Genomic DNA, 56239 nt, shown 5'->3' on the forward strand with positions numbered 1-56239 from the left:
CCTTCGAAACGCGGGCTCAGGGATACCCAGGTAAAGCCGCTGACAAACGCGGGCACGGCAAATGGCAGGCACAGGACGACGCCCCACAGGCGCCTTCCCGGCAAGTCGCTGCGTTCCAGCAACCAAGCCAGCGCCAGGCCGAGTATCGCGCACGCAAGCGTAACGCCGACCATCAGCAGCAGCGTGTTGCGCATCAGGCCCCATACAAAGGGTCGCCAGAGCAGGCGCAAGGCCTCGTGCAGCCCGGCCTGCCAGGCCTTTAGCCCAACATACAGCAACGGCAGCAGGCTGAGCCCGACCAGCAGCAGAACCGGTAGCACCACCCAGATCGAGGGGCGCTTTCGTCGCGGTACATAGGCGGCGGAGGCCGCCAAGGGCAGGGCGGCGCTCATCAGAGCAGGCCAACTTCGCGTTCGAGTTCCAGGGCTTCCTCGGCGTTACCCAGATCGGCCGGGGTGATTTTCGGTGGACGCAGGTCTTCGAATGGCTTCAGGCCCTGATCAGAGACCATGCCTTTGTGCAGCGGGTATTCGGCGGTGGTTTGTGTGATCACCCGTTGGCCTTCTTCACTGGCCATCCAGGCCAGCAGCGCCTGGGCTTCCTGTGGGTGCTTGCTGGCCTTGACCGCTGCCGCGCTGGAAATGGTCACCAGGCCGCCGGCATCGCCATCGGCAAGGTAGTAGAGCTTCGAATCGAGCTGGCCGCGCTCTTTTTTCAGGGCGTACCAATAGTAGTTGTTGACCAGTACCGCGGCGACTTCACCATTTTCCACGGCTTTGAGCGCGACCATGTTGTTGGTGTAAGTCTTGCCGAAGGCTTTCAGGCCGGTCAGCCATTCCTCGGCGGCTTCGCGGCCGTGGAGCTTGAGGATTGCAACGGCCTGTTCCTGGAAGGCGCCGCTGGTAGGGACGAAACCGATCTTGCCGTCCCATTCCGGGTTGGCGAAATCCATGACCGAAGGCGGCAGCGACTTTTCGTCGATCACTTTGGGGTTGAAGGCGACGACGCGCGTACGTGCGGTTACACCCATCCAGGTGCCGTTGTTGGCAACGTATTCCTTGGGTAGAACCTGCAAGGTCGCATCGTCGATCTTGGCCAGCAGGCCGAGTTCACCCAGGTTGTTAAGGGGGGGCGACTCTTCGGTGTAGATGACGTCGGCGGGGGAGCGATCGCCTTCCTCGATGATCTGGCTGGCCAGCTGGTTGCTGCTGCCCTTGCGGATATTGATGTGAATGCCGGTCTTGGCCTCGTAGGCTTTGGCGATGGCTTCACCGATTTCCTTGTGTTGGCCGTTGTACAGGGTCAGCGACACGGGGTCGGCGGCCATGGCCGGAGGGGTACCCAGTGCCAGTGTGAACAGGGAAGCGGCCAGGCCGCGCAAAATCGGTTTGATGCGAATCGTCATGCGGGTACTTCCTCGCTTACGGGTACAAATCTGGAAACAATAATAAACGATATTGTTTCTCAAGTACGCCTGTGAGGAAAAATTCATGAGCAGGCTATCGTTGCCATTCGCCTTTACTGAGAGGGAGGGGCGTAGCTGCAGGTGGGGGATAAGTACTTTTCGCGAGGCATAAAAAAACCCGCTTTCGCGGGTTTCTTTAGAAATATGGTGCCCAGAAGAAGACTCGAACTTCCACGACCGTAAGGTCACCAGCACCTGAAGCTGGCGTGTCTACCAATTTCACCATCTGGGCAAAAGTAAAGCGTTTGAGCATGAAACGGTGTAGCGTGTTGCATAAATTCCAGATGCTTTAGGCTAATCTGAAATTTGAAATTGGTGCCCAGAAGAAGACTCGAACTTCCACGACCGTAAGGTCACCAGCACCTGAAGCTGGCGTGTCTACCAATTTCACCATCTGGGCATTTCGTTAAGGTCACATGATGCTTCACATCACGTTGCTTCTCAACTATAACGACGGTGTCCGTCGCTGTGGTGCGCATAATACGGATGCTCAAAACGGCTGTAAAGCCCTGTTTGGAAAAAATCTTAAAAAATTCAAGTTGTTGTCCAATGACAGCACTTATAGCCCCTCACAGGGCTCTGGCGGGGCTGTCCAAGGCCGAAATTTCCGGTTTCAATACGCCTATGCCAAACTAACCCTTATATAGACAAGGTGAACCCCTCCTAATGGCCGATTGGCAGACCCTCGATCCCGAGGCCGCTCGTGAAGCGGAAAAATACGAAAACCCCATCCCCAGCCGTGAGCTGATCCTGCAGCACCTCGCCGAACGAGGCTCGCCAGCTGCCCGTGAGCAGTTGGTGGAGGAGTTTGGCCTGACGACCGAGGACCAGATCGAAGCCCTGCGCCGCCGGTTGCGTGCCATGGAGCGTGATGGTCAGTTGATCTATACCCGGCGCGGCACTTATGCCCCGGTGGACAAGTTGGACCTTATCCTCGGCCGCATCTCCGGCCATCGCGACGGTTTCGGCTTCCTGATCCCGGATGACGGCACTGAAGACCTGTTCCTCAGCCCGGCGCAGATGCGTCTGGTGTTTGACGGTGACCGAGCCCTGGCTCGCGTTTCCGGCGTTGACCGCCGTGGTCGCCGCGAGGGTGTGCTGGTCGAAGTCATCTCCCGTGCCCATGAAAGCATCGTTGGCCGTTACTTCGAGGAAGGCGGCATTGGCTTCGTAACGCCGGATAACCCGAAAATCCAGCAGGAAGTGCTGGTGACCCCGGGGCGCAGTGGCAACGCCAAGATCGGCCAGTTCGTCGAGGTGAAAATCACCCACTGGCCGACACCCCGCTTCCAGCCTCAAGGCGACATCGTCGAAGTCATCGGCAACTACATGGCGCCGGGCATGGAGATCGACGTCGCGCTGCGTAGCTACGACATCCCGCATGTCTGGCCGGAAGCCGTCATCAAGGAAGCCCGCAAGCTCAAGCCGGACGTCGAAGAGAAGGACAAGGAAAAGCGCATTGACCTGCGCCACCTGCCGTTCGTCACCATCGACGGTGAAGACGCCCGCGACTTCGACGATGCGGTCTATTGCGAGAGCCTGGGCAAGCTGCGCCTGTTCTCCGGAGGCTGGCGCCTCTATGTCGCTATCGCCGACGTGTCCAGCTATGTTCGCCTCGGTTCGGCACTGGATGCCGAGGCGCAGGTGCGCGGCAACTCGGTGTACTTCCCCGAGCGCGTCGTGCCGATGCTGCCCGAAGAGCTGTCCAACGGGCTGTGCTCGCTTAACCCGCATGTCGACCGCTTGGCGATGGTCTGTGAAATGACCATCAACAAGTCTGGCCAGATGGTCGACTACCAGTTCTATGAAGCGGTGATCCACTCCCATGCGCGTCTGACCTACAACAAGGTCAGCAGCATGCTTGAGCATTCGCGTACGCGTGAGGGCAAAGCCCTGCGTGACGAGTACAGCAACGTGGTGCCGCACCTCAAGCAGCTCTATGCGCTGTACAAGGTGCTGTTGACCGCTCGTCACAGCCGTGGCGCGATTGATTTCGAGACTCAGGAAACCCGGATCATCTTCGGTTCCGAGCGCAAGATCGCGGAAATTCGACCGACTGTGCGCAACGATGCTCACAAGCTGATCGAAGAGTGCATGCTGGCGGCCAACGTTGCCACTGCCGAGTTCCTCAAGAAGCATGAAATTCCGGCCTTGTACCGGGTCCATGACGGTCCGCCACCGGAGCGCCTGGAAAAGCTGCGTGCCTTCCTCGGTGAGCTTGGGCTGTCGCTGCACAAGGGCAAGGATGGTCCGTCGCCGAAGGATTACCAGGCGCTGTTGGCACAAATCGCCGACCGTCCGGACTTCCACCTGATCCAGACCGTCATGCTGCGCTCGCTGAGCCAGGCGGTGTACAGCGCCGATAACCATGGTCACTTCGGCCTGAATTACGAGGCGTATACCCACTTCACCTCGCCGATTCGCCGTTATCCCGACCTGCTGACCCATCGGGCCATCCGCAGCGTGATCCGTTCGCGTCAGGACACCCCGCACGTCAAGCGCGCCGGGGCCATGAGCATTCCGAAGGCACGGATCTACCCTTACGACGAGAACACCCTGGAACAGCTGGGTGAACAGTGCTCGATGAGCGAGCGGCGCGCCGACGAGGCGACCCGCGACGTGGTCAACTGGCTCAAGTGCGAGTACATGAAGGACCGCGTGGGCGAGAGCTTCCCGGGCGTGATCACGGCCGTGACCGGTTTCGGCCTGTTCATCGAACTGACCGACATCTACGTGGAAGGCCTGGTGCATGTCAGTGCCTTGCCGGGCGATTACTACCACTTCGATCCGGTTCACCATCGGTTGTCTGGTGAGCGTACCGGTCGCACGTTCCGTTTGGGTGATACCGTTGAAGTGCGGGTCATGCGTGTCGATCTCGACGAGCGCAAGATCGACTTCGAGATGGCCGAGAAAACCCTCAGCGCGCCGATCGGTCGCAAGCAAGGCTCGGGCTCCGAGCCTGCTGCCGAGAAGGCCGCTGCGCCAGCGCCAAGCGCCGAACCGTCGCGTCGCAGCAAGAAAAGCGAGACCGCCGAGGCTTACTTCCCGTCCCATGCGGCGGCGAAGAATGCCGAGGTGCGCAAGAGCCGCGAAATGAAAAAGGCCTTGATGGCCGACGCCAAGGGCAGTCACGCCGCTGGCAAGTCGTCGTCCGGCAAGCCTGCGGCCAAGCCAAGCAAACACCGCAAGGGGCCGCCGAAGTCTGGCGCTGCTCCGCGTAAGAAGGGCAAGTCATGAGTCAGTTGGAAAAAATCTACGGCGTGCATGCCGTAGAGGCCCTGTTGCGCCACCATCCCAAGCGGGTCAAGCAGATCTGGTTGTCTGAAGGGCGCAGCGAGCCACGCATCCAGGCGTTGCTGGAGTTGGCCGGGCAGAACCGCGTAGCGGTCGGTCAGGCGGAGCGGCGTGAACTGGATGCCTGGGTCGAGGGCGTTCACCAGGGCGTGGTGGCCGAGGTCAGCCCGAGCCAGGTCTGGGGCGAGAACATGCTCGAGGAACTGCTTGAGCGTACCGAGGGCTCGCCGTTGATCCTGGTGCTCGATGGCGTAACCGACCCGCACAACCTGGGTGCCTGCCTGCGTACCGCCGATGCGGCCGGTGCAACCGCGGTGATCGTGCCCAAGGACAAGTCGGCGACCCTGACGCCCGTCGTGCGCAAGGTGGCCTGTGGTGCCGCCGAGGTTATCCCGCTGATCGCGGTGACCAACCTGGCGCGGACACTGGAAAAGCTCCAGCAGCGTGGCTTGTGGGTCGTCGGCACGGCCGGCGAGGCCGAGCAGGAGTTGTACCAGCAGGACATGACCGGCCCGATCGTGCTGATCATGGGTGCCGAAGGCAAAGGCATGCGTCGCCTGACTCGTGAGCACTGTGACTTCCTGGTGAAATTGCCGATGGCCGGCAGTGTCAGCAGCCTGAACGTCTCGGTGGCTACAGGCGTCTGCCTGTTTGAAGCGGTGCGCCAGCGCCGCGCATGACGGCCTCTCAGGGCCCGCGTCTACAGCGATGCTGCAGGCGCGGGCCTTGTCGTTAAGGGCTGTAGAGCGTCGCGCTTCTCTTGCGCAACGTTGTTCAAATAATCACCAATTACCTTGCTTGTCTGCGGGCGCTTCTCTACAATTGCGGCCCTTGTCGTGTTGGCAGGCGCGCATGTGCCTCTTTCCAAGGCAGGACATACAAGTGTCATTCACTCCTTGTCTGACCACTCTGGTGGCAGACTACAACCCGTAAGGAGCATTCATGCGTCATTACGAAATCATCTTTCTGGTCCACCCTGACCAGAGCGAGCAAGTCGGCGGCATGGTTGAGCGTTACACCAAGCTGATCGAAGAAGACGGCGGCAAAATCCACCGTCTGGAAGACTGGGGCCGTCGTCAACTGGCCTACGCAATCAACAATGTTCACAAGGCTCACTACGTGATGCTGAACGTTGAGTGCACCGGCAAGGCCCTGGCCGAGCTGGAAGACAACTTCCGTTACAACGATGCCGTGATCCGTAACCTGGTCATCCGTCGCGACGAAGCCGTTACCGGCCAGTCCGAGATGCTCAAGGCTGAAGAGAACCGCAGTGAGCGCCGTGAGCGTCGCGACCGTCCTGAGCATGCTGACAGCGCCGAAGGCGATGACAGCGACAACAGCGACAACAGCGATAACGCTGACGAGTAATCCACGGACCTTTTGAGGAGCCAATTACATGGCACGTTTCTTCCGTCGTCGTAAATTCTGCCGCTTCACTGCTGAAGAAGTGAAAGAGATCGATTACAAAGATCTCAACACCCTGAAAGCTTATGTATCCGAAACCGGCAAGATCGTTCCAAGCCGTATCACCGGTACCAAAGCTCGTTATCAGCGTCAGCTGGCTACCGCTATCAAGCGCGCCCGCTTCCTGGCCCTGCTGCCCTACACCGACAGCCACGGCCGCTGAGACCGGGTCGTCGACAAGTAGCAAGGGATAGAACGCATGCGCGCCTTGGCTGATTTCATCATGCGCGGTCGCGTGCAGGCCACTTTAGTGGTGGTTGGTTGTGCGGCAATGCCGCTGCTGTTCTGGTTGAGTGCCGCCGCCGGGAGCCTGGTGTTCCTGCGGCGCGGTTTCAGTGACGCCTCCGGTGTCCTCGCCTGGGCTTTGTTGCCCGCGTTGGCCTGGTGGTTCTTCGGTGACCCACGCATCTTGATGGTGCTGTTGGGAACGCTTGGCCTGGCTGCGTTTTTACGCGCGGGGCAGTCCTGGAACAGGGTGCTGTTGATCAGCACTGCCTTGGGGTTGGTGTACGGTGTGGTTCTTGGGTCGGTTTTCCGCGAACCGGTCGAAGCTTTGTCACAAGCGCTTGAGAAAGCCTTGCCGCAAATGCTCGACGGGCTCTACCAGCAGTTGACGGTAGAAGAGCGAGCGCACCTGGGTAGCCTTATCGCGCCAGTTCTCTACGGCCTGATCGCCGCGTTGTTGCAAGCCGTCAGTCTGTTGGCCCTGATGTTGGGTCGCTACTGGCAGGCAGTGTTGTATAACCCGGGTGGCTTCGGTCGCGAGTTTCGCGCCGTCAGACTACCGCTGGTGCCGGCGCTGGTGCTGCTGGCGTGCATGCTGATCGGGCCCAATTTCGGGGCCGGGTTGGCGATGTTGACGCCGATTTGCAGTGTACCGCTGATGTTTGCAGGGGCTGCCCTGTTGCATGGGCTGGTGGCGCAGGGCCGGCTGGCAAGGTTCTGGCTGGTTGGGTTGTACGTGACACTGCTGCTGTTCATGCAGCTGATTTATCCGTTGCTCGTGGTGTTGGCCATTGTCGACAGCCTGATTGATTTTCGCGGCCGCGGGGCGCCAAAAAATGGTGCCGACAACGGTTCCGCGAACGGTGAAGGTTAAAAGTTAAGAGGTTATTACCAAATGGAACTGATCCTGCTGGAAAAAATCGCCAACCTGGGCAACCTGGGCGATAAGGTAAATGTTAAGGCTGGTTACGGCCGTAACTACCTGCTGCCGCAAGGCAAGGCCACCGTTGCCAACGCTGCCAACCTGGCTGCGTTCGAGGAACGTCGCGCCGAGCTGGAAAAACTGGCTGCAGACAAGAAGTCTTCTGCTGAAACCCGCGCTGCCCAACTGGCCGAGCTGGAAGTGACCATCACTGCCACCGCTGGCGACGAAGGCAAGCTGTTCGGTTCGATCGGCACCCACGACATCGCTGATGCCCTGACCGCCTCCGGCGTTGAAGTGGCTAAAGCTGAAGTTCGTCTGCCGAACGGCACCATCCGTAATGTTGGCGAATACGACGTTGCCGTGCACCTGCACAGCGATGTTGAAGCCACCGTTCGCGTGGTTGTTGTCGCAGCCTAAGCTGCACCAATCGGCTGGCACCTCGCGTGTCAGCCGGTTAACATCGGGCACGATCCTGCTAGGCAGGTCGTGCCCTTTGTCTTTTTCGTCTCCCTGATTTCCGTGTGGCCATGAACGAGATATCCGCTCCCGAACAATACGATCTGCAAACCGCTGCCCTGAAGGTGCCGCCGCATTCCATCGAGGCCGAACAGGCTGTGCTCGGTGGCCTGATGCTGGACAACAACGCCTGGGAGCGCGTGCTGGATCAAGTCTCGGATGGCGATTTCTACCGGCATGACCACCGCCTGATCTTCCGCGCGATCTACAAGCTGGCCGATCAGAACACACCGTTCGATGTGGTAACCCTGCATGAGCAGCTGGATCGGGAAGGTCTCAGCTCCCAGGTGGGTGGGTTGGGTTACCTCGGTGAGCTGGCCAAGAACACGCCATCGGTCGCCAACATCAAGGCCTATGCGCAGATCATTCGTGAGCGGGCGACCCTGCGTCAGCTGATCAGTATCAGCAGCGAGATTGCCGACAGTGCCTTCAATCCGCAGGGTCGCAACGCGGCAGAGATTCTCGACGAAGCCGAACGGCAGATCTTCCAGATCGCCGAAGCGCGTCCGAAGACCGGTGGCCCGGTTGGGGTCAACGAACTGCTGACCAAGGCCATTGACCGTATTGATACCCTGTTCAACTCCGACAGTGATATCACCGGTATTTCCACGGGTTATACCGACCTGGACGAGAAGACCAGCGGTCTGCAGCCCGCTGACCTGATCATCGTCGCCGGCCGTCCGTCGATGGGTAAGACCACCTTCGCCATGAACCTGGTGGAGAATGCGGTGCTGCGCAGTGACAAGGCGGTACTGGTGTACTCTCTCGAGATGCCAGGCGAATCGCTGATCATGCGTATGCTCTCGTCGCTCGGGCGTATCGACCAGACCAAGATCCGTTCCGGTCAGCTTGATGACGATGACTGGCCGCGCCTGACGTCGGCAGTCAACCTGCTCAATGATCGCAAGCTGTTCATCGACGATACGGCCGGTATCAGCCCGTCGGAAATGCGTGCCCGTACCCGTCGTCTGGTGCGCGAGCATGGCGAGATCGGAATGATCATGATCGACTACCTGCAGTTGATGCAGATCCCGGGCTCCAGCGGTGACAACCGTACCAACGAGATCTCCGAGATCTCCCGCTCGCTCAAGGCGCTGGCCAAAGAGTTCAACTGCCCGGTCATCGCACTGTCGCAGCTTAACCGCTCCCTTGAACAGCGGCCGAACAAGCGCCCGGTGAACTCCGACTTGCGGGAATCCGGAGCGATCGAGCAGGATGCTGACGTGATCATGTTCGTCTACCGCGATGAGGTCTACCATCCGGAAACCGAACACAAAGGCATTGCCGAAATCATTATCGGCAAGCAGCGGAACGGCCCGATCGGCTTTGTCCGGCTGGCGTTCATCGGTAAATACACGCGCTTCGAGAACCTGGCGCCGGGTAGCTACAACTTCGACGACGACGAGTAATTTTCGCAGCGCCAATTCCGAGCTGCAGCGTCGGAATTGGTCAAAATTTGTGCTATAGTCCGCGCCCGCGATTTTCCTGTACTTCAGAACCGGTCACTGACATGCAAGCAGCCAAACCACTTTTCGACTATCCCAAGTACTGGGCCGAATGCTTCGGACCAGCACCGTTCCTGCCGATGAGCAGGGAGGAGATGGATCAGCTCGGCTGGGATTCCTGCGACATCATCATTGTGACCGGTGACGCCTACGTCGATCACCCGTCGTTCGGTATGGCCATCATCGGCCGTCTGCTGGAAGCCCAAGGGTTCCGGGTGGGGATCATTGCCCAGCCGAACTGGCAGTCGAAAGACGACTTCATGAAGCTGGGTGAGCCGAACCTGTTTTTCGGTGTCGCTGCGGGCAACATGGACTCCATGATCAACCGCTACACCGCCGACAAGAAGATCCGTTCCGACGACGCCTATACGCCGGGTGGCCTGGCCGGTAAGCGTCCGGATCGCGCCAGCCTGGTCTACAGCCAGCGCTGCAAGGAAGCCTACAAGCATGTACCGATCGTGCTGGGTGGCATCGAGGCTTCGCTGCGCCGGATCGCGCATTACGACTACTGGCAGGACAAGGTGCGTCATTCGATCCTGATCGACGCCTGTGCCGACATCCTGCTTTACGGCAATGCCGAGCGGGCCATTGTCGAAGTGGCCCAGCGCCTGTCGTACGGCGAGAAAATCGAAACCATTACCGACATTCGTGGCACGGCATTTGTTCGTCGGGACACCCCTGAAGGCTGGTACGAGGTCGACTCCACACGTATCGACCGTCCGGGCAAGATCGACAAGATCATCAACCCGTACGTGAATACCCAGGACACTCAGGCCTGCGCCATCGAGCAAGAAAAAGGCCCGGTTGAAGACCCGAATGAACCGAAGGTCGTCCAGTTGCTGGCGAGCCCGCGGATGACCCGCGACAAGACCGTGATTCGCCTGCCGTCCTTCGAGAAGGTCCGTGGCGACGCGGTGCTCTACGCTCACGCCAACCGAGTGCTGCACCTGGAGACCAACCCAGGCAACGCCCGGGCGCTGGTGCAGAGACACGGTGACGTGGACGTCTGGTTCAACCCTCCGCCCATTCCGATGACCACTGAGGAAATGGACTATGTGTTCGGCATGCCCTATGCGCGCGTGCCGCACCCGGCGTATGGCAAGGAGAAGATCCCGGCCTACGACATGATCCGTTTTTCGGTCAACATCATGCGCGGCTGCTTTGGTGGCTGCACCTTCTGCTCGATCACCGAGCACGAAGGCCGGATTATCCAGAACCGCTCTGAAGAGTCGATCATTCGCGAGATCGAAGAGATTCGCGACAAGGTGCCAGGGTTTACCGGGGTCATTTCCGACCTTGGCGGCCCTACCGCGAACATGTACCGAATCGCCTGCAAGAGCCCGGAAATCGAGTCCGCGTGCCGCAAGCCGTCGTGCGTGTTCCCCGGCATTTGCCCGAACCTGAACACCGACCACTCGTCGTTGATTCAGTTGTACCGCAGTGCGCGTGCCTTGCCGGGTGTGAAGAAGATCCTGATCGCCTCGGGCCTGCGTTATGACCTGGCGGTAGAGTCGCCGGAGTACGTCAAGGAACTGGTGACCCACCACGTTGGCGGTTACCTGAAGATTGCGCCGGAGCACACCGAAGAAGGCCCGCTGAATCAGATGATGAAGCCGGGTATCGGTACCTATGACCGCTTCAAGCGTATGTTCGAGAAATTCTCGAAAGAGGCGGGCAAGGAACAGTACCTGATCCCGTACTTCATTGCGGCGCACCCGGGCACTACCGATGAAGACATGATGAACCTGGCCCTTTGGCTCAAGGGCAATGGTTTCCGTGCCGACCAGGTACAGGCGTTCTATCCGTCGCCAATGGCGTCGGCTACCGCCATGTACCACTCGGGCAAGAACCCGCTGCGCAAGGTCACCTACAAGAGTGACCCGGTCACGATCGTCAAGAGCGAAGCGCAGCGTCGCCTGCACAAGGCATTCCTGCGCTATCACGATCCGAAGGGTTGGCCGATGCTGCGTGAGGCGCTGGAGCGTATGGGCCGTAGCGACCTGATCGGCCCGGGCAAACACCAGCTGATCCCGTTGCACCAGCCTGCAGCCGACAGCTACCAGAGTGCGCGACGCAAGAACTCGACGCCTGCAGGCAGCCACAAGGTCGCCAAGGATCAAAAGATCCTGACCCAGCACACTGGCCTGCCGCCGCGTGGCAGCGATGGCGGCAAGCCGTGGGACAAACGCGAAGAGGCCAAGGCGGCAGCGTTCGCCCGTAACCAGGATGCGGCCAAGGCGCGCAAAGACGCCGCCAAGGGCAAAGGCAAGAAGAAGCCGCGTCAGCCGGTACTGCCGCGCTAACCTGGCCTTGGCCCGTGCGCCGTGGCGGTGCGTTGCCCGTGCGGCAAAGCACGATTCTGGTGCGCCAATAGGCTAAGCCGTGCGCAGGCACGGCGTAGCCGCTCATGGCACAACTCTTGCGCGCTTCAGGGCTGACCTTGGCCCTTGAGCGCTGCCATGCCTGACCAGCCTGACTCCTACCATGAACTGTTGCAGGGCGACGGAGCGGTACGCCCGCACTGGCAGGCGCTGTTCGCGCAGTTGCAGCGCAGCAGCCCCGAGCAGTTGGCGCAGCGTCAGGCGCTGTTGACCCGCCAGCTTCAGGAAAATGGTGTCACCTATAACATCTACGCCGACCCCAAGGGCGCTGATCGCCCGTGGGAGCTGGACCTGTTGCCGCACGTGTTGTCTGCCGAGGAATGGCAGCCACTGGCCGCCGGTATCGCTCAGCGGGCTCGTTTGCTCAATGCGGTACTGGCCGATACCTACGGACCGCAACAGCTGCTGGCCGACGGGCTTTTACCTCCCGAACTGATCTACGGGCACAACAATTTTCTCTGGCCCTGCCAAGGTATCGAAGTGCCTGGCGGAACCTACCTGCATGTCTACGCCGCTGACCTTGCACGCGCGCCGGATGGGCGCTGGTGGATCACTGCAGACCGTACCCAGGCGCCTTCCGGCGCTGGCTATGCCCTTGAGAACCGCACAATTCTTTCGCGGGCCTGGCCGGAGCTCTACCGCAGCCTCCATGTACAGCACCTTGCGGGTTTCTTCCGAACCTTGCAGCAGACCCTCGCCGAGACGGCACCGAGTGAAGGGGAGGCGCCGCTGGTGGTGCTGCTGACCCCCGGGCGATTCAACGAGAGTTACTTCGAACACCTGTATTTGGCGCGGCAGCTGGGTTACCCCTTGGTCGAGGGTAGCGACCTGACGGTGCGCGATGCCACCGTGTACCTCAAGACACTGGATGGTTTGCGTCGTGTTCACGGCATTTGGCGGCGCCTCGACGATGACTTCTGCGACCCGCTGGAGTTGCGCACGGATTCGGCATTGGGCGTTCCTGGTTTGCTCGATGCCGTGCGTCAAGGGCGCGTGCTGGTGGCCAATGCCTTGGGCTGCGGCGTACTGGAGTCCCCCGGCCTGCTTGGATTCTTGCCCGCCATCAATCAGCACCTGTTCGGCGAGGCCTTGAGCCTGCCCTCTGTCGCCAGTTGGTGGTGCGGCGAGCCTCCGGCATTGGCACAGGCGCTGGAGAAACTGCCAGACCTGGTGTTCAAGCCAGCGTTTCCTTCGCAGCGGTTCACGCCTGTGTTGGGAGGCGCACTTGATGCTGAACAACAGCAGGCGCTGGCGTCGCGTATCGGTGCGCGACCGGCTGTCTATGTTGCCCAAGAGCGGGTGCAGTTGTCCCAGGCGCCGGTCTGGCAGGTCGATCAACGTGCACTGCAATCCCGTTCGGTAGGTATGCGTGTTTACGCCGTGGCCTGTGCCGATGGCTATCGGGTGTTGCCTGGCGGGCTGGTGCGGGTGTCGGCACAGGCCGATGCCGACGTGATCTCGATGCAGCGTGGTGGTGCCAGCAAGGATGCCTGGGTGTTGGGTGAGCAGGCCTGCGCCGGTGAGCAGTGGCGGGCGCGGCACAGTATTGGCGTGGCAGACCTGATTCGTCGCGACCCGTACTTGCCCTCGCGGGTGGTGGAAAACCTGTTCTGGTTCGGCCGTTACTGTGAGCGCTGTGATGTGGGGGCGCGCCTGTTGCGCATTCTGTTGACCCGTTACCTGGACGATGACAGTCCACTGGCGCTGGAAGGGGCTGTGGCGTTGGCGGACGGCTTGTCATTACTGCCAGAGGGCGCAAGCCTGCCCGAACGTTTGTGTGCTGCACTGCTGGATGTCGAATGGGGCTTCGGTTTGCGCGCCAACCTGCAGCGCTTGCAGGGCGCAGCCTCTCAGGTGCGCGGCAAGCTCTCACGGGAAAACTGGCAGGCGCTGCAGGAGTTGCAGCGGCAAGCGCGGGTGCTGGAGAACGCGGAGGCGGGCTTCGGTGAGCTGCTGGAAACCCTCGACCGTCTGGTCATGTCGTTGGCGGCGCTGTCGGGCTTCGCCCTGGACGACATGACCCGTGATGAGGGTTGGCGCTTTCTGATGATCGGGCGCCGACTGGAACGGCTGCAAGCCTTGAGCGACAACCTGGCACTGTTCTTGAGTGGCCCGGCAGTGTTTGATCAGGCCGGGCTGGAGGCCTTGCTGGAGCTGGGCAACAGCAGCATCACTTACCGCTCGCGTTACCTGGAGGTCGCTCAGTTACTGCCGGTGCTCGACCTGCTCGTGCTTGATGAGCAGAACCCGCATGCCCTGTTGTTTCAGCTCAAGCTCACGACGGCCTCGCTCAACCGCCTGCACCGTGACCTCGGTACACCGCTCGAGCCCGAACTGGTTAGCCTGGCTGAACGGTTGCGCCGCTATGACCTGGCGACGGTGCAAGGTGCATCGACGGTCAATGTCGCGCTTGCTGAACTGGTTGGTTTGCTGGAAGGCATTTCTTCGGCATGTGCTCACGTGGCTGAGCGTTTGGCGTTGCGTCACTTTGTGCATGTCGACGATCTTAGCCAGCAGACGGTGTCGATCTGATGAGTGTCCGTTACCAGGTGGTTCATGAAACCCTCTATCGCTACACCAGCCCGGTGTCGCTGGCCCAGCAACTGGTTCATTTGTGGCCGCGCGACTGTGCCTGGCAGCACTGCACTGAGCGGCACATGCAGATCAGCCCGGCGCCGACCCGGCGCAGTGATGCGCTGGACGTCTTTGGCAACCCGTTGACCCGCCTGGCGTTTGATTGCCAGCACGACGAACTGCGCATCGAGACCCGACTGACGCTTTGTGTGTACGCCAGGGCGTTACCGGATCTGGCTCGCTCGCAACCCTGGGAGGCGGTGCGAGAGGCGCTGAGTTACAGCAGTCGACCGTTTTCCGCCGAGCGCCTGGAGGCCTGTTGCTATCGCTTCGAGTCGCCACAGGTGCGGCTCAAGCAACGGTTTGTGGCCTATGCAGATAGTTGCTTCGTGCCGGGGCGTCCATTGCTGTTGGCGGTGCAGGCGTTGATGGAAAAGATCTTCAACGAGTTCACCTTCGATGCAACGGCAACACAGGTTGCCACGCCGCTACTGGAGGTGCTGGAGCGACGTCGTGGTGTATGCCAGGACTTTGCCCACCTGATGCTCGCCTGTCTGCGCTCGCGGGGCCTGGCGGCGCGCTATGTCAGTGGTTACCTATTGACGCGACCGCCACCCGGCCAGCCGCGCCTGATCGGTGCTGATGCGTCGCATGCCTGGGTTTCGGTGTTCTGTCCGGAGCAGGGCTGGGTGGATTTTGACCCGACCAACAACCTGCGGCCTGCGTTGGAGCACATCACCTTGGGCTGGGGACGCGACTTTTCCGATGTCTCGCCGCTGCGTGGGGTGATTCTTGGCGGTGGCAGCCATGACCCGGAAGTACGGGTCACGGTCACCCCCTTGGCTTGAAATCAGGCGGGCTGCTGGTCGGCCCACTTGGGTGGCACTACCGGCTTCCAGTGCTCAAGGGCATCGAGCAGGGCGTCAGGCGAGGTGTTTTTCTGTAGCAGTGTGCGGTGTTGTTCACGGACGAAGCCTTCGCTGACCATGTGGTCGAGAAAGCCGGTCAGCTTGTCGTAGAAGCCGTTTACGTCCAGCAAACCGAGTGGTTTGCCGTGGTAACCCAGTTGGCCCCAGGTCCAGACCTCGAACAGTTCTTCGAGTGTACCCAGGCCTCCGGGCAGTGCGATGAAGGCATCACTGAGTTCGGCCATGCGCGCTTTGCGTGCGTGCATACCGTCGACCACTTCCAGGCGGCTCAAGTTGGGGTGGCCGATTTCAGCACTTTTCAGGCGCTCGGGAATGATCCCGACGACCTCGCCACCGGCCGCCAGGGCCGCATCGGCGACGATCCCCATCAGGCCCACGGCACCGCCACCATAAACCAGTGTCAGGCCGCGTTGGGCAATCGCCTGGCCCAGCGCTTCGGCGGCTGCCCGGTAAGCGGGGCTGGCGCCGGTACTGGCACCACAAAACACACAAACGGAACGTAACGACATGGCGCTCTCCTGATCGTTGAGCGCGACAGGGTAAAGCGCCATTGGGTGCCTTCCAAGTGTTGTGTCATTCCGGGCGGGAGAACTCACAGGCGGCGCCGCTGGCGCCACAGGCGTAGGCGGCCAGCAGGCTGCGCATCAGACTATTGAGGGACATTACAATTACTCCTAAGTGAGCGGTTGTTTCATCGTCCAACAAAGGGGCATGATGGGCACGTTGATTGTCTTGATGAGCACCATAGAACAAATTCACTGCCCGGCTAACGATGCAGCGCTTGACCCATATCACGGGGCTTGCCATGCGTATCGGGCAGTCTGAAGACGATAAAAAACCCTGCCATGGAGATTCACGATGTTTGCCAAACTTGTTGCCGTATCCCTGCTGAGCATTGCCAGCGCCCAGGTCATGGCCGCTGAATGCAAGGTCACGGTCGACTCCACCGACCAGATGTCCTTCAATACCAAGGAAATCGCCATCGACAAGAGCTGCAAGCAGTTCACGGTTGAACTGACCCACTCCGGCAAATTGCCGAAGAACGTCATGGGCCACAACCTGGTGGTGAGCAAGGAGGCCGACATGCAGGCCATCGCTACCGACGGCATCGGCGCCGGTCTCGACAATAACTACCTGAAAGCAGGTGATACCCGGGTTATCGCGCACACCAAAGTCATCGGCGCTGGCGAGAAAGACTCGCTGACGATTGACGTTTCCAAGCTGGCGGCCGGTGAGAAGTACGGTTTCTTCTGCTCGTTCCCAGGCCACATCTCGATGATGAAAGGCACTGTCGTTCTGAAGTAACGCCACTGCCCCTGCATCGCGGGCAAGACCCGCTCCCACTTTGTTGGAGCAGGCTTGCCTGCGATGCTGTCAGCGTCTACGTACGTCTTAGGGTGCGAACGGCACCACGCGCTTGTGGTGGGTTTTCTCGAAGGTTGTCCGGATGATCTCGAAGGCTTCCTGGCTTACCGGCTCGCCATGCAGGAAGGCATCGATCTCCTGGTAGGTCACCCCGTGGGATGCTTCGTCCGGCTTGCCCGGTGCGAGGTCCTCCAGATCAGCCGTTGGTACTTTCTCGACCAGTGATTCCGGTGCACCGAAGCTGCGCGCGATTGCCCGTACCTGATTTTTCACCAGGCCGCTGAGCGGTGCCAGGTCGCAGGCGCCGTCGCCGAATTTGGTGAAGAAGCCCATCACTGCTTCAGCGGCATGGTCGGTACCGATCACCAGGCCTTGGCGTGCGCCAGCGATGGTGTACTGGGCGACCATGCGCATGCGCGCCTTGGTGTTGCCGAGGACGAAGTCGACCATGCTTGGCTTGCCCCCTTCCAGCGCCTTGACCTCGGCTGCCAGCGCCTTGACGGCCGGGCCGATGTTCACCGTATGGCACTCGTCGGGCTGAATGAAGTCAATGCAGGCCTGGGCGTCATGTTCATCGTGCTGCACCTGGTAAGGCAGGCGCACCGCGAGGAACCGGTACTGCTCGTCACCGGTCTTGCTGCGCAGTTCGTTGATTGCACGTTGCGCCAGCAGGGCAGCCGTCAGCGAGTCGACCCCGCCACTGATGCCCAGTACCAGGGTTTTGAGCCCGGCAGCTTGCAGGCACTGCTGGATAAAGGCGATGCGTCGGGCCACTTCGGCCTTGAGCGCGGCATCGTCGGCGAACGGCGGCTGCACCTTGAGCTGCTGCGCAATCTCTAGCTGGACGGCTTGCATGGGTTACTCCTTGCTGGGAACTTTGAATACGTGGCGCAGGTAGGCGACGAAGTTCTCGTCGCGGCATTGGATCTTTGCCGCCTCGTCGGAAATCTTGGCGACAGGCTGGCCGTTGCAATCGGTCATTTTAAGCACGATGTTCATCGGCGCCACCCCGGGAATGTCACAGGTCAGGTTTGTGCCGATACCGAAGCTGACATTGATCCGTCCGCGCAGTGCGCGAAAGATCTGCAGCGACTTGGTCAGGTTCAGGCCGTCGGAAAACACCAGTGTCTTGCTCATCGGGTCAATGCCCAGTGTTCGGTAATGGGCGATGGCTTTCTCGGCCCAGAGGATGGGATCGCCCGAATCGTGGCGCAGGCCATCGAACAGCTTGGCGAAGTACAGGTCGAAATCGTTGAGAAAGGCATCCATGGTGATGCAGTCTGTCAGCGCGATCCCCAGTAGCCCGCGGTACTCGCGGACCCAGCAGTCGAGTGCGGCGATCTGGCTGTCGATCAGCCGAGGCCCTAACTGCTGGTGCGCCATGATCCATTCGTGGGCCATGGTTCCCAAGGGTTTGATATCCAGTTTCCGTGCCAGATGCACATTACTGGTGCCGACGAAACGGGCCGGGAAGTCCTCCTTCAATACGCGCACCACCTCTTCCTGTACGCGGTAGGAGAAGCGCCTGCGGGTGCCGAAATCGGCCACCTGCAACTCGGCCAGCTCGTCTGCGCTGGCATTGGCCTTGAGCCAGTCGAATTTGCGGTACAGCTGTTCGCGTGCCTGCTCCAGTTTGACCTGCGGATACCGGTGGCGATTGCGTACTTCGCTGATGATCGCCAGCAACGGGACCTCGAAAAGAATCACATGCAGCCAGGGGCCGCGCAGGCGCAGGTAGAGCTGGTCGTTTTCTATGCCCAATTGCAGGTAGCGCAGGTCGAAACGAAACAGCCCGAGAAAGCGCAGGAAATCGGGTTTGAGAAAGCTGATCTGCTCAAGGAAGCCCAACTGCCCGTTGCCTAGGCTCAGTTCCGGCAAGCGCTCGATCTGCTCGCGGATCTCTGCCAGGTAGGGACGCAAGTCTTCACCGTTGCGGCAGCGAAACTCCCATTCGACATCGACGTTCGGGTAGTTATGCAGGACGGCCTGCATCATGGTCAGTTTGTAAAAGTCGGTGTCGAGCAGGTTTTGCACGATGCGATCAGCGAAGGCGCTTTCGCTCATAAAAGGCTCCAGATGGGGCGCAGGATGGATTCATTGTGCCAGCCTTTTTTCTCTAAAGGCTGGGAAAACCGGTAGCAGGCTATGGGTAACGGTCTGTTGCGGGGCATTGAGCCTCCCTGCGATGGTGCCCGTTGTAGCAGTCGCGCACCAAGGATGTGCAGTTCGGTTACGCATGCTGTAACAGGTTGGTTGCACGTAACCCAAAACGGTGGTTGCAATGATGGCACTTGCGGGTTGCCCTTTTTCTGGGTTTCAGGTGGCGCCAAAGCGGATGTAGACGGTTGCACGGCCTGTAAAAAAAGGCCGCAAATCCGCAGCCTTTGCTTTGCACGTGAGTTTTTTCGGAATGTAAAACCGATGGCACGGCCCTTGCTCATAGCTAGTGCTGAAAGTTGTAGTGCCAACCAAAAAAACTCTAGGAGCACCACCTCATGTCGCAGACGTTTTACAAGAAAGGCTTCTTGGCCCTTGCCGTTGCTACGGCGCTGGGTGTTTCTTCGTATGTTCAGGCCGACATCAAGATCGGTGTAGCGGGCCCGATGACCGGTGCCAACGCGGCGTTTGGCGAGCAGTACATGAAAGGTGCCCAGGCGGCAGCGGACGAGATCAACGCCAAGGGTGGGGTCAACGGCGAAAAAATCGTGCTGGTGAAGGGCGATGACGCGTGCGAACCGAAGCAGGCCGTGGCTGTCGCCAACCGCCTGGTCGATCAGGACAAGGTGGCGGGCGTCGTCGGGCACTTCTGCTCGTCTTCGACCATTCCTGCGTCCGAGGTGTATGACGAAGCAGGTGTGATTGCAATCACCCCAGGCTCCACCAACCCGGCCGTCACTGAGCGCGGCCTCGGTGCGATGTTCCGCATGTGCGGCCGTGATGACCAGCAGGGCATTGTCGCGGGTGATTACATCGTTGACGTGCTCAAGGGCAAGAAGGTTGTCGTGCTGCACGACAAGGACACCTACGGCCAGGGCCTGGCTGACGCAACCAAGGCCCAACTGGCCAAGCGTGGTGTTACCCCAGTGCTGTATGAAGGCCTGACCCGTGGCGAGAAAGACTTCAGCGCCGTGGTCACCAAGATCCGTGCTGCGGGAGCCGACGTGGTTTACTTCGGTGGCCTGCACCCAGAGGCTGGCCCACTGGTTCGGCAGATGCGTGAACAAGGTCTGAAAGATGTGAAGTTCATGTCCGATGACGGCATCGTGACCGACGAACTGGTGACTACCGCTGGCGGCCCACAGTACGTCGATGGCGTGTACATGACCTTCGGTGCCGACCCGCGCCTGCTGCCAGACAGCAAGACGGTGGTCGATGCCTTCCGCAAGGCCGGCACCGAACCTGAAGGCTACACCCTGTACGCCTATGCCTCGGTCCAGGCCCTGGCCGCCGGTTTCAACGGCGCCAAGTCGAACAAGGGTGAAGACGCCGCCAAGTGGCTGAAGGCCAACCCGGTAAAAACCGTCATGGGCGAGAAAACCTGGGACGCCAAAGGCGACCTGAAAGTCTCCGACTATGTGGTCTACCAGTGGGATAAGGACGGCAAGTACCACCAGCTGGAAAAACAAAAATAACACCGGCTTCCGGCCTGGGCCGCAGTGGCTGCCCGGGCCGTTACCCGCTTGATTGCCGTACCTGTCTTTTCTCGTAGATCTGCACAACCCTGCGCTGCGAGGGTCGCTTCATCCAGGGCCCACCGTAGTCGGCGCTTGTGCAATCTCAAATACGTGAGATTGCGTTATGGATGGTATTTTTCTGCAGCAACTGATCAATGGGCTGACCCTCGGGTCTGTCTATGGTCTGATCGCCATCGGCTACACAATGGTCTATGGCATTATCGGCATGATCAACTTCGCGCACGGCGAGGTGTATATGATCTCCGCTTACCTGGCGGCGATCAGTCTGGCATTGCTGGCGTACTTCGGTATCGAATCCTTCCCGCTGCTGATGCTCGGGACGCTGATCTTCACGGTCGTGGTCACCGGTGTTTACGGTTGGACCATCGAGCGTATTGCCTACAAACCCCTGCGTAACTCCACCCGTCTGGCGCCCTTGATCAGTGCCATCGGGATCTCGCTGATCCTGCAGAACTATGCACAGATCAGTCAGGGTGCACGTCAGCAAGGTGTGCCGACGCTGCTCGAAGGTGCCTGGCGCCTGGAAGTGGGCAGTGGTTTCGTGCAGTTGACCTACACCAAGATCTTCATTCTGGTGGCCGCCTTCGTGGGTATGGCGCTGCTCACCTATATCATCAAGTTCACCAAGTTGGGGCGCATGTGCCGTGCGACTCAGCAGGATCGCAAGATGGCCTCGATCCTGGGGATCAACACTGACCGGGTGATCTCCTACGTGTTCATCATCGGCGCAGTCATGGCTGCACTGGCTGGCGTGCTGATTACCATGAACTACGGCACCTTCGACTTCTATGCCGGCTTCATCATTGGCATCAAGGCATTCACCGCAGCGGTACTTGGCGGCATCGGCTCGCTGCCAGGGGCCATGCTCGGCGGAATCATTCTGGGTATCTCCGAGTCGCTGTTCTCTGGCTTGATCAACTCCGACTACAAGGATGTGTTCAGTTTCTCGCTGCTGGTGATGATCCTGATCTTCCGTCCCCAAGGCCTGCTGGGTCGCCCACTCGTGGCGAAGGTGTAAGTATGTCTGCTGCCAATAACTCTGCTATCGATATCAAGCGCAGCCTGATCGACGCGATTCTCGCCGGGCTGATTTCCCTGATCGTCTTCGGGCCCATCGTCGGTGTGGTACTGGACGGTTACAGCTTCAACCTTGAGCCCACCCGTGTCGCCTGGCTGGTGGCCGGGGTCATGGCCGGACGTTTTCTGCTCAGCCTGTTCCTGCAGACCGAGAAAGGCCTGAGCATTCTGCAAGGCTTCGAGGGCGGCGGTTCCGGTGTGCATGTGCTGGCGCCGGACTACAAATCGCGGTTGCGCTGGATCATTCCAATGCTGATCGTGATTGCCATCGTCTTCCCGTTCTTTGCCAACAAGTACCTGCTGACCGTGGTCATCCTCGGCCTGATCTACGTGTTGCTCGGGCTGGGCCTGAACATCGTGGTCGGCCTGGCCGGGCTGCTCGACCTGGGTTACGTGGCGTTCTATGCCATCGGCGCCTACGGCCTTGCGCTGGGCTATCAGTACCTGGGCCTGGGCTTCTGGACAGTGCTGCCTCTGGCGGCGATTGCTGCGGCGTTGGCCGGTTGCATACTGGGCTTCCCGGTGTTGCGAATGCACGGCGACTACCTGGCCATCGTGACCCTGGGTTTTGGTGAAATCATCCGTCTGGTGCTGAACAACTGGTTGTCGTTCACCGGCGGCCCGAACGGCATGCCCGTGCCATCGCCGACCTTCATGGGCCTGGAGTTCGGCCGTCGGGCCAAGGACGGTGGGGTGCCATTCCACGAATTCTTCGGCATCGATTACAACCCCAACGTGAAGTTCCTGTTTATCTACGTCGTGCTGTTCATCGTTGTGATGGCCGTGCTGTACATCAAGCACCGTCTGACCCGCATGCCGGTCGGCCGTGCCTGGGAAGCGCTGCGCGAAGACGAGATCGCCTGCCGCTCGATGGGCCTCAACCATGTGCTGGTCAAGCTCTCGGCATTTACCCTGGGGGCCTCGACTGCAGGCCTTGCCGGTGTGTTCTTCGCCAGCTATCAGGGCTTCGTCAACCCTTCGTCGTTCACCTTCTTCGAGTCGGCGTTGATCCTCGCCATTGTTGTACTGGGCGGTATGGGTTCGACGGTGGGTGTGGTCATTGCAGCCTTTGTCCTGACCGTGGCACCTGAACTGTTGCGCAGCTTCTCCGAGTACCGGGTGCTGCTGTTCGGCGTGCTGATGGTGTTGATGATGATCTGGCGACCGCGTGGGCTGATCCGCATCAGCCGTACCGGTGTGACCCCGCGTAAAGGAGTGGCGCCATGAGCGACGACGTTATTCTCTCGGTCGATAACCTGATGATGCAGTTTGGCGGTATCAAGGCGCTCAGTGATGTCAGCCTGAAGGTCAAACGCAATGACATTTTCGCCCTGATCGGCCCTAACGGTGCAGGCAAGACCACGGTGTTCAACTGCCTCACCGGCTTCTACAAGGCCAGCGGCGGCAAGATTGAGCTGAACCTGCGTGGCAGCCGTACCAACGTGATCCAGCTGTTGGGTGAGCGCTTTCAGGTGGCGGACTTCTTCTCGCCCAAGCGCTTTGCCAACCGGCTGTTCTACAAGATGTTTGGCGGTACCCACCTAGTGAACCGTGCCGGCCTGGCGCGTACATTCCAGAACATTCGCCTGTTCAAGGAAATGTCGGTGGTGGAGAACCTGCTGGTTGCCCAGCATATGTGGGTAAACCGTAACCTGCTGTCCGGGGTGCTCAACACCAAGGCCTACCGCAAAGCCGAGAGTGATGCGCTGGACCATGCGTTCTACTGGTTGGAAGTGGTCGATCTGGTGGATTGTGCCAACCGTCTGGCCGGCGAACTGTCCTATGGCCAGCAACGGCGTCTCGAAATTGCCCGCGCCATGTGTACCCGACCACAGATCATTTGTCTGGATGAGCCTGCCGCGGGCCTCAACCCGCAGGAAACCGAGGCACTGAGCAAGATGATTCGGGTGCTGCGCGATGAGCATGACCTGACCGTCGTGCTGATTGAGCATGACATGGGCATGGTCATGAGCATCTCCGACCATATCGTGGTGCTCGACCACGGCAACGTCATCGCTGAGGGCGCGCCTCAGGATATTCGCCACAACCCGACGGTAATTGCCGCCTACCTGGGTGCTGATGAAGAGGAGCTGGTATGAGCGCACCCATTCTCGAACTGAAAGAGCTCGATGTGTTCTACGGGCCGATCCAGGCGCTGAAGAAGGTTTCGATGCACATCAATGAGGGTGAGACCGTCAGCCTGATCGGCTCTAACGGGGCCGGTAAATCGACCCTGCTGATGTCGATCTTTGGCCAGCCACGGGCGGCCAGCGGGCAGATCATCTACCGCGGTACCGACATCACCCACAAGTCGTCCCACTACATTGCGTCCAACGGCATTGCGCAGTCGCCGGAAGGGCGTCGGGTGTTCCCCGACATGTCGGTGGAAGAGAACCTGATGATGGGCACCATCCCCATTGGCGACAAGTACGCCAGTGAAGACATGGAGCGCATGTTCGAGCTGTTTCCCCGGCTGAAAGAGCGGCGTAACCAGCGGGCCATGACCATGTCCGGTGGTGAGCAGCAGATGCTCGCCATTGCCCGTGCCTTGATGAGCCGACCGAAGCTGCTGTTGCTTGACGAGCCGTCGTTGGGGCTGGCGCCGATTGTGGTCAAGCAGATCTTTGCCACCCTGCGTGAACTGGCCAACACCGGCATGACCATCTTCCTGGTGGAGCAGAACGCCAACCATGCGTTGAAGCTCTCGGACCGGGCTTATGTGATGGTCAACGGGCAGATTCGCATGACCGGTACGGGTCAGGAGCTGCTGGTCAACGAGGATGTGCGAAACGCCTATCTCGGCGGGCATTGATTGCCGCTTGGCAAAACGCCCCGGTATCCCCGGGGCGTTTTGCTGTCTGCTGATAATGTGGACAAGTCATTGGCGCTTGTGCACAGCACGTGACATCGGGTCGCTGCAGTTGGCCGTAGTTCAAGATGGATGAGTTGTCCACGTTTCGTGTGGAAGCGGCTGTGGGTAACTTGGTAGCAGGTGTCTACAGCCCACGTATTACAAGGCGTTTAGAGCTCTGGTCGTTTTTTGATCAGTCTTTTTAAAGTGTTACTCAATAGCATTTGTCAAGGATTTTGTCCTACTGAAATTGCGCCTGAAAAGAGCTGAAAAACCTGTGGATAACTCTGTGAGTAAGCACTGGAAAGACTGACGCGACCGGCAGAACTACAGGCTTGGCGCCATCACCGTGCTTTTCGCGGATTGTCTCGCGGGTCAACTCGCAGGCGGGGCGTCAAGGAAAATACTTTCTGTTGAGCCTTTGCACGTTGTTCACAGCTGTTCAGCGATGCCGAAAGTTGCCCCCAGAGTGTGTGGAAGGGGCTGTGGATAAGGTGCGTAAAACACGCGCCAGGCCCTCTGGGACGGTACTTTTGCGTGATTGCTCGTTTTTTGTACAGGCGTAGAATCGACTTGCTGCCCTGAGGCTGGGCGGGCATGCTGCAAACCCTGCCGCCCGCCTGCCTGTGGGCAAGTCAACTCAAGGAGAATCGCATGACTTCCACCGTTTTCATCACTGGCGCTACGTCGGGGTTTGGCGAAGCCTGTGCGCGCCGTTTTGCCGAAGCGGGTTGGTCGCTGGTGCTGACCGGTCGCCGCCAGGAGCGTCTCGATGCCCTGTGCGCTGAGCTGTCGAAACAGACCGAGGTGTTGGGCCTGGTGCTGGACGTTCGTGATCGTAAGGCCATGGAACAGGCCATTGCCAACCTGCCGCCGTCGTTCGCCACGCTGCGTGGGCTGATCAACAATGCGGGCCTGGCGCTGGGCGCCGACCCGGCGCCGACGTGCGATCTGGATGACTGGGACACCATGGTCGACACCAACATCAAGGGGCTGATGTACAGCACCCGTTTGTTGCTGCCGCGACTGATCGCCCATGGTCGTGGTGCGACCATCCTCAACGTCGGTTCCGTGGCGGGTAACTACCCTTATCCCGGTAGCCACGTGTATGGCGGCACCAAGGCGTTTGTTGGGCAGTTCTCCCTGAGCCTGCGCTGTGACCTGCAAGGCACAGGCGTGCGGGTTACCAACATCGAGCCTGGGTTGTGTGAGAGTGAGTTCTCGCTGGTGCGTTTCGGTGGCGATCAGGCGCGTTATGACGCCACTTATGCAGGGGCGGAGCCGATCCAGCCTCAGGACATCGCCGAGACCATTTTCTGGATCATGAATCAGCCGGCGCACATCAACATCAACAGCCTGGAGCTGATGCCGGTGAGCCAGGCATGGGCAGGGTTCTCGATCGATCGTTCCGGCAAGGCCTGAAGGGCCTGATCGCGGGCAAGCCCGCTCCCACAGGTGTCAGTAGAGCATGCCTGTGGGGGCCGCGATCGCGTCAGATCTGACGCTGGAGTCCTTCCAGGCAGGTCGCCAGATGATAAGGCGTGGTCGAAGGCATATCGTTGCGGCTGACTTCGCCGCTGGCATCTCGGCACTCGTACCAGCCGCCCGCATGCAGGAAGTGCGCTTGCAGCGCTTTCAGCTGCGCCAGCACCTTGGCCTCGGCCCCTGGCCGCAAGGCCAGCGCCCGCAGGTATTCCGCCTGGGCCCAGATGCGCTGGGTAGCGTCGCGCACCTCGCCTTGGGGGCTGAGCATCGCCAGCACCGCCCCGGCCGTCACGCCATACTGCTCGGCATAGTCGAACGCCCGCTCTAGTGAGTGGTGCAGCGCGCCGCCACGCAGCAATGGTGACGACGCCAGCAGGTAGTACCACTCGAACTGATGGCCTGGCTCGAACCAGTTATCCACAGATGCGCGCGGTTTTTCCAGCATGACCCCGTGTTCAGGGTCGATGAAGTGGGCCTGCATTGCCTCGGCCAAGGCTTCCAGCGCCTGCTGTACGGCTGTGTCCTTGCGGATGCTCAGGGTCGCCAGAAACGCCTCGGCCAGATGCATCAGCGGGTTTTGCAGTGGGCCGCTGTCCAGGCTCGACCAGTCTTCGGCCAGGCTGGCTTCGTACAGGCCGTCATCGCGGCTGAAGTGTTCACTGACCACGCTCAGGGCCGCGTTGAGGGTCGACTCCACCAGCGGTTCGCGGACTTTGCCCCAGTAGTGGGCGCAGGCGAAGATGATGAAGGCGTGGGTATACAGGTCCTTGCGACGGTCCAGCGGCGCGCCCTGCGCGTCGATGCTGTAGAACCAGCCACCATGCTCGGCATCGTGGAAATGCCGTTGCAACGAGCGAAACAGCGCGGCGGCGTGTTCACGGGCGCCTGGCTGCTCGATACGGCTGGCGAACAGGTACAACTGCCGGGCGCAGGCCATGGCGCGGTAGCGTTGCACGGGCAGTGGTTGGTGCTCTGGGCTCAAGGCCTCGAAGGGCAAGGCCATCTGTGCGTTCCAGCCCGGACCTTGCCAGAGTGGCACGATGCGCTGGGCGAAGTGCTGCTGGACGTCAGTCAGCAGGGCGGGCAGTTCGGGCTGGGCATTGCGCAGGTCGGGCATGGGTCTAAATCGTCGCGGCAGGTGCGTTTGCGCGCATGGTAGCAGGAAACCGTGGCCGGCTTCTGCTGTGCTCATCCTGGCGTGCCAAGCCCTTGCCAATGCTTGGCGCCGATGAAGATGAAGCGCAGTTGCTGGATGATCTTGGCCTCGGGGGTCAGGTGGTGTTCCAGCGGTTCGGCGGGAGGGTCGATCAGTTCCGGCAGGGTGGCGAACACGGTCTTGACCACCAGGTCGGCAAGGACAGCCAGTGCGGCGGCATCCAGATGGTGCCAGCGCGGCATCAGCGCCAGGTCGGCCGCGAGGTCCGAACTGATGCCTTCGCGCAAGGTGGCAATGGCCTGGCGAACCGTTTGCGAGCCGCCGTACTGCTCACGGGCAAGGAAGAGAAATTGCGCACGATTGGCGGCCACGATATCCAGGAAAATGCGCACCGACGCATCGGTGATGCCACCGAGTTCGAATTCATTCTGTCGGACCAGACGAATGCTCTGGCGGAAGGTTTCATCCACCTCGCAGACCAATGCCAGGCCCAGTTCATCCATATCGCTGAAGTGCCGGTAGAAACCGGTCGGGACAATGCCGGCGCTTTTGGCGACTTCACGCAGGCTGAGGCTGCCAAAGCCGCGTCCGCTCTCCATCAGTTGGCGAGCCGCATCAAGGAGGGCATGGCGAGTCAGTTGCTTTTGTTCGGCGCGCGGCAGCATGGGACGTGTCGATCCGCAAATTAAACGGCCCTGCACTGTATTGCCTTGGCCCGGAAAAACAAAGCCCGGTTCAAATGACCGGGCCAGGAGGGGAGGTGTTCGCGCGTTTGGTGATCTTGTTGTTCGGCATAGGCGTCAGCTCACGCGCTGGTTTCTTTCGATGAGGCGATCAGCACCCCCCTCGGCGACGCGCTCACGCTGCAGCAGGCGGTCGGCGCCGCCTTCGGCAACACGGTTGCGTTCGATCAGGCGGTCGGCGCCGCCCTCGGCAACGCGGTTACGTTCGAGCAGACGGTCCGCGCCACCTTCGGCAAGGGTATCCAGAGGTTGGCTGATCACGGCGCTGCTGGAGCGTGCTTCGGCGGACGGGGCTTGTTCAACTGCCGGCAGTGCAAACGCGTTGGCAGCCAGAAGGGATAAAGACAGGCTAAGCAGCAATGGGTGTTTCATGGGATGGCGCTCCTTGAAAGGATTGGAAAGTGAGTACGGCGCCAATGCTACTCCCGGAAATCAGATGGAAAAGTGCATAAAGCTAATGGTAACAATCAACAGGATTGATAGTTCTCCGCGCCCCCTCTAGCCCGTGCGTTTCCAGCCATGCTGCAACGGCAGAGCGGCCTGCTGCGTCGCGTTGCAAACGGACGTACGGCGTGAAGTTGGCAGCCGGGTCAGAAAAAAACGCCGGTATCATGCACGCCGGATTAAACCCCTGCGTATTTCGTTGGTCCCAATCCAAGAGTGCTATCAAAGCGCCCGCTTTTTGCCATGCAGTGACTGGAGAATTGTGCAATGACGCGCCCTGCCAAACTGTTTACCTGGGTCTTCGCCAGCCTGTTTCTGGTGTTGACCGCGTTGGCCGTGTTCATCGCCACGTTCGACTGGAACCGAATCAAACCGATGCTCAGTGCCAGGGTTTCCGAAACCCTGAATCGACCGTTTGCAATCAATGGCAATCTGGCCGTTCGCTGGCAGCGTGATGCCGAGCTGGAGGGCTGGCATGCCTGGGTGCCCACCCCTCATGTCCTTGCCGAAGACCTGAGCCTGGGCAATCCGCACTGGTTGGCGGGCACTCAAATGGTCGGCCTCAAGCGTGTCGAATTTCGCCTGTCGTTGTTGCCACTGCTGGTTCGCCAGGTAGTCATCCCGCGTATTGACCTGAAGCAGCCGACCGCCAGCCTCAAGCGCTTGGCCAACGGGCGCGCGAACTGGACCTTTGAGCGGGCCAACAAGGTCGAGCAGGACGAGCCTTCTGCGTGGACGCTGGAGATCGGGACCATTGGCTTCGACAAGGGGCAGGTACGCCTGGACGATCAGACCCTCAAGACTCAACTGAACCTGGTGATCGACCCACTGGGTAAGCCTATCCCTTTCAGTGACATCGTCGGTCAGGCGTCAGCGCAGAAGACCACCACCCAGGACTATGCATTCGGGTTCAAGGTCGAGGGCCTTTATCACGGCCAGCCATTGACCGGGCATGGCAAAGTCGGGGGGCTGCTGGCCCTTCAAGACGTGCGCCAGCCGTTTCCGCTGCAGGCGGATCTGCGTAGCGGCGACACCCATGTCACCCTTGCCGGCACATTGACTGATCCGCGTAACCTTGGCGCGCTTGACGTGCGTTTGCGTCTTGCCGGGGCGAGTCTGGCCAACCTGTACCCGTTGACCGGGGTGACCTTGCCCGATTCCCCCGGCTATTCAACCGACGGCCATTTGACCGCCAAGTTGCGTGAGCCGGGTGGTGCAGTGTTCCGTTATGAGGGCTTCAACGGCACGATCGGTGAAAGCGACATTCACGGTGATCTGACCTTTTTTGCCCGTCAGCCACGGCCCAAGCTCAGTGGTGCGCTGGTGTCCAATCAAGTGCTGTTCAAGGACCTGGCACCGCTGATCGGTGCCGATTCCAATACCGCGCAGAAGGCCCGCGGCGGCGCCAGTGCGCAACCCGCCGGCAAGGTACTGCCAGTGGAGGCATTCCGTACCGAGCGCTGGCGGGCAATGGATGCCGACGTGAGCTTTAGCGGCAAGCGCATTGAACACGGTGCGAGGCTCCCTTTCAGCGACCTGTCGACCCACGTTCTGCTCGACGATGGCGTGTTGAGCCTTGAACCGCTGCGCTTTGGCATGGCCGGTGGCTCCCTGCGGCTCAAGGTGCATCTCGATGGCCGCACCGAGCCCATGCAAGGTAGCGCTCAGCTCAGTGCCCGCAACCTCCAGCTGAAAGCGTTGTTTCCGGGCTTCGAACCTCTGCAGACCAGTTTTGGTGAGCTGAACGGGGATGCTGACCTGAGCGGGCGCGGCAACTCGGTGGCGGCCCTGCTGGGCACTGCCAATGGTGAACTGAAGATGCTCATCAACGATGGTGCGATCAGCCGTGACTTGATGGAAATCGCCGGCCTCAACGTCGGCAACTATGTGATTGGCAAGTTGTTTGGCGACAAGGAAGTGAAGATCAACTGCGCCGCCGCCGATGTCGGGATCAAGGAGGGGCTGGCCACAAGCCGGTTGTTTGTCTTCGACACCGAGACTGCGATCATCAATATCGAGGGGACGGCCAACCTGGCCGAGGAGCAATTGGACCTGGACATCGACCCTCAGTCCAAGGGTGTGAGGTTGTTGTCGTTGCGCTCACCGCTGTATGTGCGCGGGCCATTCGCCAAGCCGAGTGCCGGGGTGCAGGCCGTGCCGTTGATGCTGCGCGGTGCCGGTCTGGTCGCGCTGGGGGTGGCGGTTGCCCCGGCAGCTGGCTTGCTGGCGTTGGTCGCTCCCAGTGGTGATCAGCCCAACCAATGCACGCCTCTGCTGGCGCAGATGCAAGCGGGCAAGACTGACGAGATCACGTTTTCGGCCCCCTAGGGGACTCGATTGCGGTTGTCGTTGCCGGGGTTGTAATGTGGAAGCCTGTGCACAGATCAGGAGCCTGATGCGATGTCGCAACCGCTTGCCACGCGTTATCCACTGGTGCTGGTGCCGGGCATGTTTGGTTTTGTGCGCCTGCTGCTCTACCCCTACTGGTTTGGCATTGTTCCAGCGCTGCGCCAGGGGGGCGCCACCGTATTTGCAGTGCCCGTCTCGCCCCTGCATGCCAGTGAGGTCCAGGGTGAGCAACTGTTACAGCACATCGACGCGATTCGGCGCCAGACGGGTGCGGAAAAGGTCAACTTGCTGGGCCATAGCCAAGGCGCCCTGAGTGCGCGTTATGTGGCGGCCAAACGCCCGGAATGGGTGGCTTCGGTGACATCGATTGCCGGGCCCAATCACGGCTCGGAACTGGCCGATCACCTGCACGCGCGCTATCCCGTCGGCTCCGTCAGGGCGCGGCTGCTCAAGGTTACCCTGCACGTCTGCGGGGTGTTGATCGTATGGCTGGAAACCGGTTGGCGCGGTCCTCGGCTACCGATTGATGTACACGCCGCGCACCATTCACTGACCACGGCTGGCGTTGCACTGTTCAATCAGCAGTATCCCCAAGGGTTGCCGGACACCTGGGGCGGGCACGGGCCGTCCTCGGTAAATGGCGTGCGCTACTACTCCTGGTCCGGCACGCTGCAGCCAGGGTTCACCGATCAAGGCTTGAACCGCTTCGATGGCAGTAACCGTTTCTGCCGTCTGTTCGCCCGAGCCTTTGTGCGCGAGGCGGGGCAGTGTGACGGTATGGTCGGGCGCTACAGCTCGCACCTGGGCGAAGTCATTCGTGACGATTACCCGTTCGACCACCTGGACATCGTCAATCAGTCGCTCGGCGCAGTCGGCAAGGGTGCTGAACCCGTGCGGTTGTTCAGTGAGCATGCGGCGCGCCTGAAAGCGGCAGGGATGTAACTTCGGCCCTTGGCTGGACGCAAGCGTGTAAAAACCTTGTCTACACTCTCGGCGAGGCCGTGCGCAGGGCGCGGCGACAAGGAGACGACTCCATGAAAATGCTGCACGTGCCGTTGTTGGTGGCGGGCTTGTTGCTGTGTTCGCAAGGCTTTGCGGCCACGGCGCAACAGGAAAAAATGACGACCTGCAACGCCGAGGCGACTGCCAAGAGCCTCAAGGGCGATGAGCGCAAGGCGTTCATGAGCACCTGCCTCAAGGCGGCACCTGCTGCGCCCATGAGCCAGCAGGACAAAATGACGATGTGCAACAAAGTTGCCGGTGAAAAAGCGTTGAAAGGGGACGAGCGCAAGGCCTTCATGAGCGATTGCCTGAAGAAGAAATAACACTGGCTTTATCGGTTGATCCGCTGCGCGCAGCCCCTTGAGGGCAAGGGTTTCAGGTGAGGTCCTGTGACAGGTCACTATGCCTGCCCGTCGAAGGCTGGCAGACTGCCGTCTTTGTGACCGTACCCGGACGAGGTTGTATGACGTTCACCCAGCGCCAAGTCACCCTGGCCAGTTGGATCATCGTGTTTTCCGGCCTGTTGCTGGTGTTGCCGCTCAAGCTGCTTCCCAGTCTTCTGGCCGGCTTGCTGGTGTTTGAGCTGGTCAACATGCTGACCCCGAAACTGCAGCACCTGATCGCGGGGCAGCGAGCACGTTGGCTCGCTGTCGCCTTGTTGGGAACCCTGGTGGTCAGCACCCTGACCCTGTTGTTTGCCGGGGCAATCAGTTTCCTCCTGCATGAGGCCGAGAACCCCGGCGCATCGCTGGACAAGTTCATGCTGCTGGTGGACCAGGCGCGTGGGCAGCTGCCGCCCTTTATCGATGCCTACCTGCCGGCCAGCGCCGCCGAATTCAAGGTGGCCATCGGCGAGTGGCTCAAAACCCACCTTGGCGAGCTGCAACTGGTGGGCAAGGGGGCGGCGCATATGTTCGTCACCCTGCTGATCGGGATGATCCTGGGGGCTATCGTGGCCTTGCAGAAAATTCCCGACATCTCCAAGCGCAAGCCGTTGGCCGCCGCGTTGTTCAACCGGCTGGCGCTGCTGGTGCAGGCGTTTCGCAACATCGTCTTCGCCCAGATCAAGATCTCCCTGCTCAATACCTTCTTCACCGGGATCTTCCTGGCCCTGGTGTTGCCGATGTTCGGTGTGCACCTGCCGCTGACCAAGACCTTGATCGTGCTGACCTTCCTGTTGGGGCTGTTGCCGGTCATTGGCAACCTGATATCCAACACCCTGATCACCATCGTGGGGCTGTCGCTGTCGATCTGGGTGGCGATGGCCGCGCTGGGTTACCTGATCGTCATTCATAAGGTCGAGTACTTCCTCAACGCGCGGATTGTCGGCGGGCAGATCAGTGCCAAGTCGTGGGAGCTGCTGCTGGCTATGCTGGTGTTCGAGGCCGCGTTCGGCCTGCCCGGTGTGGTGGCTGGGCCGATTTACTACGCGTACCTGAAGAGTGAGCTGCGCCGGGCCGAACTGGTCTGATCGTCGTCATGGCAGGCGGGTTGCTCGCGCCTACGGGGTGGTGACCCGCTCAAGCCGGTCGATCCCCTTACCGGCAAACAGCGAGAAGGGGCGACCGATGTAGGCGATGATGTTTTCGCAGTCTTCGCTCAGCTTGTACATGCGCCAATCTGGGCGCTGGTCCAGCCAGAGCCGATGCCGGCCCAGCCTGGCGTACTCCAGTGACAAGGTGAAACCGGCCGCTGTGTTTGCGTCCAGTATGACGGTTTCCTGCCAGGGCCTGACTTCGCCGCGCTCGATCTTTTGCCGCAAGGCGGCGTCCTTGAACAGGAAATGTGCGGGAATTTCTTCAGGCGGGTAGCCCGTGTTCCGTGAGTAGCTCAGCCGTGCACGTTCCGGTGGGCTGCCGGGCAGTTGGGTGATACCCAGCAGTTTGAACGGCACCGGGCCCGAGACATCTGCAGAGAAATGGCAGTCCATTTCGGTTTCCACTTCAGTGCCGTTCAGGCGGGCTTGTCGACGCTCCGCCGCTGAGGCGCTGGCGTACATTTTCAGTTGCGGATCGAGTTTCAGCGTCAGGCTGATCGGTTGCGTGAAGTGGCTCAGCCGTTGCCGCTCCTGCGTACTCAAGCCAGCAGCTTCCTTGGCATCCGGCTCCAGCACCATGTCGACCTCCCAGGAGGTGGCTGCGCGTGCCTTTGGAACCTCCTCGAACAACGCTTGCAGGGTCGCACGTTGTTCGACGCCCAGCGTGTCGCTCACCTTCAGATGAATGACCCTGTTGTCGTTTTCGTCCAGCTCCAGATCGACCTGTTCAGGATCAATGCCACGGGCATTGATCGCGGTATAGAGCGAATTGAGATAGGTATCATTGACCGCTTTGTAGAGGTCGTGGCTGTGTACCGGCGTTTGAAAATGCAGGGTCAGGAATGTGTCCTTGCAGCCGGTCAGAGCCAGCGTGAAGACAAGGATCAGTACGCGCATGTTCATCTTTCCGTTCCTTGTGAAGATCCCGTCCTTGGGCATTGATGTACGTGTGGCGCCTGTTAGCCGTAGCGCTTGCGTGCCTCGATCGCCAGGCCGCTGCCGATACTGCCGAAGATGTTGCCTTCGACATGGCGAGCATTGGGCAGCATGGCGGCCACGCTTTGGCGCAGCGCCGGGATGCCGCTGGAACCGCCGGTGAAGAACACCGTATCGACCTGTTCGACACTGACACCGGCCTTGCCCAGCAGCTCATCGACACTGCCACGCACGCGCTCCAGCAGGTTTTCGATAGAGGCTTCGAACAGGGCGCGAGTGAGGTTCACGTCCAGCCCCGACTCGATTCGGCCAAGGTCAACGCGGCGGTTGTCGGCGTGGGTCAGTTCAATCTTGGTTTCTTCCACTTCCATGGCCAGCCAGTGACCGGCGCGCTGTTCGATCAGCTTGAACAGGCGGTCGATGCCACCGGTGTCCTCGATGTCGTAGCGCATGCTGCCCAGGGCCAATTGGGACTTTTGCGAGTACACCGAGTTGATGGTGTGCCAGGTGGCCAGGTTCAGGTGATAGCTGGTAGGCATCAGCGCCTGGCTCTTCATGCGGCTGCCATAACCGAACAGCGGCATGACGCCTTGCAGGCTCAGTTGCTTGTCAAAGTCGGTACCGCCGATATGGACACCGCCGGTGGCGAGGATGTCGCTGTGCCGGTCATCGAGCATGTGCCGCTCCGGTGCCAGGCGCACCAGGGAGAAGTCCGAGGTACCACCGCCGATGTCGACGATCAGCACCAGCTCTTCACCGCTGATGCTCGACTCGTAGTCGAATGCTGCCGCGATGGGCTCGTACTGGAATGAGACTTCCTTGAAGCCGATCTTGCGGGCCACTTCGGCCAGGGTGTCTTCGGCTTCCTGGTCGGCCACCGGGTCGTCATCGACGAAATGCACCGGGCGGCCCAATACCACTTCGTCGAAGGCTCGGCCGGCGTTGGCCTCTGCACGCTTCTTCAGCTCGCCAATGAACATCCCCAGCAGGTCTTTGAACGGCAGGGCAGTGCCGAGTACGCTGGTGTCGTGCTTGATCAGCTTGGAGCCCAGCAGGCTCTTCAGCGAACGCATCAGGCGGCCTTCATAGCCATCCAGGTACTCGTGCAGGGCCAGCCGACCATAAGCCGGGCGGCGTTCTTCAAGGTTGAAGAAAACGACCGACGGCAGGGTGATCTTGCCGTCCTCCAGAGCGATCAGCGACTCCACGCCAGGGCGATGCCAGCCGACGGTGGAGTTGGAGGTGCCGAAGTCGATGCCGCAGGCACGGGCCGGGGATGCGTGATTCATGGAATGCGGTTCCGGGGGAAAAACGGCCGCGCAGTTTATGCCAGCCACCGGCAGAATCAAGACCGAATATCTGTCCGGGAGCAAACCGCAGTGCGTCTTGAAAGGCTATGCTTGACCCCAATCTCTATAAGCAGTGATGCATTCGATAACTGATGGTGATTCCTTAGATGGACTTCAAAGACTATTACAAGATTTTGGGCGTAGAGCCGACAGCGGATGACAAGGCGATCAAGACCGCCTACCGCAAGCTTGCGCGCAAATATCACCCTGACGTCAGCAAGGAGCGTGACGCCGAGGAAAAATTCAAGGAGGCCAACGAGGCCTACGAGGCGCTCAGCAGCCCGGAAAAACGCGCCGAGTACGATGAGTTGCGCAAGTACGGTCAGCATGGTCGACCGTTCCAGGGGCCGCCGGGCTGGGAAAGCCGTGGCGGTGCCGGGGCCGGTGGCGGTTTTGCCGGTGGCGACTTCTCCGAGTTTTTCAGCTCTATCTTCGGTGCTGGCGGGCGTGGCAACGGCAGCCCGTTTGGCCGTGGTCAGCAGCAACGCAGCGCTGGTCGGCGAGGGCAAGACGTGGAAATGGAACTGGCGATTTTCCTTGAAGAGTCACTGGCCAGCGAGTCGAAGCAGATCAGCTTCAAGGTGCCGCAGTACAACGGCCATGGTCAGCGCACCGGTGACACCACCAAGACGCTGAACGTGAAAATTCCCGCCGGTGTCACCGACGGTGAGCGCATCCGCCTCAAGGGCCAGGGGGCGCCGGGTATTGGTGGTGGCGCAAGTGGCGACCTGTACCTGACCATCCGCATGGCACCGCACCCGCTGTTCGATGTCGAAGGCCATGACCTGATCATCACCGTGCCGCTGGCACCGTGGGAGGCGGCGCTGGGTACCAAGGTGGCTGTGCCGACCCTGACCGGCAAGATCAACCTGACCATTCGTCCGGACAGCCAGAGCGGTCAGCGCCTGCGGGTCAAGGGCATGGGCCTGGCCAACAAGCAGGGCGAACGTGGCGACCTCTATGCGCAGTTGAAGGTGGTGATGCCAAGCCAGTCCGATGCCGCCACCCGCGAACTGTGGACCAAACTGTCGGAGAAGGCCGGGTTCAATCCGAGAGCACAATGGAGTAGCTGAGTATGAGCACCCTGATCGTTCAACTGGACATGCAGACCTTTTGTCAGGAAGCCGATCTACCGGCGGCCTATGTGATCGAAATAGTCGAACACGGCATTGTTGAACCGTCAGGGCGAACGCCGGAGGAATGGCTGTTCGATGAACAGGCGTCGGTCCTGGCCCGGCGCGCCGCGAAACTGCAGCGCGACCTGGACCTGGAGTGGGAGGGCGTAGCGCTGGCGCTGGAGCTGCTGGAGGAAGTGCAGCAGTTGCGCAGCGAAAACAGCATGCTCAGGCAGCGCCTGGGGCGCTTTTTAAAGGTCTGAGCTTGTGGCCCGGGCGTCGCGCCAGCCGTGTCGGCGCTTCGACGACGCAGGCTGCCGGTTACAGTAGTTTGTAATACAAGGCTGTCGGTCGGTAGGTGCCGTCGGGCCCACAGGCATAGTCCGGGATTTCACCGGCACGGGTGTAGCCCAGGGACCGGTAAAACGCCTCGGCCTCTGAGCCCGCCTCGGTGTCCAGGTACAGCAGGCCGCGCCGCTCCTTGCGCGCCGCGTGCTCCAGCGCCTGCATCAACTGCTGGCCCAGCCCGCGTCGGCGGGCATTGCCATGCACCAACAACTTCTGTACTTCGGCACGGTTAAGGCCATTGGGCTTCTGGCACAAACCGAGTTGAACACTGCCCAGCACATCCTTGTCCTTGCTCACGACCCACAGCAGCAACTCACCCGTGGTCAGGCGTGCCTTGACCTCGTCGAAGTAGTTGTTGGCCTGCTGGGCGTCGATATCCGCGAGAAAACCAACCGATGCGCCCTGACGAACCGCGTCAAGCAACAGTGCGACCAGGCCGTCGCGGTAATGCGCAAAACTTTCGTGGGTTACGCGGTGTAAATGGGCAGCGTTCATCAGCGGTCACTCCATGGGCTGTGCACCCGGGTTGAGGATCAATTGCATGAAGGTCAGGTCCAGCCAGCGGCCAAACTTCACGCCCACCTGAGGCATGTGTCCGTTCAGGGTGAAGCCCAGGCGTTCATGCAGGTGAATCGACGCCTGGTTGCCGCTTTCGATAGCCGCCACCATCACATGTTTGCCGCAGGCCCGTGCACGTTCGATCAAGGCCTGCATCAAGGCCGGGCCGAGGCCTTTGCCACGTTGATCGGCGCGGATGTAGACCGAATGCTCGACCGTGTGGCGAAACCCCTCGAAAGGACGCCAGTCACCGAATGATGAGTAGCCTAGCACCTCACCGGCTGCGTCGACTGCCACCAGGATCGGGTACTGCTGCGTTTGGCGCGCCTCGTACCAGGCCCTGCGGTTGTCCAGGTCGACCGGTTGTTCGTTCCAGATCGCCGTGGTGTTCAGCACGGCGTCGTTGTAGATATCACGGATGCCCGGCAGGTCGGCGTGAACGGCATCGCGGATCAGGTAGGTCATGGCAGGTTCTCAAGGCGTAAGGCAGGTGTTCAGGTTAAAGGGTTACCAGCCCGCGTACACCCTCGGCCTCCATGTTTTTGCCAAAGTCTTTTGCCACTCAGCCGCGATAATTTGCCCTTTATCGCGGCGTGTTTTGTTGGGCCTGCAGGGCCCTGCGTGCGAGGCAGGCCTGAGAGGTCAGGTGGCCGCTGCCAGGACGCGACGGCCCAGCCCTCGGTCCAGCAGCCATACCACCAGCATCGAGGCACCCACCAGCGGGAAGGCAATGCCCAGGCCGAGCATGATCACGGTGGCTGATTTCCAGCGCGGCAGGTCATGCCGCAGGGGCGGTACGCCCAGCCCGCCCTGAGGTCTGCGTTTCCACCAGATCACCAGCCCGCTGACCGAGCCCAGCAGGATCATCAGGCAGATCAGCAATACGATGAGCTGGTTGACCAGGCCAAACAATTTGCCCTCGTGCAACATCACCCCCAGCTCAGTGGCTCGGGCAACGCCGTTGTAATCCTGCCAGCGCACATCCACCAGCACCTTGCCGGTGTATTGGTCGACATGCAGGGTGGCGTCGTTACGCGGGTCGTCGGCGAACACGGCAATGGTGAAAACACCTTCGGCCGTGCTCGGCAGGGTGATGCTGTAGCCCGGTTCAACCTGGCGCGCAGTGGCGATGTCTTCGACCTGTTGCAGGCTTACCTGTGGCAACGCGGGCGCCGAGTTGGCGGCCACGTGACCGGCATGTTCAGCGTGTGCGCCGGACTGTGGCATTGGCGTGTTTTCCACGGCCCAAGGCACGGTCTGCCGGTTGGCGTTGTTGAGGGTGCGGGCCTGCTGGTCGGACTGCGGTACGTCGTTCCACATGGCCGCCGGAAAGCGGTTCCACAGGTCGGCGTATTGTTTGCCCCAGAAGCCGGTCCAGGTCATGCCACTGAGTAACATCAGCAACAGCAAGGCTGAGCCCCAGAAACCGCTGACGGCATGCAGGTCGCGCCAGAACAGACGCCCGCGTGCGCCCAGGCGCGGCCACAGCACGCCAGCCGAAGCTTTGCCGCGTGGCCACCACAGGTACAGCCCAGACACCACCAGGACGATGCCCCAGCCTGCGGCCAATTCAACCACGCGGTCACCGACCGTGCCGATCATCAGCTCGCCGTGTAGCGCACGGGCCACCGCTTGCAGGTTGCGCTTGGCATCCTGCGTACCGAGTACAGTGCCGGTGTAGGGGTCGATGAATACATTCAGTTCTCGCCCGCCCTCATGCACCACGAATTGCGCACTGCGATCGGTCGCCGGGGCAGGCAGGTACTGCCCGACATGCCCCTGTGGGTAGGCGTGTTGTACGTATTGTTGCAGGGTGTCGGCGCTTTGCCGGTGATGGCCCGCCTCGACCACCATCAGGTCACGGTACATCAGCGGATCAAGCTGTGGCTTGAACAGGTAGATGATCCCGGTGATGGCCAGCAGGATCATAATCGGAGCCACGAACAACCCAGCGTAGAAGTGCCAGCGCCAGGCCAGGTTGTAGAAAGACGGTTGTACTTTTTTCATTGCACGCTCCAGCGGTGTGGGCGCGGCTTTTCAGCCGCGCCCGGCTGCATCAGAAACTCAGGTCGACTTTGGTCCAGAACGTACGCCCCGGCTCGTTGATCGCTTGTGGGTCATTGGCCGGATAACCGAAGCCGGCGTTACCGGCCAGGTTCAGGTGTTCGGCATAGGCTTTGTCGAACAGGTTGTCGACGCCCGTGCTGAGCTTGAGGTTCTTGTTCACGCGGTAAGCGCCGTTGAGCGAGAACACGCCGAAGCCCCCGCTCTTTTCATAGTCCTTGCCGACCACGTTGCCCTTGTTTTCATCAATGCGGTTCTGCGCCGCTACCACGCGCCACAGCGCGCCGGCACTCCAGTCATCGCGACTGTAGGTCAGGCCCAGGCGGCTTTCCAACGGCGGCATTTGTGGCAGGGCCGCGCCATCGCTGCTGTTCTTGCCCCAGGCGTAGGCCAGGGTGGCATCGGCTTTCCAGTTGGAGGTCAGCTTGTAGGCGGCACCGAGTTCACCGCCCATGATCCGTGCATCGATGTTCTGGGCCTGCGAGCTGTTCTGGGTGTAGTCGAACAGGATGTAGTCGCGCACCTGGCCAACGTAACCGGAGGCCCAGGCCTCGACCACGTCGGTCTGATACTGGATACCGAAGTCGAGCTGGGTGGTTTTCTCCGGTTTGATCGCGTCGAAGGCATTCACCGAGCCGTCAGGGCCGGATTTGGGCGAGAACAATTCCCAGTAGTCCGGGAAGCGCTGGGCATGCCCGAGACCGATGTAGGTGGTAGCCGGGATGGCCGCGAGGTCGTGCTCATAGCGTACAAAACCGCTGGGCAGGGTGTCGGCACGGGTGTCACCGTAGGTGGGGTTGGGCCGCGGCATCATGCCTGAGGTGGTCTTGCGATAGTCTTTGGCCGAGGCGCGGTCCAGGCGTGCGCCGGTGATCAGCCGATCCTGCTGGGTGGTTTCCCAGGTCAGTTCACCAAACACGCCGTAGTTGTGGAAGTCGGCATCTTTGCTCCACGGTTTGTCCTTGTGTGCATCGATGCCCATGCCGCCACGTTGGCGGTGTTCGTTGGTCTGCGCATCGATACCGCTGATCAGCTTCACATCGGCCCAGCGCCAGGTCGCCTTGATCCGCGCGCCCATGGTGCGGCGGTCGACGTTGCTGACCATCGGCCCGGCCATCATGCCGCTGGTGGGCGGTGTGCGCAGGCTGTAGTTATCCATCACGTGATCGGCGTAGTTGTAGTAGACCTGCGCTTCGACCTTGTCGAGCACGTCGCCAAGGTTGGATTTCTCGAAGCGCAGGCCCAGGCTTTCGCGTTTGAACTGCGACCCGTCCATGCCTCGCCCGGCATACCGCGCTTCACCGTCGCCCTTGCCGGCGGTCAGCTCCAGCAGGGTGTCGGCGTCTGGCGTCCAGCCGAGGGCGACGTCGCCGTTCCACTTGTCCCAGCGGGACGGCACCGTGTCGCCGTTACCATCCTCGTAGTCATCCGAGTGCGATTGGTTGCCGATGACACGTACATAGCCCAGCTGGCCGCCTGCTGCCGCGTCCAGCACCTTGTCGAAGCGGCCGTTGGAGCCGGCCAGCAGGCTGGCGTTGACCCGGCTGCCAAGCTCGCCGAATTGCTCGGGCTCGCGCTCGAAAAGGATGGTTCCTGCTGATGCGCCTGGCCCCCAGAGGACGGTCTGCGGGCCTTTGATCACGGTCAGGCGGTCGTAGGTTTCTGGTGCGATGTAGGACGTCGGCGCATCCATACGGCTTGGGCAGGCGCCTAGCATCACGCCGCCGTTGGTGAGGATGTTCAGGCGTGAACCGAACATGCCGCGCAGCACCGGGTCGCCGTTGGTGCCGCCTGCGCGAATGGCAGAGAACCCAGGGATGGTCTTCAGGTAGTCGGCACCGTCGCTGGCGGGTACGGGCTGGCGAGGGTCCTTGGGGTTGGTGACCACGGTCAGCGGTGAGCTGGGCGCCACAGCGGTGATGACCGTGGGGCTCAGTTCGGCTGGGTCTTGAGTGTGGTTCTCATGGCCTTGCTCGGCGGCCAGGATGAACGGGCTGAGCAGGGAGCCACAGGCCACGGCGATAGTGCCGCGCAGGGACAGACGAAACATAGCGGTGCAGCCAGACATAATCATTCCAACGTTTTTCAGTCAAAGGCAGACATCGACCTTCAGGCAGACGCCCGGGCCGAGTTCGATAACAAGTGGGTTCAGACTGAAAACGAGGTAGGCGGAGCGCGGGTTCGGGCGCCGGGGAAGATCGCCTGGCGGGCATGGCCTTGGCGAGGCTGGACGATCAGGCCTGTGCTGGCCGATGTGATGGCGCTGTCCAGCAGGCTGTGCGTCTGGGGCAGGGCCGGGCAGTGGAAGAACAGGCTGCAGTAGCCGCACTTCTCCCACAGGACGTGCAGTGACGGTGAGGCCTTGTGTGCGCTGGTCGCCTGAGCACCCTCGTGACAGGCCATCTCCATGCCCATTTCCATGCCCGCAGGCATGGAGGCACGATGATCCATCGGCATCGACTGAGAAATCAGTGGGCCGATGAAGATCATCAACATGGCGAACAGGCTCAGCCAGCTGCCGCGAGGTGATGCGGGCCGGATCTGGCGTTGGCGCAAGGTGCTCATCGCGGGGACGCGTCAGCGATCAATGGCTGTGGGCAGCCTCTTCGGGCGGCTGCTTCTGTACCGCGACCTCAACCGTGATATCGCCGGCTTTCTCAAAATGCAGGGTGAGTGGAAAGCGCTTGCCGTCGCGCAGCAGGCTGCGGTCCTTGGGTTGCATGAGCATGACGTGATAGGCACCAGGGGCGAAGACCAGGTCGCTGCCGGCGGGAACGACGACGCTAGGCACCTGCTGCATCTTCATCAGGCCGTCCTTCATCAGGTGCTCGTGCAGCTCGGCATTGTCGCTGATGGGGGAGGCGACGCTGAGCAGGCGGTCGGCACTGTTGCCCTTGTTGTGAACAACGAAGTAGGCCGCCACATTGGGCGCGTTGGGCGGTAGTTCTTGCGACCATGGGTGCGCGATGTGCAGATCGCCCTTGGTGTATTCATGGGCGTTGGCAAACGTCACCGGCAGCAGCAGGGCGGCCAGGGCAAAGGCTTTCAATAGCATGGTAGTTCTCCAGTCGATTCGGTTTCGCAACGGATAGCGTAGAGAATCAAACCAGAGGTGGGGCACGAGGATTGAGGGCGGGCCACAATTGCCGCGGTGTTGGCTGAAGCGTGCTGAACAGGGGATGCGGTATGCCGAACGCCTGTTCGGGCAACAGCAACCGCGGTGCTTGTGCCGGTAGCGCCAGCACGGGTGCCGATCCGGAGCAGCACCAGCAGTGCTGCATCACGGAATGATCGTCATTCGCCGGCCCGGGCTCGGTCTGGCCCAGCGAAATCGCTACCAACTGCGTACCGCTGCCAGAGCAGAACGCCCCCCAGAGCAGTTGCTCGGCTTGCCCCTTCGGCGCTGCCGCAGACAACGGCATCGCCAGCATGTTCACCAATACGGCGATGCAGGCGATCCAGGCATAGGCAAGCCGTTGTCGTGGCATGGAAAGATCCGGTCAGGAATCGTGAGTGTTGGCCATTTAGCCAGAAGTGCCAGTATAAGTACAAAAGCCCGGGTGCGATGAAGTGCCGCAGGCTGAGCCTGCCGGACTGACCGGGCGTTTAACGCAGCGCCTCCAGCAATGCCTGTGCCGACCAGAACAGGCGGTCTGCCTCGGGCAATGCCGGGCGCTTGAGAATCAACACCGGCACCCCGCGCTCGCGCGCCACGTCCAGTTTGGGCTCGGTGGCGCTGCTGCCACTGTTCTTGCTGATCAGCACGTCGATCTGCCGACGCTCAAACAAGGCACGTTCGTCGTCGATGCGGAACGGCCCGCGTGCACCGATGATTTCGCAGCGGTCGTTGCCGGGGCAGCTCTCCAGTGCGCGCAGGGTCCAGAATTGCTGCGATGGTATCTCGTCCAGGTGCTGCAACGGCTCGCGGCCCAGGGTGAACAGCGGGCGCTGGAAGGGGGCCAGCGCCTGCATCAGTTCGCCCCAGTCGGCCACTTCACGCCAGTCATCTCCAGGTTGTGCTTGCCAGGCCGTGCGACGCAGTGCCCAGCACGGGATGCCCACCTGCTTGGCCGCGAGAACCGCGTTGTGGCTGATTTGTGCGGCGTACGGGTGCGTGGCGTCGATCAGCAGGCGGATGCCTTCTGCCTGTAGGTACGCCGCCAGCCCTTGCGCGCCGCCGTACCCGCCAACACGTACCTGGCAGGGCAGGTCCTGCGGTACGCGCCCAACCCCCGCCAGGCTGTAGACGTGCTCGGGGCCCAGTTGACGCGCAATGGCCAAGGCTTCGGTGACGCCTCCGAGCAGCAGGATACGTGGGCTCATTGCACACCCGCCTGGCCGACAATGCCGCCTTGGCGGTCGATGGCGAAGACTTCCACCTGCACCTGGGGTGGGACGATGGTTTGCGCGAAGGCCCGGGCATGAGCGCAGACGGCATCGCCCAGGGCTACGCCCGCCGCGTGAGCCAGCGCCAGCGCCTGCTGGCTGGTGTTGGCCTGGATGATGGCCGCCTGTAGCTCGGCGTTGGCACCAACAGCTGCGGCCCAACCGGCCAACTGCGGCAGGTCGATACTGGAGTGGCGGCTGTGCAGGTCCATGTGCCCGGCGGCCAGCTTGCTGATCTTGCCGAACCCCCCGCAGATACTCAGCTTGTCCACAGGCACCTTGCGCAGGTGCTTGAGCACCGCACCGACGAAGTCGCCCATTTCGATCAGGGCGATTTCCGGCAAGTTGTAGTACTGGCGCATGGTGTCTTCACTGGCATTGCCGGTGCAGGCTGCGATGTGCAGGTAACCGTTGGTTCTGGCGACATCGATGCCTTGATGAATCGAGGCGATGTAGGCCGCGCAGGAAAACGGTCGGACGATGCCGCTGGTGCCGAGAATCGACAGCCCGCCGATAATCCCCAGGCGTGGGTTCATGGTTTTCAAGGCGAGGTTTTCGCCATCGCGGACATTCACAGTCACTTCAAACCCTCCGGCGTAGGCGGCTTCCTCTGCCAGCCGTTGCAGGTGTTCAGTCATCATCTTCCGAGGCACAGGATTGATTGCTGGCTCGCCCACCGCCAGCACCAACCCGGGGCGGGTCACGGTGCCGACGCCGCTGCCCGCGACAAACCGTACGCCCGGCTGTGCTTGCAGGCGAACGCGGCTGTAGAGCAGCGCACCGTGGGTGACATCCGGGTCGTCACCGGCATCCTTGAGGGTTCCAGCTTCGGCGCCGTCGTCGAGCAAGCGGCAGAACTCCAGGCGCATCTGCACGACCTTGCCCTTGGGCAGGGTGATCTGCACCGCATCACTGGCTTGCCCCGTCAGCAGCAGGCGAGCCGCCGCCAGGCTGGTGGCTGTGGCGCAGCTACCGGTGGTCAGGCCACTGCGCAGTGGCGCGGGTTGTTCGGCCGTTTCGTCACGCATCGAGGGGTTTGACCAGATCGAGCAGGGTAATGGGGAGCGCCTGGCGCCACGTGTCGAACTCACCCAGCGGTTGCGCCTGGGCGATGTGAATGCGGGTCAGTTCGCCGCCGTGGCGCTCACGCCAGTCGGCCAGGGTGGCCTCACTTTGCAGGGTCACGGCGTTGGCGACCAGGCGGCCTCCGGGGCGCAACTGATCCCAGCATTGCTGCAGCACACCCTCACGGGTGACACCGCCGCCGATGAAGATCGCATCGGGCTGCTCCAGGCCTGCCAGCGCGTGCGGTGCGCGCCCACGGATCAGTTGCAGGCCGGGTACGCCGAGTGCATCGCGGTTGTGTTCGATCAGCTGTTGGCGGCCTTCGTCGGCCTCGATGGCCAGAGCCCGGCAACTGGGGTGCGCGCGCATCCATTCGATGCCGATGGAGCCGCTGCCGGCGCCAACGTCCCAGAGCAGTTCGCCAGGTTGCGGGGCGAGCCGGGCGAGGGTGATGGCGCGTACATCGCGCTTGGTGATCTGGCCATCATGACGAAAGGCGGAATCCGGCAGGCCGGCCAAGGGCGACAGGCGCGGCGCGTCGGGGTCGGCCTGGCAGTCGATGGCAACGACATTCAGTGCTGCCACGTCCGGGTTCGACCAGATATTGGCATGCCCTTCGTGTTGGCGCTCCAGCGGGCCACCCAAGTGCTCCAGCACTACCATACGGCTGGCGCCAAAGCCGCGGGCACGCAGCAGTTCGGCCAGCGCTGCAGGGCTGCTGGCGTCGTTGCTCAGCACCAGCAGGCGCTGACCGGTATAGAGGTGAGCGGCCACCGCGGCGACCGGGCGAGCGACGACCGAGAGGGTGACAACGTCTTGCAGCGGCCAGCCGAGCCGGGCCGCCGCCAGCGAACAGGACGACGGTGCCGGTAGCACGGTCATTTCACTGGCCGCGACCTGGCGTGCCAGGCTAGCGCCCACGCCATACAGCATGGGGTCGCCACTGGCCAATACACACACCGCTTCACCGCGCAGCGCCAACAACGGCGTCAAGGAAAACGGGCTAGGCCAGGGCTCGCGTTCGGCGCCAATGCAGCGTGGCAGCAAGGCCAGCTGCCGTGGGCTGCCAAACACCCGCGCAGCGCCGAGCAGCGCCCTGCGGGCTTGCTTGCCGAGGCCGTTGAAGCCGTCTTCGCCGATTCCTACCAGGGTGAGCCAGGGGGCCATGCCGCATCCTCTACACTGCCAATCCGACCAGCAGGCTTATCCTGCTGCCGGACAAAGCAGGCATAATACCGCGCCTTCCAACGACCAGCGCCTTTTGACGATTATCGGGTGATCTTTTGAACGAGCTACAGCCGCCCCCTGCGTTACGCCCCTCGGCCTGTCCGGGGTTGTGGCGCATCGTCCAGGCGCTGGATGGCGGTATTTCCCGGATCAAGCTCAATGGCGGCGAAATCAGTGCCGGCCAGGCTGATGCGGTGGCCGAGGCGGCCGAGCGTTTTGCCATCGGAGTGATCGAGCTGACCAACCGCAGCAACCTGCAGATTCGCGGCATTGGCACCGAGCGCGACGCGTTGATTGCCTGTTTGCTGGCGGCGGGCCTGGGGCCGACCCAGATGGCCGGTGATGATGTGCGCAACCTGATGCTCAGCCCAACGGCGGGCCTGGACCGCGCCATGCTGTTCGATACCCGGCCATTGGCCCGGCAGATTCTCGATTCGTTGCAAAGCAGCCCGCGTTTTCAGCAACTGTCACCCAAGTTCGCCGTGCAGCTGGATGGCGGTGAAGCGATGGCCATGCTTCGTCACCCTCATGACCTGTGGCTATCGCCACTGAGCCTGGAAGGTCAGCCCTGGCTGGCGTTCGGGCTGGCAGGGTGCCCGAGTGAGGACGGCGCATTGGGCGCGGTGCCGTTGGCACAAGGGCATGCGCTGGTGCTGGCGGTACTGAACACCTTTCTTGATCTGGCCTCGCTTGAGCAGGCGCGTATGCGCCAGTTGTTGGCGACAATGGGCGTGGAGGCGTTCGTTGCCCGTTTGCCCCTGACGCTACGGCGCGATGTTGCCGTTCGCCAATGGCGCAGGGGCGTGGGTGACCTTGCCCAGCCGCTGGGAGTCTACCCACAGCTTCAGCCCGATCGTGCGGCCGTCTGTGCAGTGGCCCCGTTGGGACGCTTGAGTGCCGAGCAATTGCGTGGTGTTGCGCGGCTTGCGCGCGAGTGGGGTGACGGTAGCCTGCGCATGACGCCATGGCAGGGTGTGCTGTTGCCGAACGTCGCCGTGGAGCAGGCCTCGGCGGCCTTGGCCGGTTTGAGCGCATTGGGGTTGCTGTGTGACGTGCGTGAACCCTTGGCCCGACTGGTAGCGTGCACCGGTTCGACGGGCTGTGCCAAGGCGCTGTCCGACACCAAGGGCGATGCTCAGCGGCTGGCCCCGCTGCTATCCCGATCGGGCCCGCTTGGTGCTGTTCACCTCAGCGGCTGCCAGCGCTCCTGTGCCATGGCCCATGCCGCGCCAGCCACGCTGCTGGCGGTGGGCCCCGGTCATTACGACCTGTATTTTCACGACCCGGCGCAGCCGGGCCTGGGCGTCCTCAGCGGGCGCAATCTGACAATAGAAGAGGCGGGCGTTTATCTGGACACCCGCTTATGGAGCAACATCGATGATTGATTACATCCGCGACGGCCAGGAGATTTATCGCAACTCCTTCGCCATCATTCGCCAGGAAGCCCGTCTTGAGCGGATTCCGGCTGACCTGGAAAAGCTCGCGGTGCGGGTGATTCACGCGTGCGGCATGGTCGAGGTGGTTGATGCCCTGCGTTTCTCCCCGGGCGCGGGCAAGGCCGGGCGCGATGCGCTGGCGGCGGGTGCGCCGATTCTCTGTGATGCGCGGATGGTTGCCGAAGGCATTACCCGTGCGCGCCTGCCGGCTAACAACGAGGTGATCTGTACCCTCAAGGACGACAGCGTGCCGGACCTGGCCCGCGAGCTGGGCAACACCCGCTCGGCGGTGGCGCTGGAGCTGTGGCGCCCTTACCTGGAGGGCAGTGTGGTGGTGATTGGCAATGCCCCCACCGCCTTGTTCTACCTGTTGGAAATGATTGATGCCGGGGCGCCCAAGCCTGCGCTGATCCTGGGGTTCCCGGTGGGCTTTGTGGGTGCTGCCGAGTCCAAGGCCATGCTCGCCGCTGATAGCCGTGGCGTGCCGTTTGTGATCGTCGAAGGCCGCCGTGGCGGCAGCGCCATGGCCGCAGCGGCGGTCAACGCCCTGGCCACGGAGGTGGAGTGATGCAGGCTCGTGGACGTTTGCTTGGCCTGGGCGTCGGCCCGGGTGATCCGGAGCTGATCACCGTCAAGGCCTTGCGCCTGCTGCGCGAGGCGCCGGTGGTGGCGTACTTTGTTGCCAAGGGCAAGCGTGGCAACGCATTCGGCATTATCGAAGCGCATTTGCAGGATGCCCAGACCCTGCTGCCACTGGTCTATCCAGTGACGACCGAAGCACTGCCAGCGCCATTGTCTTATGAGCAGGTCATCAGCGATTTCTACGATCAGGCCAGCCTTGACGTGGCGGCGCACCTGGATGCCGGTCGCGATGTAGCGGTGATCTGTGAAGGCGATCCGTTCTTCTACGGCTCATACATGTACCTGCACGACCGCCTTGCCGAGCGTTACGACGCGCAGGTGGTGCCGGGTGTCTGCTCGATGTTGGGTGGTGCTTCCGTGTTGGGCGCGCCGCTGGTGTATCGCAACCAGAGCCTGTCGGTTCTCTCGGGCGTGTTGCCACACGAAGAACTCAAGCGCCGCCTGGCCGATGCCGATGCGGCAGTGATCATGAAGTTGGGGCGCAACTTCCCCAAGGTCCGTCAGGTGCTGAGCGAACTGGGGCTGGCCGAGCGTGCGTTGTATGTCGAGCGGGCGACCATGGCCAATCAGAAGATCGTCGCGCTGGATGAGGTCGACCCGCAATCGTCACCTTATTTCTCGCTGATTATCGTGCCGGGTGAGAGGTGGCAAGGGTGATGGCGCGCAAGGCTCCGGCCATCGTGATTCTCGGCAAGGGCAGCCTGGCCACTGCCCGGAAAATCCAGCAGGTGTATCCCGACGCCCTTATCCATGGCCTCGCGGGCCGGGTCGAGGGTGCCGACCTGAGTTATCAGGCGTTCGGCCAGACCCTGCGCCAGCTGTATCAGCAGGACACGCCGATTATCGCCCTGTGCGCCGCTGGTATTGTCATCCGTACCTTGGCCGACCTGTTGCTGGAGAAGGGCGCTGAGCCTCCGGTGCTGGCCGTGGCCGAAGATGGTAGCGCCGTGGTGCCGTTGCTGGGGGGGCTGGGTGGCGTCAACGTAATGGCCCGTGAAATTGCCGCCGGCCTGGGCGTCGCGGCGGCGATCACCACCAGCGGAGAGTTGCGCTTTGGCACCTGCCTGCTCAACCCGCCCAGTGGTTATGCCTTGGCTGATCTTGAGCTGGGTAAGCGCTTTGTCTCCGACCTGCTGGCTGGTGAGCCGGTGCGTATTGAAGGGGCGGCGCCTTGGTTGGCTCAAGCCCAACTGCCGCACGATGAACAGGCGCAGCGTTCGATCCATGTCGGCTGTGAAGCCCGTGAGCCTTCGCCCCATGAGCTGTTGATCCATCCGCGCTGCGTATTGGTGGCAATCAGCGCAACAGTGCCGGAACCGGCTCAGGCCGTGCGCGCTGCCCTGCAGGCGGCGAAGATTGCCGAGCCCGCGCTGGCCTGCCTGTTGGCGGCAGACAGCGAGATGAGCAGCCCGGCGCTGCGTGATGCCGCAGCTGAGTTGGGCGTTGCCTTGCGTTTCGCCCCGGCGGCTGAAAGTGTCGTGGCACTGGCGGCACAGGCCCTGCCTCAACTGCTGCTGCCTCAGGCGATGGGTGACGGCATTGCGATTGCCGTGGCCAGTCAGCCTATCGACGTTCAGTCGATCGGCCGTGCCCGTGGTCGACTGGCGGTGATTGGCCTGGGGCCAGGTGCTGCGCAGTTCATGGTGCCGGCGGTCAAGGCCGAGTTAGCCCGTGCCAACGATGTGCTGGGGTACGAGACCTACGTGCGTATGGCCGGCCCGTTCCGCGACGATCAGGTGCTGCATTGCACCGATAACCGCGAAGAGATGCAGCGCGCGCGTCACGCGTTCGAGTTGGCGGTCCAGGGCCGTTCGGTGGTGGTGGTATCGTCGGGTGACCCCGGCGTGTTCGCCATGGCCTCAGCGGTACTGGAAGCCCTTCATGAGTCAGACGACCCGGCCTGGCATGCGGTTGACCTGGAGATCCTGCCGGGGGTTTCAGCCTCGCTGGCCACCGCCGCTCAAGCGGGTGCGCCATTGGGCCATGACTTCTGTGTGCTGTCGCTGTCGGACAACCTCAAGCCGTGGTCGATTATCGAGAAGCGCCTCGACCTCGCGGCTCAGGCAGACCTGGCGCTGGCTTTCTATAACCCGATTTCGCGTTCGCGGCCTTGGCAACTGGGGCGTGCCCTGGAAATCGTACGTCAGCACCGTACGGCGCAGACGCCTGTAGTCCTTGGCCGTGATATCGGTAGGCCGGGGCAAACATTGCGCGTCATCACCCTGGGGGAGCTGACCCCTGAGCAGGTGGACATGCGCACCATGGTGTTGGTGGGGTCGTCCACCACCTGCGTGTTCCCTCGTCCTGAGGGTGGCCAATGGGTGTACACGCCACGCTGGTATGGCGACAAGCCAGCTAGCTGAGCGGGATCACCCGGGAAGTGTTTCTGTCCTGAATGACCTGGATCGTTGTCTTAGTGTGGGCGCAGAGTCATCACTGGCTCTGTTACCACTAACGATCAAGGACGAATCAATCATGAACAACCCAATCTTGGACACCTCCAGCGATGTTGCAGAAGTAGCAAGTGGAGAAGTACTTTCGTTTGTCAAAGGCATGTCGCTGAGCAACCGCGAAGCAGCCAAGTACTGCCATCTGTTTGCAAGCCAGGCAGCCACCGCCGCTCATCACCCGAATGAGGAAGGGCAGAAGTGGTTTGAGGTTTACATTCAAACCATGCAGGCCTGCGGCTGGGTTTCGATCAAGTACACCTACAGCAAGGAGAAGTCCAGCAACCGCGAGTTCACCATGGATGGTCTTATGGTTCACGCTCTGGCGGGTGCTGTGAGCCTTCTGGGCTCCGGCGGTACCAGTGCTTCTGTTTTGCCGGTTGTTGCAGGCAATGCCCTTAAGGCACTGGACAAGGCTGACGAGGCTATCAGTGTGATTTCCCGTAATGCGGTGAGCAAGCAAGGTACCAGCCTGAGTGTGGCGTCTTGCATGGAACAGCCTAACGGTGAGGTGATCATGACCGTTGGTGCCGTGCAGGTAAACCAAACGCCAGACAAGAAAACCGGCTTGCTGTTTTTCAGCTGGAGCGGCAGCAATGCCGAGACGTATACCGGTTCTGCTGCTTTCACTTTCCACCGCTCGCTGTATGAGCGTAACAAAGACGTGGTCGAGGGTGAGGTAGCCGACAACGCCCGGAAAACCCTGTTGAGCCTCAAGCTCAAGCGTTGATATCCGCCAAAGGAGGGGGGGACGTATTGCCCCCCTCCTTGTTAGCAGGGAGCGCTGACATGCAAATAGAGTACGAAGAGTTTCTCTGTGGTAGTACGTTGTTGCTGCTGTCCCGCGCGTTGTCGAAGCAAGAGCGCAGTGATGTGCTGGATACGCAGCTTTTTGCCCGGTTAAAGGCCGACAGCGAGTGCTCGATGTTTCTCGACTATGAAGGCTGGTTAGCGGTACATCGAGAGACGCAATCAGCGTTAGGCTGGCTTGTATCAGCGCAGCGCTATCGCATCGAGAGGGATGTCTACTGCGGTGTATCCAAGCCTGTCGAGGACTTTACGGAGGCGCTGGTAGCGCTCGTTTCGACCTTATCAAGGTGCCGCGTCAGGGACGTGCTACAGCGCTTTATCGAGTTACCGACTCAACACCACGTCAAGCAGTCGCTAATCCGTTCAGGCAGTCAATCAACGAAGGGTTGCAGCCAGTTGGCGCTGGGCATTGTGGTTGTCGAACCTGGGCCTGTTCTGCTTGGAGGCAACTTGCTCCTGGAGAGTTCTCAAACCTTTCAAGACCTGTGTTTGGGGCTCTTGAAGGGCAGCATCCACACGTCGCTTTACAAGGCTGAGCTTCACGAGAGCACCTTTGCAATGATCCGGGAAGACTTGGCCATGATGATGCGTTCGGAACGCGATAGCTCAATGACGTCGATAGACGTCTAACGGTACTTCACAAGGATGGGAGTATGAACATGCTGGATAAGCGAGAGGATAACGCCGTCGTGGTGGACGGAAGCGTAGCAACGTTTCTGCCAGGCGTTATGGGCGATGATCGGGAGGACGTCCTGCTGGCTAACTTGTATGCGCAGCGGGTGACTCGGGATCTTTACAACAAAGGTCAGATCGAGGACTGGTTTGCCTATTACAAGAACACGCTCAAGTACCTCGGGTGGGACGCTACGCCCCCTGCAGATACCCCGCTGCCTGGCCCGGACCGTGAGCGGGTGGTGGACGCGGCGCTGGCCATGATTGGTCAGGATGGGCGCGAGCACTATGCACAGGCTTGCGATCTTGCAGTGAAGCGGCTTGCCAATGATGACAAGGCGCTTACCTTGTTCGAAAGCAGTGCCCGTTCCCGTGATGAGGTACGCTTTCAACTGCTGCCCTGTATGCAGAGCAAAGCCGGGCAGGTCGACTTGGTGCTCTTTCATCAGGAAATCCGGGTGCCGCAAAAGCAGCAGGGGTTTCTCTTTCTGCAGCGTTCCAGCTTGGTCGAGGTTTTTCAACCGCGTGTCGAGTTGGTGCGGTTCAATACCCGCCTGTTCCGGCAGGAGCGACGCGCTGTTGTCGCTCGCAAAATGGCGGAAGCATCTCGGCAGTACATCATGCTTGTGCGCGGTCAGTCTCAGCCGGGTAACAGGTAGCCCTTTATCCCGGTAAAGATGATTTGCGCCGCCAGGGCGCAGACGAACAGCCCCATCAACCGGCTGACGATCTGCAGGCCCTGGTCGCCGAGTAGGCGTTCGATGCGGTTGGACAGGTAGAGCACCAGGCCGACCGTGAGGCTGGCTGCAGCGATACTGACGATTGCCAGCAGTTTGTCGTCCCAGTGCGGTTGACCAACCCCCATCACCAGCAGCGCACCGATGGTACCTGGGCCGACCGTCAGCGGTATGGTCAGTGGCACGATGGTGACGTCCTGCTGCACGCTGTCGGTTTGCACCGCAGACTTGCCCTGTGCCATGCCCAGTGCGGAAATGAACAGCACGCTGCCCGCACCAATGCGAAAGGCATCGGCGGTGATACCGAAGATGCCGAAGATTACCCGTCCGAACAGGTACAGCAGAACGCTGGAGACGAGCACGCCAATGGCGACTTTCCAGGCCAGGTGCTTGCGCTCCTTGCTGGAGTAGCCACGGGTCAGGCTGATGAAACAGGACAGAACAAAGAACGGGCTGTAGAGCACGAGCATTTTCAGGTAAACGCTGAACAACTCATGAAGCATGGCGTGGGCTCGCGGCAGATGGACTCAACGAAGTGTATCAGTGCCTGTCGCCTGGCTGGCCTCTTGTTCTCGGCGGGCCACCCATTGTTCGATCAGTTCACGCAGTTGTGACAGCTCAACGGGCTTGGCCATATGCCCGTCCATGCCCGACAGGCGTGCACGCTCCTTGTGTTCGGCAAGGATATGCGCGGTCAGGGCGACCACTGGCGTGCGTTTGCGTTGGGTGTTGGCTTCCCAGGCGCGCAACTGCTGGGTGGCGGAAAAACCGTCCAGCACGGGCATTTCGCAATCCATCAGGACCAGGTCATAGCGCTGCGCTTTCATTGCCGTCAAAGCCTCTTCACCGTTGCTGGCCGTGTCGGGCTCCAGGTTGAGCTTGCCCAGCATGCCCCGAATGACCTTGGTCGAAATGCTGTTGTCTTCGGCAACCAGGATGCGAAAGTCGCTGGGCATCTGCAGTGGCTGATGGCTGAACGATGCGGCGTGCGGCAGGTGTGGCCCCTTGGCCCGCTGGCTGAGTTCCTCGGCCAGGGTCGTCTTGAGGGTATAGCCGGCCACAGGCTTGGCCAGGATCCGCTTGACCCCGGCGTTGCGCGCGATGATCTTGCTTGGCGCATTGCTGATGCCGGTGAGCATGATCAACAGGATGTCGTGGTTCAGGCTCGGGTCTTCCTTGATTTTGGCGGCAAGTTGCATCCCGGTCATGCCTGGCATGTTCTGGTCGAGCAGTACTGCATCGAAGTAGTCCCGCAGGTGGGCCTTGGTGCGCAGCAGGGCCAGCGCTTCCTTGCCTGATGGCACGGCACTGACGTTCATGCCCCAGGCACTGCACTGCTGTACCAGTACTTTTCGGCAGGTGTCGTTGTCATCCACCACCAGCACGCGGGCGTCACGCAACGGGCCTTCCAGGTCGGCGGCGGGTTGCTCCAGGCGCTGCGGATCCAGCGGCAGGGTTATCCAGAGGGTGTTGCCCTGATTGGGGCTGGTCTTGATGCCGAACTCGCCGTGCATCAAGGTGATCAACTGCTTGGCGATGACCAGGCCCAGATGCCCGCCCAGCTTGCTTTCGGAGAGGTAGTGCCGGCTGTTCAGCTCGGCTTGCAGCAAGGCATCGCGATCACTGTCGGCCATCGGTTGGCCGCTGTCCTGTACGGCAATGCGCAAGCGAGGGGTGTCAGTACGTTGGTCCAGGGCGATCACCAGTAGAATTTCGCCCTGATCGACCGTCTTCAGCGCATTCTCCAACAGGCCCAGCAGGGCCTGGCGCAGGCGTGTCGGGTCGCCACTGATAACCCGTGGGACTTGCGGCTGGGTGAAGCTGATCAACTCCACATTCTGCTGTTCGGCCTTGGCCCTGAAGATACCCAGGCAATCTTCGATCAGGGCATTGAGGTCGAACTGCACGTCGTCGAGTTCGATCTGCCCGGACTCCAGCTTGGAGATGTCGAGGATTTCGTTGATCAGGGTAAGCAGTTCGTTGCCGGCGCTATGAATGGTTTGTACGTAGTCACGCTGCTTGACCGACAGCGGAGTGCCCAGCAGCAGTTCAGTCATGCCCAGCACACCGTTCATGGGCGTGCGGATTTCATGGCTGATCCTGGCGAGAAACTCGGCCTTGGCGTTGACCTCTGCATTGCTCGCGGCCAATGCGCGGCTGGCACTGAAGCGCGCTTCTCTGATGGTACGCAAGCGCTCACTGACGGCCAGGTTCAGCAGCAAGCCACTGAGCGCGGTCAGCCCGAGCAGGATGAACAGTAACCATTGGGTCGGCGTACGTGTGAGCACCAGCAAGGCCGGGAGCACGACCAGGCAGCCGATGTTGAACACCAGCATGGCCAGGGTGAGCAGCCTGGCTGGCGCATACCCCTTGTAGCATTGATAGCTGGCCACCAACAGCATGCTCAGGCTGCCTAACGCCATCAGGGCGTAGGTCATCAGGTTCAGCGGCAGGGTATCGACAAACAGCAGCACCAGGCCGCAGAGGCTGATCAGGAGCAGGTCTGCCTGCAACAGGCGAGTCAGGCGAGGCTGATCGAAGCCATTGAAAAAACGAGCGGTAAAGACCAGGCCGCACAGCGTTGCCAACAGCGCTGTCAGGTACGCCGCAGGGGTTTGGGCAGAATGCCAGAGGTTGATCCAGGGGCTACCAAGGTTCAGCAGAATCAGTGCGCTGAACAGCATCAGGCCCTGATACGCGGCCAGCGCCAGGCTGGTGGTTGAGCGTGAATAGGCGAAACGGGCGAGGTTGTGCAGTATCAGCATGCCAATGCAACCGAACAGCAGGCCGAACATTACGGCTTCACGCTGGTCGGCGGCGGCTTCAGCAGCAGGTTGCAGGGTTATGTCGGGGCGCAACTGGTGTTCGGAAACCAGCCGTAGATAGACATCCAGTGGCTTTGCACTGTTGGGCAGTCGTAACAAGTGGTCACTGCTACGCAGCACGGGTTCGCTGGTGTCACCGACGCGGCCGTTGAGAGACTGCTTGAGCAGCACGTTGCCATCCAGCACATACAGATCAAGGCTGGACAAGTCCGGAGCGAAGACACGCAACAGTTGTTCGTTCTCGCCCGGGGGTAGCCGATAGTGCAACCACAGTGCGTGATTGGGGGCGGCAGCGTTGAGTCGGCTGATCTGGATAGGGCTGAACTGGTTTCGGTAGCGTTCGGAGCGTACATCGCTCAGTTGCAGGTTGGCTTGCTCGTCAAGCAAAACGGCCCAGCCACCGCTATGTTCGGCAGACGCCGGAAACAGGCAGAACAGGGTCAGCAGGCTGACGGTGAGGCCAATGGCAATCCTGAGCCAACGCACGACGAAATCCCTTCCTTAGCTGAATGCCGGGGTACCACTATGCGCGGCGGGCCGAGACGAAGGCAAGGCCCGCGCGGGGCCTTGTCGTCTGGTCGGGTACGCCAGGCGTACCCGTGGTCTCGTTTTACTGCTGATGTTCACCGCGCTCACGGGC

Annotated in this window: 52 protein-coding genes, 2 tRNA genes and 1 pseudogene (2 of these 55 running past the window's edge); 30 read left to right on the top strand and 25 right to left on the bottom strand. The window is 61.1% G+C overall.

The window, feature by feature from the left end; all coding sequences use genetic code 11:
- The 4 genes from AB7M23_RS08745 to AB7M23_RS08760 all read right to left on the bottom strand — a co-directional run.
- Window positions 1-392, bottom strand: the start of a protein-coding gene (locus AB7M23_RS08745) for an ABC transporter permease (RefSeq protein WP_454240620.1). It extends 1174 nt beyond the left edge of the window; only the first 392 of its 1566 coding nucleotides appear in the window; its start codon is at window positions 390-392; its stop codon lies beyond the left edge, outside the window.
- Window positions 392-1405: an extracellular solute-binding protein gene (locus AB7M23_RS08750; protein ID WP_065758764.1), complete on the bottom strand. Its 1014-nt coding sequence runs from the start codon at window positions 1403-1405 to the stop codon at window positions 392-394. The genes AB7M23_RS08745 and AB7M23_RS08750 overlap by 1 nt, the downstream gene beginning before the upstream one ends.
- Window positions 1406-1610: 205 nt before the next feature.
- Window positions 1611-1697 (bottom strand) — tRNA-Leu (locus AB7M23_RS08755).
- A gap of 81 nt (window positions 1698-1778) precedes the next feature.
- Window positions 1779-1865, bottom strand: a tRNA-Leu gene (locus tag AB7M23_RS08760).
- Window positions 1866-2131: 266 nt separating this feature from the next.
- Here AB7M23_RS08760 and rnr point away from each other — a divergent pair.
- The 10 genes from rnr (at window position 2132) to AB7M23_RS08810 (ending at window position 15197) form a co-directional block, all read left to right on the top strand.
- Window positions 2132-4702, top strand: a complete 2571-nt coding sequence (gene rnr, locus AB7M23_RS08765) for a ribonuclease R (protein ID WP_454240621.1) — start codon at window positions 2132-2134, stop codon at window positions 4700-4702.
- The gene (gene rlmB, locus AB7M23_RS08770; RefSeq protein WP_163935989.1) at window positions 4699-5439 is read left to right on the top strand and encodes a 23S rRNA (guanosine(2251)-2'-O)-methyltransferase RlmB; all 741 of its coding nucleotides are present in this window, start codon (window positions 4699-4701) and stop codon (window positions 5437-5439) included. Before rnr ends, rlmB begins: the two co-directional genes overlap by 4 nt.
- A gap of 262 nt (window positions 5440-5701) precedes the next feature.
- Window positions 5702-6127, top strand: a complete 426-nt coding sequence (gene rpsF / locus AB7M23_RS08775; RefSeq protein WP_065757891.1) for a 30S ribosomal protein S6 — start codon at window positions 5702-5704, stop codon at window positions 6125-6127.
- Window positions 6128-6155: 28 nt separating this feature from the next.
- Entirely contained in the window at window positions 6156-6386 is a 231-nt protein-coding gene (gene rpsR / locus AB7M23_RS08780; protein WP_065757892.1) for a 30S ribosomal protein S18, read from the top strand.
- Between the two features lie 36 nt (window positions 6387-6422).
- Window positions 6423-7322: a hypothetical protein gene (locus tag AB7M23_RS08785; protein ID WP_065757893.1), complete on the top strand. Its 900-nt coding sequence runs from the start codon at window positions 6423-6425 to the stop codon at window positions 7320-7322.
- A gap of 21 nt (window positions 7323-7343) precedes the next feature.
- Window positions 7344-7790 carry a 50S ribosomal protein L9 gene (gene rplI / locus AB7M23_RS08790; RefSeq protein ID WP_065757894.1) on the top strand — a complete coding sequence of 149 codons (447 nt, stop codon included), beginning with the start codon at window positions 7344-7346 and terminating at the stop codon, window positions 7788-7790.
- Between the two features lie 110 nt (window positions 7791-7900).
- Window positions 7901-9298, top strand: a complete 1398-nt coding sequence (dnaB, locus tag AB7M23_RS08795; RefSeq protein WP_065757973.1) for a replicative DNA helicase — start codon at window positions 7901-7903, stop codon at window positions 9296-9298.
- A 101-nt stretch (window positions 9299-9399) separates the two neighbouring features.
- A complete protein-coding gene (locus tag AB7M23_RS08800; RefSeq protein WP_454240622.1) occupies window positions 9400-11697 on the top strand; it encodes a YgiQ family radical SAM protein in 2298 nt (765 codons plus the stop codon).
- 156 nt (window positions 11698-11853) lie between these two features.
- A complete protein-coding gene (locus AB7M23_RS08805) occupies window positions 11854-14307 on the top strand; it encodes a circularly permuted type 2 ATP-grasp protein (RefSeq protein ID WP_454240623.1) in 2454 nt (817 codons plus the stop codon).
- Window positions 14307-15197: a transglutaminase family protein gene (locus tag AB7M23_RS08810; RefSeq protein WP_330522309.1), complete on the top strand. Its 891-nt coding sequence runs from the start codon at window positions 14307-14309 to the stop codon at window positions 15195-15197. Before AB7M23_RS08805 ends, AB7M23_RS08810 begins: the two co-directional genes overlap by 1 nt.
- 2 nt (window positions 15198-15199) lie before the next feature.
- Here the strand turns inward: AB7M23_RS08810 and AB7M23_RS08815 are convergent, their stop codons facing one another.
- Window positions 15200-15787, bottom strand: a complete 588-nt coding sequence (locus AB7M23_RS08815; protein ID WP_065757974.1) for an LOG family protein — start codon at window positions 15785-15787, stop codon at window positions 15200-15202.
- Window positions 15788-16136: 349 nt separating this feature from the next.
- Between AB7M23_RS08815 and azu the strand changes: the two genes are divergently transcribed.
- Window positions 16137-16583, top strand: a complete 447-nt coding sequence (gene azu, locus AB7M23_RS08820; protein WP_102052367.1) for an azurin — start codon at window positions 16137-16139, stop codon at window positions 16581-16583.
- Between the two features lie 87 nt (window positions 16584-16670).
- On the opposite strand, the gene nadE is transcribed toward azu, so the two are convergent.
- Complete coding sequence (gene nadE, locus AB7M23_RS08825) at window positions 16671-17498, bottom strand: ammonia-dependent NAD(+) synthetase (protein ID WP_454240624.1); 828 nt, start codon at window positions 17496-17498, stop codon at window positions 16671-16673.
- Between the two features lie 3 nt (window positions 17499-17501).
- On the bottom strand, window positions 17502-18707 hold the full coding sequence (pncB, locus tag AB7M23_RS08830; protein WP_065757900.1) for a nicotinate phosphoribosyltransferase: 1206 nt from the start codon (window positions 18705-18707) through the stop codon (window positions 17502-17504).
- 431 nt (window positions 18708-19138) lie between these two features.
- On the opposite strand from pncB, the gene AB7M23_RS08835 reads away from it, so the two are divergent.
- The 6 genes from AB7M23_RS08835 (at window position 19139) to AB7M23_RS08860 (ending at window position 25688) form a co-directional block, all read left to right on the top strand.
- Window positions 19139-20275, top strand: coding sequence for a branched-chain amino acid ABC transporter substrate-binding protein (locus AB7M23_RS08835; RefSeq protein WP_065757901.1), 1137 nt, complete (start codon window positions 19139-19141; stop codon window positions 20273-20275).
- Window positions 20276-20441: 166 nt separating this feature from the next.
- Window positions 20442-21356, top strand: coding sequence for an ABC transporter permease subunit (locus AB7M23_RS08840; RefSeq protein ID WP_065757902.1), 915 nt, complete (start codon window positions 20442-20444; stop codon window positions 21354-21356).
- A 2-nt stretch (window positions 21357-21358) separates the two neighbouring features.
- On the top strand, window positions 21359-22642 hold the full coding sequence (livM, locus tag AB7M23_RS08845; RefSeq protein ID WP_454240625.1) for a high-affinity branched-chain amino acid ABC transporter permease LivM: 1284 nt from the start codon (window positions 21359-21361) through the stop codon (window positions 22640-22642).
- Window positions 22639-23514, top strand: a complete 876-nt coding sequence (locus AB7M23_RS08850; RefSeq protein WP_065757904.1) for an ATP-binding cassette domain-containing protein — start codon at window positions 22639-22641, stop codon at window positions 23512-23514. Before livM ends, AB7M23_RS08850 begins: the two co-directional genes overlap by 4 nt.
- Window positions 23511-24227 (top strand): ABC transporter ATP-binding protein, encoded by a 717-nt coding sequence (locus AB7M23_RS08855; protein WP_065757905.1) that lies wholly within the window; start codon window positions 23511-23513, stop codon window positions 24225-24227. The genes AB7M23_RS08850 and AB7M23_RS08855 overlap by 4 nt, the downstream gene beginning before the upstream one ends.
- 693 nt (window positions 24228-24920) lie before the next feature.
- Window positions 24921-25688, top strand: a complete 768-nt coding sequence (locus AB7M23_RS08860) for an SDR family oxidoreductase (protein ID WP_065757906.1) — start codon at window positions 24921-24923, stop codon at window positions 25686-25688.
- A 70-nt stretch (window positions 25689-25758) separates the two neighbouring features.
- Here the strand turns inward: AB7M23_RS08860 and AB7M23_RS08865 are convergent, their stop codons facing one another.
- From AB7M23_RS08865 to AB7M23_RS08875, 3 genes and pseudogenes are all read right to left on the bottom strand, one after another.
- Entirely contained in the window at window positions 25759-26868 is a 1110-nt protein-coding gene (locus AB7M23_RS08865; protein ID WP_454240626.1) for an AGE family epimerase/isomerase, read from the bottom strand.
- A 71-nt stretch (window positions 26869-26939) separates the two neighbouring features.
- The gene (locus tag AB7M23_RS08870) at window positions 26940-27572 is read right to left on the bottom strand and encodes a TetR family transcriptional regulator (protein ID WP_065757907.1); all 633 of its coding nucleotides are present in this window, start codon (window positions 27570-27572) and stop codon (window positions 26940-26942) included.
- A 138-nt stretch (window positions 27573-27710) separates the two neighbouring features.
- Window positions 27711-28022, bottom strand: a pseudogene (locus AB7M23_RS08875) (phage infection protein); the annotation flags it as partial.
- A gap of 339 nt (window positions 28023-28361) precedes the next feature.
- Between AB7M23_RS08875 and AB7M23_RS08880 the strand changes: the two are divergent.
- From AB7M23_RS08880 to AB7M23_RS08895, 4 genes are all read left to right on the top strand, one after another.
- Window positions 28362-30422 carry an AsmA family protein gene (locus AB7M23_RS08880; RefSeq protein WP_454240627.1) on the top strand — a complete coding sequence of 687 codons (2061 nt, stop codon included), beginning with the start codon at window positions 28362-28364 and terminating at the stop codon, window positions 30420-30422.
- Between the two features lie 72 nt (window positions 30423-30494).
- The gene (locus AB7M23_RS08885) at window positions 30495-31385 is read left to right on the top strand and encodes an esterase/lipase family protein (RefSeq protein WP_065757910.1); all 891 of its coding nucleotides are present in this window, start codon (window positions 30495-30497) and stop codon (window positions 31383-31385) included.
- Window positions 31386-31477: 92 nt separating this feature from the next.
- The gene (locus AB7M23_RS08890) at window positions 31478-31768 is read left to right on the top strand and encodes a PsiF family protein (protein ID WP_454240628.1); all 291 of its coding nucleotides are present in this window, start codon (window positions 31478-31480) and stop codon (window positions 31766-31768) included.
- A gap of 140 nt (window positions 31769-31908) precedes the next feature.
- A complete protein-coding gene (locus AB7M23_RS08895; protein ID WP_065757912.1) occupies window positions 31909-32916 on the top strand; it encodes an AI-2E family transporter in 1008 nt (335 codons plus the stop codon).
- A gap of 30 nt (window positions 32917-32946) precedes the next feature.
- Here the strand turns inward: AB7M23_RS08895 and AB7M23_RS08900 are convergent, their stop codons facing one another.
- Together AB7M23_RS08900 and AB7M23_RS08905 are read right to left on the bottom strand one after the other, a co-directional pair.
- Complete coding sequence (locus AB7M23_RS08900; protein ID WP_454240629.1) at window positions 32947-33885, bottom strand: hypothetical protein; 939 nt, start codon at window positions 33883-33885, stop codon at window positions 32947-32949.
- A gap of 56 nt (window positions 33886-33941) precedes the next feature.
- Window positions 33942-35207, bottom strand: a complete 1266-nt coding sequence (locus AB7M23_RS08905; protein ID WP_454240630.1) for an Hsp70 family protein — start codon at window positions 35205-35207, stop codon at window positions 33942-33944.
- 167 nt (window positions 35208-35374) lie between these two features.
- On the opposite strand from AB7M23_RS08905, the gene cbpA reads away from it, so the two are divergent.
- Complete coding sequence (gene cbpA / locus AB7M23_RS08910) at window positions 35375-36340, top strand: curved DNA-binding protein (protein WP_065757915.1); 966 nt, start codon at window positions 35375-35377, stop codon at window positions 36338-36340.
- 2 nt (window positions 36341-36342) lie between these two features.
- On the top strand, window positions 36343-36645 hold the full coding sequence (locus AB7M23_RS08915) for a chaperone modulator CbpM (RefSeq protein ID WP_409277300.1): 303 nt from the start codon (window positions 36343-36345) through the stop codon (window positions 36643-36645).
- 58 nt (window positions 36646-36703) lie between these two features.
- On the opposite strand, the gene AB7M23_RS08920 is transcribed toward AB7M23_RS08915, so the two are convergent.
- From AB7M23_RS08920 to cbiE, 10 genes are all read right to left on the bottom strand, one after another.
- A complete protein-coding gene (locus AB7M23_RS08920) occupies window positions 36704-37225 on the bottom strand; it encodes an N-acetyltransferase family protein (RefSeq protein WP_454240631.1) in 522 nt (173 codons plus the stop codon).
- A 6-nt stretch (window positions 37226-37231) separates the two neighbouring features.
- Complete coding sequence (locus AB7M23_RS08925; protein WP_454240632.1) at window positions 37232-37753, bottom strand: N-acetyltransferase family protein; 522 nt, start codon at window positions 37751-37753, stop codon at window positions 37232-37234.
- Window positions 37754-37930: 177 nt separating this feature from the next.
- On the bottom strand, window positions 37931-39295 hold the full coding sequence (locus tag AB7M23_RS08930) for a PepSY-associated TM helix domain-containing protein (protein ID WP_454240633.1): 1365 nt from the start codon (window positions 39293-39295) through the stop codon (window positions 37931-37933).
- Between the two features lie 49 nt (window positions 39296-39344).
- Entirely contained in the window at window positions 39345-41420 is a 2076-nt protein-coding gene (locus tag AB7M23_RS08935; protein ID WP_454240634.1) for a TonB-dependent copper receptor, read from the bottom strand.
- An 80-nt stretch (window positions 41421-41500) separates the two neighbouring features.
- Window positions 41501-41917: a DUF2946 domain-containing protein gene (locus tag AB7M23_RS08940; RefSeq protein ID WP_454240635.1), complete on the bottom strand. Its 417-nt coding sequence runs from the start codon at window positions 41915-41917 to the stop codon at window positions 41501-41503.
- A 19-nt stretch (window positions 41918-41936) separates the two neighbouring features.
- Window positions 41937-42407 (bottom strand): copper chaperone PCu(A)C, encoded by a 471-nt coding sequence (locus AB7M23_RS08945; RefSeq protein WP_330522323.1) that lies wholly within the window; start codon window positions 42405-42407, stop codon window positions 41937-41939.
- A gap of 46 nt (window positions 42408-42453) precedes the next feature.
- Window positions 42454-42840, bottom strand: a complete 387-nt coding sequence (locus tag AB7M23_RS08950; RefSeq protein ID WP_454240636.1) for a DUF2946 domain-containing protein — start codon at window positions 42838-42840, stop codon at window positions 42454-42456.
- Between the two features lie 118 nt (window positions 42841-42958).
- A complete protein-coding gene (locus AB7M23_RS08955) occupies window positions 42959-43675 on the bottom strand; it encodes a cobalt-precorrin-6A reductase (protein ID WP_454240637.1) in 717 nt (238 codons plus the stop codon).
- Window positions 43672-44766 carry a cobalt-precorrin-5B (C(1))-methyltransferase gene (locus tag AB7M23_RS08960; protein WP_454240638.1) on the bottom strand — a complete coding sequence of 365 codons (1095 nt, stop codon included), beginning with the start codon at window positions 44764-44766 and terminating at the stop codon, window positions 43672-43674. Before AB7M23_RS08960 ends, AB7M23_RS08955 begins: the two co-directional genes overlap by 4 nt.
- On the bottom strand, window positions 44759-45970 hold the full coding sequence (gene cbiE, locus AB7M23_RS08965; protein ID WP_454240639.1) for a precorrin-6y C5,15-methyltransferase (decarboxylating) subunit CbiE: 1212 nt from the start codon (window positions 45968-45970) through the stop codon (window positions 44759-44761). Before cbiE ends, AB7M23_RS08960 begins: the two co-directional genes overlap by 8 nt.
- 116 nt (window positions 45971-46086) lie before the next feature.
- Here cbiE and cobG point away from each other — a divergent pair, with 116 nt between their 5' ends.
- From cobG to AB7M23_RS09000, 7 genes are all read left to right on the top strand, one after another.
- Entirely contained in the window at window positions 46087-47415 is a 1329-nt protein-coding gene (gene cobG / locus AB7M23_RS08970) for a precorrin-3B synthase (protein ID WP_454240640.1), read from the top strand.
- Window positions 47408-48034: a precorrin-8X methylmutase gene (locus AB7M23_RS08975; RefSeq protein ID WP_163934925.1), complete on the top strand. Its 627-nt coding sequence runs from the start codon at window positions 47408-47410 to the stop codon at window positions 48032-48034. The genes cobG and AB7M23_RS08975 overlap by 8 nt, the downstream gene beginning before the upstream one ends.
- Window positions 48034-48765: a precorrin-2 C(20)-methyltransferase gene (locus AB7M23_RS08980; protein ID WP_065757934.1), complete on the top strand. Its 732-nt coding sequence runs from the start codon at window positions 48034-48036 to the stop codon at window positions 48763-48765. The genes AB7M23_RS08975 and AB7M23_RS08980 overlap by 1 nt, the downstream gene beginning before the upstream one ends.
- On the top strand, window positions 48765-50471 hold the full coding sequence (gene cobJ, locus AB7M23_RS08985) for a precorrin-3B C(17)-methyltransferase (protein WP_454240641.1): 1707 nt from the start codon (window positions 48765-48767) through the stop codon (window positions 50469-50471). Before AB7M23_RS08980 ends, cobJ begins: the two co-directional genes overlap by 1 nt.
- A 112-nt stretch (window positions 50472-50583) precedes the next feature.
- Entirely contained in the window at window positions 50584-51285 is a 702-nt protein-coding gene (locus AB7M23_RS08990) for a hypothetical protein (protein WP_099773430.1), read from the top strand.
- A gap of 59 nt (window positions 51286-51344) precedes the next feature.
- Entirely contained in the window at window positions 51345-51995 is a 651-nt protein-coding gene (locus AB7M23_RS08995) for a hypothetical protein (RefSeq protein ID WP_454240642.1), read from the top strand.
- Window positions 51996-52018: 23 nt separating this feature from the next.
- Window positions 52019-52696 (top strand): hypothetical protein, encoded by a 678-nt coding sequence (locus AB7M23_RS09000; protein WP_454240643.1) that lies wholly within the window; start codon window positions 52019-52021, stop codon window positions 52694-52696.
- Here AB7M23_RS09000 and AB7M23_RS09005 read toward each other — a convergent pair.
- From AB7M23_RS09005 to purD, 3 genes are all read right to left on the bottom strand, one after another.
- Window positions 52678-53277, bottom strand: a complete 600-nt coding sequence (locus tag AB7M23_RS09005; protein ID WP_099773433.1) for a MarC family protein — start codon at window positions 53275-53277, stop codon at window positions 52678-52680. The genes AB7M23_RS09000 and AB7M23_RS09005 overlap by 19 nt on opposite strands.
- Window positions 53278-53301: 24 nt before the next feature.
- A complete protein-coding gene (locus AB7M23_RS09010; RefSeq protein WP_454240644.1) occupies window positions 53302-56085 on the bottom strand; it encodes a response regulator in 2784 nt (927 codons plus the stop codon).
- Between the two features lie 124 nt (window positions 56086-56209).
- Window positions 56210-56239 carry the 3' portion of a phosphoribosylamine--glycine ligase gene (gene purD / locus AB7M23_RS09015; RefSeq protein WP_065757940.1) on the bottom strand. The gene runs 1266 nt beyond the window's last position, so 30 of the gene's 1296 nt are visible here — the last part of the coding sequence; its start codon lies beyond the right edge, outside the window; it ends in the stop codon at window positions 56210-56212.

The organism is Pseudomonas sp. HLS-6 TE3448 (assembly GCF_053629555.1).

What these genes read in the sequence shown, in the direction of transcription:
- AB7M23_RS08750 (WP_065758764.1), bottom strand. Translation starts at nt 1,405, where the DNA reads ATGACGATTCGCATCAAACCGATTTTGCGCGGCCTGGCCGCTTCCCTG.
- rnr (WP_454240621.1), top strand. Translation starts at nt 2,132, where the DNA reads ATGGCCGATTGGCAGACCCTCGATCCCGAGGCCGCTCGTGAAGCGGAA.
- rlmB (WP_163935989.1), top strand. Translation starts at nt 4,699, where the DNA reads ATGAGTCAGTTGGAAAAAATCTACGGCGTGCATGCCGTAGAGGCCCTG.
- rpsF (WP_065757891.1), top strand. Translation starts at nt 5,702, where the DNA reads ATGCGTCATTACGAAATCATCTTTCTGGTCCACCCTGACCAGAGCGAG.
- rpsR (WP_065757892.1), top strand. Translation starts at nt 6,156, where the DNA reads ATGGCACGTTTCTTCCGTCGTCGTAAATTCTGCCGCTTCACTGCTGAA.
- AB7M23_RS08785 (WP_065757893.1), top strand. Translation starts at nt 6,423, where the DNA reads ATGCGCGCCTTGGCTGATTTCATCATGCGCGGTCGCGTGCAGGCCACT.
- rplI (WP_065757894.1), top strand. Translation starts at nt 7,344, where the DNA reads ATGGAACTGATCCTGCTGGAAAAAATCGCCAACCTGGGCAACCTGGGC.
- dnaB (WP_065757973.1), top strand. Translation starts at nt 7,901, where the DNA reads ATGAACGAGATATCCGCTCCCGAACAATACGATCTGCAAACCGCTGCC.
- AB7M23_RS08800 (WP_454240622.1), top strand. Translation starts at nt 9,400, where the DNA reads ATGCAAGCAGCCAAACCACTTTTCGACTATCCCAAGTACTGGGCCGAA.
- AB7M23_RS08805 (WP_454240623.1), top strand. Translation starts at nt 11,854, where the DNA reads ATGCCTGACCAGCCTGACTCCTACCATGAACTGTTGCAGGGCGACGGA.
- AB7M23_RS08810 (WP_330522309.1), top strand. Translation starts at nt 14,307, where the DNA reads ATGAGTGTCCGTTACCAGGTGGTTCATGAAACCCTCTATCGCTACACC.
- AB7M23_RS08815 (WP_065757974.1), bottom strand. Translation starts at nt 15,787, where the DNA reads ATGTCGTTACGTTCCGTTTGTGTGTTTTGTGGTGCCAGTACCGGCGCC.
- azu (WP_102052367.1), top strand. Translation starts at nt 16,137, where the DNA reads ATGTTTGCCAAACTTGTTGCCGTATCCCTGCTGAGCATTGCCAGCGCC.
- nadE (WP_454240624.1), bottom strand. Translation starts at nt 17,498, where the DNA reads ATGCAAGCCGTCCAGCTAGAGATTGCGCAGCAGCTCAAGGTGCAGCCG.
- pncB (WP_065757900.1), bottom strand. Translation starts at nt 18,707, where the DNA reads ATGAGCGAAAGCGCCTTCGCTGATCGCATCGTGCAAAACCTGCTCGAC.
- AB7M23_RS08835 (WP_065757901.1), top strand. Translation starts at nt 19,139, where the DNA reads ATGTCGCAGACGTTTTACAAGAAAGGCTTCTTGGCCCTTGCCGTTGCT.
- AB7M23_RS08840 (WP_065757902.1), top strand. Translation starts at nt 20,442, where the DNA reads ATGGATGGTATTTTTCTGCAGCAACTGATCAATGGGCTGACCCTCGGG.
- livM (WP_454240625.1), top strand. Translation starts at nt 21,359, where the DNA reads ATGTCTGCTGCCAATAACTCTGCTATCGATATCAAGCGCAGCCTGATC.
- AB7M23_RS08850 (WP_065757904.1), top strand. Translation starts at nt 22,639, where the DNA reads ATGAGCGACGACGTTATTCTCTCGGTCGATAACCTGATGATGCAGTTT.
- AB7M23_RS08855 (WP_065757905.1), top strand. Translation starts at nt 23,511, where the DNA reads ATGAGCGCACCCATTCTCGAACTGAAAGAGCTCGATGTGTTCTACGGG.
- AB7M23_RS08860 (WP_065757906.1), top strand. Translation starts at nt 24,921, where the DNA reads ATGACTTCCACCGTTTTCATCACTGGCGCTACGTCGGGGTTTGGCGAA.
- AB7M23_RS08865 (WP_454240626.1), bottom strand. Translation starts at nt 26,868, where the DNA reads ATGCCCGACCTGCGCAATGCCCAGCCCGAACTGCCCGCCCTGCTGACT.
- AB7M23_RS08870 (WP_065757907.1), bottom strand. Translation starts at nt 27,572, where the DNA reads ATGCTGCCGCGCGCCGAACAAAAGCAACTGACTCGCCATGCCCTCCTT.
- AB7M23_RS08880 (WP_454240627.1), top strand. Translation starts at nt 28,362, where the DNA reads ATGACGCGCCCTGCCAAACTGTTTACCTGGGTCTTCGCCAGCCTGTTT.
- AB7M23_RS08885 (WP_065757910.1), top strand. Translation starts at nt 30,495, where the DNA reads ATGTCGCAACCGCTTGCCACGCGTTATCCACTGGTGCTGGTGCCGGGC.
- AB7M23_RS08890 (WP_454240628.1), top strand. Translation starts at nt 31,478, where the DNA reads ATGAAAATGCTGCACGTGCCGTTGTTGGTGGCGGGCTTGTTGCTGTGT.
- AB7M23_RS08895 (WP_065757912.1), top strand. Translation starts at nt 31,909, where the DNA reads ATGACGTTCACCCAGCGCCAAGTCACCCTGGCCAGTTGGATCATCGTG.
- AB7M23_RS08900 (WP_454240629.1), bottom strand. Translation starts at nt 33,885, where the DNA reads ATGAACATGCGCGTACTGATCCTTGTCTTCACGCTGGCTCTGACCGGC.
- AB7M23_RS08905 (WP_454240630.1), bottom strand. Translation starts at nt 35,207, where the DNA reads ATGAATCACGCATCCCCGGCCCGTGCCTGCGGCATCGACTTCGGCACC.
- cbpA (WP_065757915.1), top strand. Translation starts at nt 35,375, where the DNA reads ATGGACTTCAAAGACTATTACAAGATTTTGGGCGTAGAGCCGACAGCG.
- AB7M23_RS08915 (WP_409277300.1), top strand. Translation starts at nt 36,343, where the DNA reads ATGAGCACCCTGATCGTTCAACTGGACATGCAGACCTTTTGTCAGGAA.
- AB7M23_RS08920 (WP_454240631.1), bottom strand. Translation starts at nt 37,225, where the DNA reads ATGAACGCTGCCCATTTACACCGCGTAACCCACGAAAGTTTTGCGCAT.
- AB7M23_RS08925 (WP_454240632.1), bottom strand. Translation starts at nt 37,753, where the DNA reads ATGACCTACCTGATCCGCGATGCCGTTCACGCCGACCTGCCGGGCATC.
- AB7M23_RS08930 (WP_454240633.1), bottom strand. Translation starts at nt 39,295, where the DNA reads ATGAAAAAAGTACAACCGTCTTTCTACAACCTGGCCTGGCGCTGGCAC.
- AB7M23_RS08935 (WP_454240634.1), bottom strand. Translation starts at nt 41,420, where the DNA reads ATGTCTGGCTGCACCGCTATGTTTCGTCTGTCCCTGCGCGGCACTATC.
- AB7M23_RS08940 (WP_454240635.1), bottom strand. Translation starts at nt 41,917, where the DNA reads ATGAGCACCTTGCGCCAACGCCAGATCCGGCCCGCATCACCTCGCGGC.
- AB7M23_RS08945 (WP_330522323.1), bottom strand. Translation starts at nt 42,407, where the DNA reads ATGCTATTGAAAGCCTTTGCCCTGGCCGCCCTGCTGCTGCCGGTGACG.
- AB7M23_RS08950 (WP_454240636.1), bottom strand. Translation starts at nt 42,840, where the DNA reads ATGCCACGACAACGGCTTGCCTATGCCTGGATCGCCTGCATCGCCGTA.
- AB7M23_RS08955 (WP_454240637.1), bottom strand. Translation starts at nt 43,675, where the DNA reads ATGAGCCCACGTATCCTGCTGCTCGGAGGCGTCACCGAAGCCTTGGCC.
- AB7M23_RS08960 (WP_454240638.1), bottom strand. Translation starts at nt 44,766, where the DNA reads ATGCGTGACGAAACGGCCGAACAACCCGCGCCACTGCGCAGTGGCCTG.
- cbiE (WP_454240639.1), bottom strand. Translation starts at nt 45,970, where the DNA reads ATGGCCCCCTGGCTCACCCTGGTAGGAATCGGCGAAGACGGCTTCAAC.
- AB7M23_RS08975 (WP_163934925.1), top strand. Translation starts at nt 47,408, where the DNA reads ATGATTGATTACATCCGCGACGGCCAGGAGATTTATCGCAACTCCTTC.
- AB7M23_RS08980 (WP_065757934.1), top strand. Translation starts at nt 48,034, where the DNA reads ATGCAGGCTCGTGGACGTTTGCTTGGCCTGGGCGTCGGCCCGGGTGAT.
- cobJ (WP_454240641.1), top strand. Translation starts at nt 48,765, where the DNA reads ATGGCGCGCAAGGCTCCGGCCATCGTGATTCTCGGCAAGGGCAGCCTG.
- AB7M23_RS08990 (WP_099773430.1), top strand. Translation starts at nt 50,584, where the DNA reads ATGAACAACCCAATCTTGGACACCTCCAGCGATGTTGCAGAAGTAGCA.
- AB7M23_RS08995 (WP_454240642.1), top strand. Translation starts at nt 51,345, where the DNA reads ATGCAAATAGAGTACGAAGAGTTTCTCTGTGGTAGTACGTTGTTGCTG.
- AB7M23_RS09000 (WP_454240643.1), top strand. Translation starts at nt 52,019, where the DNA reads ATGAACATGCTGGATAAGCGAGAGGATAACGCCGTCGTGGTGGACGGA.
- AB7M23_RS09005 (WP_099773433.1), bottom strand. Translation starts at nt 53,277, where the DNA reads ATGCTTCATGAGTTGTTCAGCGTTTACCTGAAAATGCTCGTGCTCTAC.